Origin of the sequence: Klebsiella sp. KP20-425-1 (genome assembly GCF_025813515.1) — a bacterium.
Lineage (GTDB): Bacteria > Pseudomonadota > Gammaproteobacteria > Enterobacterales > Enterobacteriaceae > Klebsiella > Klebsiella pneumoniae.
In genome coordinates, this window is sequence record NZ_CP109614.1 from 3662136 (window position 1) to 3718668 (window position 56533).

Below are 56533 nucleotides of genomic sequence, written 5' to 3' on the forward strand. Positions count from 1 at the left end.
TCGCCCTATCCGGGCTGTTTGTGCTGTTCCTCTCCGGCCTCAGCTGGCGCCTGATTGGTATCGCCGTGGTGCTGGTCGCCGCCTTTATTCCGATCCTGTGGTTCTTCCTGATGCACGACTATCAGCGTCAGCGCGTGATGATGCTCCTCGATCCGGAAACCGACCCGCTGGGCGCCGGCTATCACATTATTCAGTCTAAAATTGCCATTGGCTCCGGCGGTCTGCGCGGCAAAGGCTGGCTGCACGGCACCCAGTCGCAGCTGGAGTTTCTGCCGGAACGCCACACCGACTTTATCTTCGCCGTCCTCGCCGAAGAGCTGGGCCTGATTGGCGTACTGATCCTGCTAGCGCTTTATATTCTGCTGATTATGCGCGGACTGTGGATCGCCGCCCAGGCGCAAACCACCTTTGGCCGGGTCATGGCCGGTGGTTTAATGTTGATTTTATTCGTTTATGTCTTCGTAAATATTGGTATGGTGAGTGGTATTTTACCGGTGGTGGGCGTACCGTTGCCGCTGGTGAGCTACGGGGGCTCCGCCCTGATCGTACTGATGGCCGGGTTTGGTATCGTAATGTCGATCCATACCCACAGAAAAATGTTGTCGAAAAGCGTTTAAAGGGGTTAGCAATGCGTAAGCAATGGCTGGGGATCTGCATAGCAGCGGGGCTGCTGGCGGCATGTTCGAGTGATGACGTGCAACAAAAAACGGTCAGTACTCCACAGCCGGCCGTCTGTAATGGCCCGACGGTTGAGATCAGCGGCGCCGATCCGCAATATGAAACGCCAAACGCCACGGCGAATCAGGATTATGAGCGCGACGGTAAAAGCTACAAAATCGTTCAGGATCCGGCCAACTTTACTCAGGCCGGTTTCGCGGCGATCTATGACGCAGAACCCAACAGCAACCTGACCGCCAGCGGCGAAGCCTTCGATCCGACTCAGTTGACCGCAGCGCACCCGACGCTGCCGATCCCGAGCTACGCGCGGATCACTAACCTTGCCAACGGACGGATGATCGTCGTGCGGATTAACGATCGCGGTCCCTATGGCAACGATCGGGTCATCTCGCTTTCCCGCGCATCCGCTGACCGCCTGAACACCTCCAACAACACCAAAGTGCGCATCGACCCCATCATCGTCGCGCCTGACGGTTCGCTTTCCGGCCCGGGGATGGCCTGTACCACCGTCGCCAAACAGACTTACGCCCTGCCCGCCCGTCCGAATCTGGACGGTGGGGACGCCGCTGGCATGAGCCAGCCCGCACCCACTGACGTTCGCCCGATCAGCAACAGCACGCTGACGCCGGCAGACAGCGTGGGCGCGCCGGTGAACAGCGGCGGTTTCCTCGGCGCGCCGACGCCCCTGAACAACGGCGTGCTGGAGAGTAGCGAACCAGCGGCAGCCGCCGCGACGGCTCCTGCCGCCGGCGCCACGCCAACAGCGCCAGTGACCGCGCCTGGCTCCATTCAGGGTAATGTGGCGCCCGCTGCGGCCACCGCCGCAGCCGCTGGCGCCGTGGCGGCCTCGTCCTCCGCGACCTCCAGCGCCAGCGGTAATTTTGTTGTCCAGGTGGGCGCAGTAAGCGACCAGACGCGGGCGCAGCAGTATCAGCAGCGCCTGAGCCAGCAGTTTTCTGTGCCAGGCCGGGTCATGCAAAACGGCGCGGTCTGGCGTATTCAGCTGGGTCCCTTTGCTGATAAAGCACAGGCCAGCGCCGTGCAGCAGCGCCTGCAAAGCGAAGCGCAGCTGCAGTCCTTTATTACTCGCGCCAACTAAACGCCGCGGGCCGCCCGTTCACCTCGCGCATGTAAAAGTCATTAACAAACTCATGCGCAATGTCGGATGCTGGCCCGCAGAGCATTTGCTATAGTAAGGCACTTTTTTAACTCCATCACGGATGCCGTTGTTCTGACCATGAAGACCTCTTTCACCGCTCGTTTACTCATTACGGCGCTCTCCGTTGCAGCGCTCTCCTCCGCTGCCCGCGCCGATGACCTGAATATCAAAACGATGATCCCAGGCGCCCCGCAGATTGACGCCGAATCCTGGATCCTTATCGATTACAACTCTGGCAAGGTACTGGCTGAAAACAATGCCGACTCCCGCCGCGACCCGGCCAGTCTGACCAAAATGATGACCAGCTATGTTATCGGTCAGGCGATGAAAGCGGGCAAATTCAAAGAGTCCGATCTGGTCACCGTCGGCAACGATGCCTGGGCCACCGGCAACCCGGTTTTCAAAGGCTCTTCTCTGATGTTCCTCAAGCCGGGCATGCAGGTGCCGGTTTCTCAGCTGATCCGTGGTATTAACCTGCAGTCCGGTAACGATGCCTGCGTGGCGATGGCCGACTACGTCGCCGGCAGCCAGGACGCCTTCGTCAGCCTGATGAACAACTACGTCAACGCTCTGGGCCTGAAAAACACCCATTTCCAGACCGTTCACGGTCTTGATGCTGACGGACAGTACAGCTCCGCGCGCGACATGGCGCTGATTGGCCAGGCGCTGATCCGCGACGTACCGAACGAGTACTCCATCTATCGTGAGAAAGAGTTCACCTTCAACGGCATCCGCCAGCTGAACCGTAACGGCCTGCTGTGGGATAACAGCCTGAACGTCGACGGCATCAAAACCGGCCATACCGACAAAGCGGGTTACAACCTCGTCGCTTCCGCCACCGAAGGCCAGATGCGCCTGATCTCCGCGGTAATGGGCGGCCGGACGTTCAAAGGCCGTGAGTCGGAAAGCAAAAAGCTGCTTACCTGGGGCTTCCGCTTCTTCGAAACCGTCAACCCGATTAAAGCTGGCAAAGAGTTTGCCTCCGAACCGGCCTGGTTCGGCGACAGCGATCGCGCTTCGCTGGGGGTGGATAAAGACGTCTACCTGACCATTCCGCGCGGCCGAATGAAAGATCTGAAAGCCAGCTACGTGCTGAATAACACTGAGCTGCACGCCCCGCTGCAGAAAAACCAGGTTGTCGGCACCATTAACTTCCAGTTGGATGGTAAAACCATCGACCAGCGTCCGCTGGTGGTCCTGCAGGAAATTCCGGAAGGTAATTTCTTCGGCAAAATTATTGATTACATTAAATTAATGTTCCACCACTGGTTTGGTTAAAAATCGAACACTTGAAAGTGTGATTTCCATCCCCATATACTATTCATCCAAGTAACCTGATAACTCCCGCCCTTGGTGGGAGTTATTATTTTGTCGTAACACCGGAGCTGACATGAAAACCAAACTTAACGAACTGCTTGAATTCCCTACGCCATTTACTTACAAAGTAATGGGGCAGGCGTTGCCGGAGCTGGTTGATCAGGTGGTGGAAGTGGTACAGCGCCATGCGCCTGGTGATTACTCGCCGTCAGTAAAACCGAGCAGCAAAGGTAACTACCACTCGGTCTCCATCACCATCAACGCCACCCACATTGAACAAGTGGAAACGCTGTACGAAGAGTTAGGCAATATCGATATCGTTCGGATGGTGCTGTAACCTTTTCCCTGACCCGGCCGCCGTGCCGGGTCTTCTCATTCCCTTCTGCACGGCTGTGATATACTCCCCAACCTGAATTCTCTCTTCCCGGCGGAGATGTTGTTTTGCAGCACAATAAAATTCTTATCCGGCAGCTTGGCCTGCAACCTTACGAACCCGTCTCGCAGGCGATGCATGAATTTACCGACGCCCGTGATGAAGATACCCTCGACGAGATCTGGCTGGTGGAACATCACCCCGTATTCACCCAGGGTCAGGCCGGCAAAGCGGAACACGTGCTGGTGCCCGGCGATATTCCGGTGATCCAGAGCGATCGCGGCGGCCAGGTCACCTATCACGGTCCGGGACAGCAGGTGATGTACGTCCTGTTGGACCTCAAGCGCCGTAAGCTGGGCGTGCGGGAGCTGGTGACGCTGCTGGAGCAAACGGTCGTCAATACCCTGGCTGAATATAGTATCGAGTCGCACCCCCGCGCCGATGCCCCTGGCGTCTATGTCGGCGAACGCAAAATCTGCTCCCTGGGATTGCGGATCCGTAAAGGTTGTTCTTTCCACGGTCTGGCGCTTAATATCGCCATGGATCTCACACCGTTTCTGCGTATCAACCCCTGCGGCTATGCCGGTATGGAGATGACGCAAATGCGCCAGTGGCAGCCGGCAGCCTCCCCGGAGACGGTCGCTCCGCGACTGGTCGCCAATCTGCTGGCGCTGCTAAATCATCCACCACACGAATATCTTCCCCGGGATTAAGCGGCAGGCCAACGTCCCGCTGTCAGCGGGGCGCTAAACGAGTAACACGTTATTTTTGCAATCAATTGTCACGCACGGCAACGCGGTGGGCCGCTATACTTGGCCTATCATTCCCAACCGGACTCATCGCGTGCCAGAGAATACGCCTCCGTCAGAATCTCCTGACAGACAGGATGAACGTTACGATCGTCAAATGTTTCGCATCCTGCGTAATATTGACCTCAATCTGTTGACGATCTTTGAAGCGGTATACGTACATAAAGGTATCGTCAACGCCGCGAAGATACTCAATATCACACCGTCGGCGATTAGCCAGTCAATTAACAAACTGCGGGCGTTGTTCCCCGATCCGCTATTTATCCGCAAAGGACAGGGCGTCACCCCCACCGCCTATGCCACCCATCTTCATCAATACATCAGCCGCGGCATGGAAGCTTTCCTCAGCGCGCTGGATATCACCGGTAGCCCGCACCAGCAGCGGGTGATCACTATCGCCACTACGCCAGCGATGGGAGCGCTGCTGATGCCTGGCCTGGCCAGCGCGCTGAAGCCGACCTTTCCGCAGATCCTGTTGCACAATATCGCCATCGTCGACGCCGCGCGGCAGCTTGACCAGCGCCAGGTGGATCTGCTCATTGATACCCACCTGCACAGCGGCCAGGCGATAAGCCATCATGTGCTGTATCAGGATCGGGTACAGATGTACTGCCGCGCAGGGCATCCCGCGCTGGACGGTCCGCAGGATGAAACGACCCTCGCGGAGTACGAATTTGCGCTGCTGCTGCCGGAAGGCCAGCGCTACCCCACCCTCCATCGCCGACTACAGGAAGAGATGGGCGAGCGCCGCTGCGGCTTTAGCACCTTTAACCTGATGACCCAGGCGGCGATGATCGCCGGGAGCGATATGCTGGGTCTGACCACCGAACGCCTGTTCGCCATGGTGTCCCGTCTCTGGCCGCTGCAGACCCTGGATTTCCCTTCCCTGGGTGGAGAGCAGATTGACGTTGCGCTGCACTTTAATAAGCTGAGCGGGAAAGAGCCATTGCTGAAAGAGATCATCGAGACGGTGATCCGCTCGTTTAAGGCGTAGCGCACGGAAGGGAAAAGGATAAAACAACAACTATTTTACAATTTGCCGGGCAGGCAGGCTGCTTTCTGCCCCTTTTCAATGGTATACTGCCTGCTCTTGATTCAAAAATAGTTGATAATTGCAACATTTCATTGAATTAATTCGCTTTCCTTCGTGACTCGCAACTGGAACACGCACGCTATGAGTAAACCCATTGTGATGGAACGCGGTGTTAAGTACCGCGACGCCGATAAAATGGCCCTTATCCCGGTGAAAAACGTGGCAACTGAGCGTGAAGCTCTGCTCAGAAAACCGGAATGGATGAAAATCAAACTTCCGGCAGACTCGTCCCGTATCCAGGGAATCAAAGCAGCGATGCGTAAGAACGGCCTGCACTCTGTGTGCGAAGAGGCCTCCTGCCCGAACCTTGCAGAATGCTTCAACCACGGTACCGCGACCTTTATGATCCTCGGCGCGATCTGTACCCGCCGTTGCCCGTTCTGCGACGTCGCGCATGGACGCCCGGTCGCGCCAGATGCAAACGAGCCACAAAAGCTGGCGCAAACTATCGCCGATATGGGTCTGCGCTATGTCGTAGTCACCTCGGTAGACCGTGACGACCTGCGTGATGGCGGCGCACAGCATTTTGCCGACTGCATCAGCGCCATTCGCGAGAAAAACCCGTCGATTAAGATCGAAACGCTGGTTCCGGATTTCCGCGGCCGCATGGATCGCGCACTTGATATTCTGACGGTGACCCCGCCGGATGTCTTCAACCATAACCTCGAAAACGTGCCCCGTCTTTATCGTCAGGTACGTCCGGGCGCGGATTACAACTGGTCGCTGAAGCTGCTGGAGCGTTTTAAAGAAGCGCACCCGGAGATCCCGACGAAATCCGGCCTGATGGTAGGTCTGGGCGAAACCAACGACGAGATCATCGAAGTGATGCGCGACCTGCGTCGCCATGGCGTCACCATGCTGACGTTAGGCCAGTATCTGCAGCCGAGCCGTCACCACCTGCCGGTGCAGCGCTACGTCAGCCCGGAAGAGTTTGAAGAGATGAAAGCGGAAGCGATGGCGATGGGCTTCACCCACGCCGCCTGCGGTCCCTTCGTCCGCTCTTCCTATCATGCCGACCTGCAGGCTAAAGGGATGGAAGTTAAATAACCCACCGCTTCCGCCGCTGCGCGCCTGTTCGGCGCAGCGGCTCTCTCCGCTTCATCCGTTTCGCCTGTCCGTAACAGTTAGTTGCATCTTTTCTCCGCGGCGTCGACAAAAACGACAAAGGCCGCAACGATAAACGTCGCGGCCTCTTCGCCGTACCGCCAGCATCCCGTCAGGAGACGCAGCCGGAGAATTACTCTTTATGAGAGAGCTTCTGCGCCGGCGCTTCTTCTTCTGCGGTGGTTTTCTTCGCGCTATCGTCATCTTCGTTCATGGCTTTTTTAAAGCCCTTGATAGCCGACCCCAGGTCGCCGCCCAGCGTACGTAATTTCTTGGTACCAAACACTAAGATAATCAGTGCTGCGACTACCAGCAGTTTGGTAATACTAATCTCACCCATAGCTAACCTTCTTCTCTATACAAGCTGCGAATACGCCATCATACACGCATTTATCCGTCCTATTGTAATCCACCTGTGCGTGGGCTGCGTGTTTCGGCCCATAGCCTCCCCTCCGGGAGTGAGCGCTGAGATGTCCATCCTGACGTGCACAGCGAATTATTGGGATAAACAATACGGGTATTTGACGCGCGGACACAATAGCAATCTGTAACAAGGTGAATCAAGCCTTGTTTAAAAAAACGTCATAATAATTGCGGTGGCGCAAATCGTCGGTTCCGCAGCACTGGCAAACGCTCGCGAACGCGCGCAAGGTCATCCGCTGAGAGATCGGCAAAGATCAGCTGCGGCTCGCTCCCGGCCCCCGCCAGAGTGGTCCCCAGCGGATCGACGATGCGGCTCAGCCCGATATTGCGCGTTCCGCATTCGCCTGCCGCCACGATATAGCAGGTAGTATCGAGAGCGCGTGCCGCCAGCAGCGTCGCCCAGTGATACTCTTTCTGCGGCCCTTTCACCCATGCAGCGGGCAGCACCAGCAGCTGTGCCCCATTCAGGGCCAACGAAAGCGCCAGTTCCGGAAAGCGAAGATCGTAGCAGGTCATCAGGCCAACGCGTAATCCCGCCACCTCAATCACCGGCGGGATCTGCTGACCGGGATCCACCCGCCGGGACTCCTGCATCGCGAAGGCGTCATATAGATGAAGTTTGTGATAATGGGCGATCACTGCGCCTTCCCGTAACACCACCAACGTGTTGGTCGCTCTCCCCTCCCCTGACGGCACATGGAGCGTCAGGACCGTGGTCAGGCTGTTACGCCTGCTCTCGGCTGCAAAAATGCGCCATCCAGCGGCTGGGCCGATTTAACTGACAGATCCGGGTCGTTGTCATCCCGCGCCAGCAACGCCTCCGGCAGCACCAGCAGTGCCGCCCCTTCTCGCTCCGCCTGCTGCATCATCGCCACACAGGTTTGCGCATTCGTCCGCCATACTGGCGTGACGGCAAATTGTCCTGCCGCTACCCGCATGTTCTTCTCCCGTCAGGTTATGGATAGCCAATCGCGCCCGATGCGCGCTACACTTGACACTCTCTTACATCAAATAGCAGGAAACGACCGTGTTTCAACTTCTTTGCGCCGTTTTTATTGGCGGCGGCACCGGCAGCGTATTGCGCTGGTGGCTCGGCATGAAGCTCAATCCTGTGCACCATGCTATCCCGATTGGGACTCTAACGGCCAACCTGTTAGGCGCCTTTGTGATTGGCGCCGGGCTGGCGTGGTTTAATCGTCTGACCGGTATTGACCCGATGTGGAAACTGCTGATTACCACCGGTTTCTGCGGCGGCCTGACCACGTTCTCCACCTTTTCTGCGGAGGTGGTGTTTCTCCTGCAGCAGGGCCGGGTAAGCTGGGCGCTGCTCAACGTCGCGGTGAATTTGCTGGGTTCGTTTGCGATGACGGCGGTCGCCTTCTGGCTTTTCTCGCAGGCGGCCAGCCGCTAAAAGCGAAGGAGACAGGCAAAAAAAAACCCGCTTATTAGCGGGTTTTTATATTCTACTGACGCGTTGCTTACAGAGCGATGACGTTTGCAGCAGAAGGGCCTTTGGCACCGTTAGTGATTTCGAACTCTACGCGCTGACCTTCAGCCAGAGTTTTGAAACCGTTGGACTGGATTGCAGAGAAGTGTACGAATACATCTTTGCTGCCATCTTCCGGAGTAATGAAACCGAATCCTTTGGACTCATTAAACCACTTAACGTTACCTTTAATCTTAGACATCAAAATTACCTTTATATGAAAAATCGACACTAATGCTGTGTCGGGTATCAGTACACCAATTGTGGTACCTTTTGTCCAGTGCAACTTTGCTAAAAAGTGATAAAAGTCGCTATCTTTTTTAGTGGGTAACGCTTTAGTCCTTGTTTTTGCACAAGACCTTCCGCTTATCTCATTTATTGCTAAGACTTAGCGAATTAAAACTGGAAGCGCGCCCAGGCGAAGTAAACGTTACCGTTATTGTAGGTGCCGGGAATATAGGTCATCTGGAAAGTTGCCGGACCGTAACCTATTGACGCCAATGGCAAGATCACCGGGATCGGGATGTAGTTCCAGTTATCGCGCGCCGTGACGCCGAGGGTATAGCCAAGGCCGAGGTGGAAATTCTGGTCCGTCAGCGGGCGCCAGGTTTTCTCCCACCCGTAGCCGCCGATGGGCTCCCACTTATTAAAAGAGTCTTTAAACGCCATCAGGTACAGGCCATGCCAGTTCCCTTTCTCATCCCAGCGCGAGACGCCGAAACCTGCCCCCCACGGACGTTCGTTATACTTATCGGTTTTTTCCTTGTCATAGGCAAAGCGCGCATGCCAGGTGATGGCTGGAACGTACAAATCATAGTGCTCCGGCTCATTCCAGGTCTGCGCTACGTTATTACTTAAGGTATGGTAACCTTCGCTAAGGGTCGATGAAAACGACGCGCTGGCGTTTCCGGACACCAATAACCATCCTAAAAAACCAAGAGAAAACAATGAAAAACGACGTAACATCAACACTTTTCTATTACCACTTTGATTTAAAAACCACCTAAAATAGCAAAGATAATCTCAATGCAGGTTGAACGAAATAAGGCAAACTCCTGATTTTCGCCCGCTGTCCATCAGAACGGCTTAACTATCCATCTGGTGATTATATCCAGGCGTGACGGGGGACGTGTAGTTCTTATCGCTTTATTGATTTGCATCAGCGAGTTTTGTCCGTTTTTTCGGCACATTCGCACATTAAAATTTGGTGTGGTGCTTTTTAGCTACATATTCTTTGGGTTTAGGGGTAATAAATGCTGACGTTTATTGAGATCCTGATAGGGATCGTGGTCATTGTGGGCGTAGCCCGCTATATCATTAAAGGCTACTCGGCCACCGGGGTGCTGTTCGTCGGAGGCTTAATCTTACTGATCGTCAGCGCCCTGCTGGGACATAAAGTGTTACCGGGTAATACCGCGAGCACCGGCTATTCCGCTACCGATATTATTGAATACATTAAGATTCTACTCATGAGCCGCGGCGGCGATTTGGGTATGATGATCATGATGCTGTGCGGCTTCGCCACCTATATGACCCATATTGGCGCCAATGATATGGTGGTCAAATTAGCGTCGAAGCCGTTGCGCTATATTAATTCGCCCTATCTGCTGATGATTGCCGCCTATTTTGTCGCCTGCCTGATGTCGCTGGCCGTCTCCTCCGCGACCGGCCTTGGCGTACTGCTGATGGCGACGCTGTTCCCGGTAATGGTGAATGTCGGTATCAGCCGCGGGGCCGCCGCCGCCATCTGCGCCTCACCGGCGGCGATTATCCTCTCGCCAACCTCGGGTGACGTCGTCCTGGCGGCCAAAGCCGCTGAAATGCCGCTGATCGACTTTGCTTTTAAAACCACGCTGCCGATCTCCATCGCGGCCATTATCTGCATGGCGATCGCCCACTTTTTCTGGCAGCGCTATCTGGATAAAAAAGAGCACATTTCTCACGAGATGCTCGATGTCAACGACATCACCACCACCGCCCCGGCGCTGTATGCCATTCTGCCGTTTACCCCGATCATCGGCGTGCTGATCTTTGACGGTAAATGGGGGCCGGAGCTGCACATTATCACCATCCTCGTTGGCTGCATACTGCTGGCGGCGATCCTCGAGTTCCTGCGCGGTTTCAACACCAAAAACGTCTTTAGCGGGCTGGAAGTCGCCTACCGTGGAATGGCCGACGCCTTCGCCGGCGTAGTGATGCTGTTGGTTGCCGCCGGCGTCTTTGCCCAGGGGTTAAGCACTATCGGCTTTATCAACGGTCTGATCTCAATCGCCACCTCCTTCGGCTCGGCCAGCATTATTCTGATGCTGGTGCTGGTGATCCTGACCATGCTGGCGGCGATGACCACCGGTTCCGGTAATGCCCCGTTCTACGCCTTTGTTGAGATGATCCCCAAGCTGGCGCACTCCTCCGGCATCAATCCGGCCTACCTGTCGATTCCGATGCTGCAGGCTTCTAACCTCGGCCGCACGATATCGCCCGTCTCCGGGGTGGTGGTCGCCGTTGCCGGGATGGCGAAGATTTCCCCATTCGAAGTGGTCAAGCGCACCTCAGTGCCGGTGCTCGTTGGCCTGCTGGTGGTGATCGTTGCTACTGAAATCCTGGTGCCCGGCAGCGCGCTCCACTAATGGTCTAACCACGCGAAAAGGCGCCAGCGGGCGCCTTTTTTATGCTTTAATAACTCCCCGTTATCTTTTGCCATCCATAATCAGGAATAAAAATGTTCAGGAAGGATTTCGCCGCGATTGCCCTTGTGCTTACCGCCACTCAGGCCGGTGCTGAACCGCTCACCGCGACGCGATACGCTGATTTTGACCGCTACGTCCTTGCCCTCTCCTGGCAAACCGGATTCTGTCAGAGCATGTATGACCGCAATCGCAACGAACCGGAAGAGTGTCGCCTGCAGCAGGACACCGCGAATAAAGCCGACTTTCTGACCGTGCATGGCCTGTGGCCCGGGCTGCCAAAGTCCATTGCCGCGCGCGGAGTGGATGAACGTCGCTGGATGCGCTACGGCTGCGCCACGCGTCCGGTGCCCAACATGCCGGAGGTAAAAGCGAACCGCAAATGCCAGGCGGCGGAGACCGGACTGTCGCTGGAGATGGCCAATAAACTTAATAATGTGATGCCGGGATCGGGCGGCACCTCCTGCCTGGAACGCTACGAATATGCCAAACATGGCGTCTGCTTCGGCTTCGATCCCGACAGCTACTTTGGCGCCATGGTGCGACTAAACGGTGAAATTAAGCGCAGCCCGGTGGGGGATTTTCTCGCGAAGCACTATGGCCAAACGGTCAGCCGCGCCGACTTCGACGCCGCCGTGGCCCGCGCCTGGGGTCCGCAGAGCGTGAAGGCGTTTAAGCTAACCTGCAACGGTAATCCGGCCTATCTGACGGAGATGCAAATCTCGCTCAACGCCGCGACCATCAACGCCCCGCTGGCCACTTCCGCTTTTCTGCCCCAGCCTCACCCGGGTAACTGCGGCGCACAGTTTATCCTCGATAAGGTTGGCCACTAGCGTAAAGCGGGATGCTGATTGGAAAACACCGTCCGCCGGATGGTGTTGCACGCTGAATGTGCGTTTCATCACTTCAAACTGCCGGCAACTCTCAGTATGATGGTAGGACCTTAACCCTTGCCCCTTTCGGCGAGGGTTTTCTTTTACGGACAGGTTCCTGGATAACATGGAGTATGCAATGACCAGACCCGCAATCATCATTAATGAACTGGATGCCGAACGTATCGACAGGCTGCTGGAGCAGCCGGCTTTCGCCAACTCACCGGTTGCCGATGCCCTGAATGAGGAACTCGACCGCGCGCAAATGCTGGCCCCGGAAGCGATGCCGCATGATGTCGTCACCATGAATAGCAGGGTAAAATTCCGCGATTTAACCAGCGGCGAAGAGCGCGTGCGGACGCTGGTGTTTCCGTCACAGGTGACCGACAGCGCCAGCCAGCTCTCCGTCCTCGCGCCGGTGGGCGCCGCGCTGCTGGGCCTGAAAGTCGGCAGCACCATTCACTGGGAGCTGCCGGGCGGCGCATCGACGCACCTGGAAGTGCTGGAGCTATTGTACCAGCCGGAAGCCGCTGGCGAATTCCACCGCTAATCCCTGCTGCCTGAGGCGTTTCGCGCTTTATTCAGAGGATGTCCATACATCCTCTTTCTGCTGTTCCTTCCTCGCTAACCTTTTTTTACGCTTTGCACCTGCCTGACTGACAGTTTTGCGACCTGAATGACACTATATCCGCATATAATATGTTGATATAGACGCAAATGAACAAGGAGGATTGCATATGTATAAGACTATCATTATGCCGGTTGATGTCTTTGAGATGGCGCTGAGCGATAAAGCCGTCCGGCACGCGGAGTTTCTGGCCCAGCAGGACGGGGTGATCCATCTGCTCCACGTCTTACCGGGTTCCGCGAGCTTTACCATGAGCCGTTTTACCGCCGACCTGCGGCGGTTTGAGGAACATCTGCAGCATGAGGCGGAGACTCGCCTGCAGACGATGGTCAGCCACTTCAGCATTGACCCGTCTCGTATCAAGCTACATGTCCGTTTTGGCAGCGTGCGCGATATGGTCAACGAGCTGGCCAGCGAAATTAACGCCGACGTGGTAGTTATTGGCTCACGCAATCCCTCCATCAGTACCCACCTGCTCGGCTCCAATGCCTCGAGCGTGATCCGCCATGCCCATATCCCGGTAATGGTCGTCAGGTAAGAATGACGAAAAGAGCATAAAAAAAGAGGCTACCCCTGGGTAGCCTCTTTGTTATGCAGGTCTATTGTCTGACTTGTTATGCGGTTTTCGTGCGGATCAGGTAGTCGAAAGCGCTCAGCGACGCTTTTGCCCCTTCCCCTGCCGCGATAATAATCTGTTTGTACGGCACGGTGGTGCAATCGCCCGCGGCGAACACGCCTTTGACGTTGGTTTCGCACTTCGCATCGATGATGATCTCGCCCATGCGGTTGCGCTCAACGGCGCCTTCCAGCCAGGTGGTGTTAGGCAGCAGGCCAATCTGGACGAAGATCCCCGCCAGCGCGACATGATGCTCATCGCCGCTCACCCGGTCACGATACTGCAGACCGGTGACTTTGCTGCCATCGCCTTTCACTTCCGTGGTCTGCGCATTAAGAATGATGTCGACATTCTTCAGGCTGCGGACTTTATCCTGCAACACCTGGTCGGCTTTCATCTCTGGGGCAAACTCCAGCAGGGTTACGTGCTCCACTACGCCCGCCAGGTCAATGGCGGCTTCCACGCCGGAGTTGCCGCCGCCGATTACCGCTACGCGTTTGCCCTTAAACAGCGGACCATCGCAGTGAGGGCAGTAGGTCACGCCCTTGGTGCGATACTGTTCTTCGCCCGGCACGTTCATATTGCGCCATTTCGCCCCGGTGGCGATGATGACGCTACGCGCCTTGAGCACCGCGCCGGAGGCGGTTTCGATCTGATGCAGGCCGCCCTCTGTCGCCGCCGGCGTCAGTTTGGTCGCACTCTGGGAGTCGATCACGTCTACGTTATAGTCATTGACGTGCGCTTTCAGCGCGCCTGCCAGCTTCTGGCCTTCAGTTTTCGGCACCGAAATATAGTTTTCGATATCCACGGTATCCAGCACCTGACCGCCGAAGCGTTCGCCCATCAGGCCGGTACGAATCCCTTTACGTGCAGAGTAGACCGCCGCCGCCGCGCCGGACGGGCCGGAGCCAACGATCAGTACATCGTAAGCGTCACGCTGATTCAGCTCTTCCGCTGCGCGTTTTTCCGCACCGGTATCCACTTTGGCGACGATTTCAGTCAGCGTCATCCGTCCCTGACCAAACTCCTGACCGTTCATGAACACCGCTGGCACGCCCATGACGTTACGCTCGGTGATCTCATTCTGGAAGGTCCCGCCGTCAATCGCCGTGTGTTTGATGCGCGGGTTGAGCACCGCCATCAGGTTCAGGGCCTGGACCACGTCCGGGCAGTTATGACAGGAGAGCGAATAGTAGGTTTCGAATTCGAAATCGCCATCAATATCGCGGATCTGCTCCAGCAGCGACTGGGCCTCTTTCGACGGATGACCGCCGGTCCACAGCAGCGCCAGCACCAGCGAGGTAAACTCGTGGCCCAGCGGGGAGCCTGCAAAACGCGGGCCCTGGTCGGAACCTGGGTTAGTAATCAGGAACGAGGGCTTACGTACCGCGAGCGTGTTGTCTTCTTTAAAGGTGACTTTGTCTGACAGTTCAGCGATTTCAGCCAACAGTTCCTTGATTTCTGCCGATTTAGCGCTGTCATCCAGCGTGGCAATCAGCTCAACAGGCTTGGTCAGCTTCTCAAGGTAGGCCTTGAGCTGGGTTTTCATGTTGGTGTCGAGCATTGTTATCTCCTGGGCTTAAAACATCATCATGCAAGCGGCCTCGTCAGGCTGCCTGAATGCGCTTGCATCATGGTGTTGGAATAAAATGGGCGCGAAAGCGCCCATTGATTGCCGGGTGGCACGCCGTTTACCCGGCCTACGATGTTGTAGGCCCGTGCAAGCGTAGCGCCGCCGGGCACAAACAGACTTAAATCTTACCGACCAGGTCCAGAGACGGAGCCAGTGTCGCTTCGCCTTCTTTCCATTTAGCCGGGCAGACTTCGCCTGGGTGAGAAGCAACGTACTGCGCCGCTTTGATTTTACGCAGCAGGTCAGACGCATCACGGCCGATACCTTCAGCGGTAACTTCGATCGCCTGGATGATACCCTGCGGGTCAACCACGAAGGTGGCACGGTCAGCCAAACCTTCATCTTCACGCATATTGTCGAAGTTACGGGTCAGGGCGCCAGTCGGGTCGCCGATCATCGCGTATTTGATTTTCGCGATGGTTTCAGAGCTGCTGTGCCACGCTTTGTGGGTGAAGTGGGTATCGGTAGACACAGAGTAAACGTCTACGCCCAGCTTCTGCAGTTCTTCGTAATGGTCAGCCACGTCGCCCAGTTCGGTCGGGCAGACGAAAGTGAAGTCAGCCGGATAGAAGAAGAAGACGCTCCAGCGGCCTTCGGTGTCTTTCTCGGTGACTTCGATGAATTCACCATTTTTGAATGCCTGGTTTTTGAACGGTTTGATTTTGGTGTTAATTAAGGACATCTATACTTCCTCCGTGTTTTCGTTGAGGTCTAAGTTAACGAATTTTTCCTGACCCGACCAATGCGTTTACATTATCGAATCAATAAGCGTTATCTAACAACCGGAACAAGACAACTCTGTGAACCTGTCGACGCGTTCAGCGCTGATCGCTTTTTTTCGCATCATTTGCCGCGACAAAAGTAAAAAGGCCACCCTTTCAGGCGGCCCCGTTACCTGAAATACCCGAAGGTAGGTTCAGCGCCAGTCAAACTGGCTATGTGTTGCGCTCTACATTACCTTAATGTAACAGCATTCAGGATTACATCACCCACGCCAGCAAAGGGCAATCCGTCATTCTGCTGATCTTGCCTATGACTGTGATAGGTTCGACAATCGTTTTGCCCTTTCCTGCTGATTTTACAAGGAATATTCATGTTAAAGCGTCTTCTCTTGCTCAGCCTTTTTCCGTTATGCAGCCAGGCGGAGGAGCTCCCCGCTCCGGTAAAAGCGATTGAAAAACAGGGCATTACTATTATAAAACCCTTTGAGGCGCCGGGGGGAATGAAAGGCTGGCTGGGCAAATACCAGGACATGGGGGTCACCATCTACCTCACGCCGGACGGCAAACATGCCATTTCCGGCTATATGTATGACGAGAACGGCAACAACCTCAGCGAGCAGTTGTTTCAAAAAGAGCTCTACACGCCGGCAGGACAGGAGATGTGGAAGAAGATGGCCAGCGCCCACTGGCTGCAGGATGGCAATAAGGACGCCCCCATCGTGTTGTATGTCTTTGCCGATCCCTTCTGCCCCTACTGTAAACAGTTCTGGCAGCAGTCCCGCCCCTGGGTGGAAGCCGGTAAAGTGCAGATCCGCACCCTGCTGGTGGGGGTGATCAAGCCCGAAAGCCCGGCCACCGCCGCCGCGATTCTGGCCACCAAGGATCCGGCGAAGACCTGGCATGATTATGAGCAATCGAATGGAAAAATGGCCCTGACGATCCCGAAAGCTATTCCGCCGGAGAAAATGAAAATGCTCAACGTCAACCAGCAGCTGATGGACGATCTGGGAGCCAACGTGACGCCGGCGATTTATTATATGAATAAAGATAATATGCTGCAGCAGGTGGTCGGCCTACCGGATAAAGAGAAACTGCATATTATGATGGGTGAAAAAGAGTAATTCCATCCCGCAGTGGCGCCTGGCGGAAGCGACCGCTGGCGCCACCGTCGACGATAAGATATATTAAGCAGAACTTAACTGTATTTGCCAATAATTAAATTCACACCGCAAATATTAAGCTACAAAACATTATCATTAAGAATATCATAATCCGCACCGGTAATAAACAGGACTGCATTAATGGCAAATCTTTACGATCTGAAAAAGTTCGATTTGAATTTATTGGTTATTTTCGAATGTATCTATCAACATTTGAGCATCAGCAAAGCGGCGGCGATGTTATTTATCACCCCCTCAGCGGTGAGTCAGTCGTTGCAGCGTCTGCGCCAGCAGTTAAACGATCCGCTATTTGTTCGTGTTGGCAAAGGAATGACGCCCACCACCGCCTGCGTCAATCTTCATTATCATCTACAGCAAAATCTGGAGCAGCTGGAAAAAACCATCAATCTAAATAATCGCTCAGAACTGCGTAAACGTATTGTGATATATGGCCCCCCGCTGTTCTGTTCAGTCAATAGCCACGTTATGATTAACCAGCTCTGTCATCAGGCGAACTTGCAAATTGAGCACCATAACCTGACCACCACCGAATCGGCTGAGGAGCTGCTGGCGTATCGCCAGGCGGACCTGGTGTTCACCCGCATGCCCATTACCAACCGCGCCACGATCTGTCAGCCCTATCAGACGGTGCAGACGCTGGCGGTTTGCCGGGCGGGCCATCCGCGACGCGAAACGCTTACCTCGGTAGAGTCACTGGCGCAGGAGTTTTTCACTCACTATATTACCAACGATCCCGTTATTCAGCGCGTGCAGCAAAGCAGCATCGCCTGGCTGAATCCGCGCAATATTGCCTTTCGCAGCGACTCTTTTATGACCATTCTTAACATGATTAATAAAACCGACTTAATTGGCTTTTTGCCTTCCTATTTATATGACTTTATCTCACCCACTATGCAGCTTCACGCCATCAACATAGATAATCTTTTTCCGGATATCACGATCTACATTAATTACCACCATGCATCTTCGCAAAATCATTTTTTAACTGAATTAATCACCATATTAATGAATGATCGAGAGGCATCACGGCCCAAATTTAATCACAGCGAATAACGCCCTTCTGTTCCCCCGCTGCCAGAAACAATAATCGACCATTAATTTCCTACCCCTCATCGTTTATACTGAGCTAACGGGAATTTTCTACTATTAAAGGATTAATGGTCATGTCGTTTATTAAATATCCCTTACCGGAATCGGTGCTGCAGGCAACTGAGCAGCGGATCCAGTGGGTCATGGATAATTTTTCGCGCATCTGTGTCTCTTTTTCCGGGGGAAAAGACTCCACCGTTATGCTGCATTTAACCGCCCAGGCGGCGCGGTTACAGGGGAAAAAAATCTGCGTGTTGTTTATTGACTGGGAAGCGCAGTTCTCCTGCACCATCGCCCACTGTGAAAAACTGCGTGCGCTGTATGCGGATGTCATCGAAACCTTTTACTGGGTCGCCCTGCCGCTCACCACCCAAAATGCCCTGACGCAGTATAAGCCGCAATGGCAATGCTGGGAGCCCGGAACCGAGTGGGTACGCCAGCCGCCGCCCTGGGCCATTACCCACCCGGGCTATTTTTCATTTTATCAACCCGGAATGAGCTTTGAAGCCTTCGTCAGCCACTTCGCCGAGTGGTTTTCGCAGCGTCGTCCCGCCGCCGTGCTGGTGGGCATTCGCGCCGACGAATCGCTAAATCGCTTTATGACGATTTCTTCACAGCGTAAACAGCGCTTCGCCGACGATAAACCATGGACCACTTCAGCGCCGGGCGGCCATGCCTGGTACATCTACCCGCTCTATGACTGGAAAACCGCCGATATCTGGACCTGGTTTGCCAAAAGCGGCGAGCCCTATAACCCGTTGTACGATCTGATGTATCAGGCCGGGGTGCCGCTGCGCTATATGCGCATTTGCGAACCGTTTGGTCCCGAGCAGCGCCAGGGGCTGTGGCTGTATCACGTGCTGGAACCTGAGCGCTGGGCCGCGATGTGCCAGCGAGTGAGCGGCGCGCACAGCGGCGGGGTCTATGCCGGGCATGATAATCAGTTCTACGGTCATCGGAAAATCGACAAGCCCGACCACCTGACGTGGAAAAGCTACGCCCTGTTCCTGCTCGACAGCATGCCGGAAACCACCGCCGAGCACTACCGCAATAAAATCGCCGTCTACCTGCGCTGGTACCAGAAAAAAGGTATGGAGGATATTCCGGATACCCAACCTGCGGACATTGGCACCAAAGATATCCCATCCTGGCGGCGAGTCTGCAAAGTACTGCTCAATAACGATTACTGGTGCCGTCAGCTTTCGTTTAGCCCAACCAAAAGCAGCCACTATCAGCGCTACCGTAAACGCATGGAAAAACATCGCCAACAATGGGGGATATTATGCAACAACAACTGACGCAGGCGCTGGAAGCTTACCTGCAAAAGCTGGATGACGAGGCGCGCATTGAGGCTATCAACGCGTTTCGCCAGGTGCTCCACCACTACAGCCCCTTCCGCTCGCAGCCCGTCGACTGCGTGCTGTGGGTCAAACAGGAGCTGGTCGCCCCCAACGACTACAACCCGAATAACGTGGCGCCGCCGGAGAAGCGTCTGCTGCAAACGTCGCTGGAGGCCGACGGCTTTACCCAGCCGGTCGTCGTCATCCAGCAAGGCCCACAGGCGTATACGATTGTCGATGGTTTTCACCGCCATGAGCTGGCCTGCAGCAAAGCCGCGCTGAAAAAAACGCTGAAAGGCTATTTGCCGGTGACCTGCCTGACGAGTGAAGCTGCCTCGCGTGACGGGCTGATGGCAGCGACCATACGCCATAACCGGGCGCGCGGTCGCCACCAAATCCACGCCATGTCAGAGATCGTCCGCGAGCTGACCCAGCTCGGCTGGACGCCGCAGAAAATCGGCAAAGAGCTGGGGATGGATGCCGATGAAGTGCTGCGTCTGAAGCAAATTAGCGGCCTGACAGAAATGTTCGCCGGCCGCCAGTTCTCCCAGGCGTGGACGATTAAGTAACTACAGCTGGCACAAACGCGCCGCCGCAGCCAGCAGAGTCGCCGGCTGTTTGGCGAAGCACAAGCGGATCAGCTTGTGCGGGAACGGATCGGCGCAGAAGACGGAGAGCGGGATCGCCGCCACGCCGATCTCAGTGGTCAACCAGCGGCAGAAGCTGACATCGTCAAGATCGGAGATGGCGCTGTAGTCCGCCAGCAGGAAATAGGTCCCTTCACAGGGCAGGATTTCCAGCCGGCTTGGGCGCAGCGCTTCAATAAACAGATCGCGACGTTCCCGATAAAACGCCGGCAGCTCACGATAATGCTCCGGCGCTTCGCGCAGCATGTCGGCGATCGCCAGCTGCGCCGGGGTATTCACCGAGAAGGTCAGATACTGGTGCACCTTGCGCAGTTCGGCGCTGATGGCCGCCGGGGCCACGCAGTAGCCGACCTTCCAGCCGGTCATATGAAAGGTTTTGCCAAACGAAGAGACCGCCACCGCCCGCTCGCGCAGCTGCGGATGCGCCAGTACGCTGGCGTGGCCGCCCTCAGCAAAGCAGATATGCTCATAGACTTCATCGCTCAGGACATAGATCTCGCGTTCGGCGATCGCCTGCCACAGGGCGGCAAAATCCTCGCGCTGCCAGACGGTGGCCGAAGGGTTGTGCGGGGTGTTGAGGATCACCAGCCGGGTTTTCTCGCTCAGGGCGGCGGCAAATTGCCACCAGTCGACGCGAAAATGCGGCGGCTGCAGCGCAATACGACGTAACTCGCCGCCGGCCAGCGCCACCGCAGGGGCGTAGCTGTCATAGCTGGGATCGAAACAGATCACCTCGTCGCCGCGGCGCACCAGGGCGGTGATCGCCGCATACAGGGCCTCCGTCGCGCCGGCGGTGACCGTGATCTCGCTGTTAACGTCGGGCTGGTAACCATACAGCTCCGCCGTCTTCCCGGCGATCGCCTCGCGCAGCGCCGGCACGCCGGTCATCGGGGCGTACTGATTCGCCCCCTGCGCCACGTGGTACGCCAGACGCTCCTGAAGATAGCGCGGGCCGTCAAAATCGGGAAAGCCCTGGGACAGGTTTATGGCCTGATGCTGCTGGGCCAGGGCGCTCATCTGGGTAAAAATCGTGGTGCCGAGCGCAGGAAGTTTACTCTCTGGAATCAAGGGGTTATTGTTCATTCTTTTTATACCGATTGTAATGCTGTTGTTGAAGCCACTATAACACGATGTTAATATTTGGCAATCAAGACGCTTAGACGTCTAAATGCTAATGTTATTCCACGCTACGCCCACTCTGGAGAAACCATGATCCGCGCCATCGTGACCGACATAGAAGGCACCACCAGCGATATCCGCTTTGTGCATAACGTGCTGTTCCCCTACGCCCGCGAACGACTGGCCGGCTTTGTGACCGCTCAGCAGCACGCTGAACCGGTCAAAACCATTCTCGACAACCTGCGCCGCGAAACAGACGCCCCCGCCGCCAGCACCGCCGACCTTATCACTACCCTCTTCGCCTTTATGGATGAAGACCGTAAATCCACGGCGCTGAAGGCGCTGCAGGGGATCATCTGGCGTGACGGCTATCTCAACGGCGACTTTACCGGCCATCTCTACCCGGACGTACTGCCGGCGCTGGAGCAATGGAAAGCGCAGGGTATTGATCTGTATGTATATTCCTCAGGCTCGGTGGCTGCGCAGAAATTGTTATTTGGCTACAGCGATGAAGGTGATATTACTCATCTGTTCACGGGCTATTTCGATACCCTGGTAGGCGCCAAACGCGAGGTGCAGTCCTACCGTAACATTGCTGAACACCTGGGCCATGCCCCTGGCACCATCCTGTTCCTGTCGGATATCCATCAGGAACTTGATGCCGCCGAGGCCGCGGGTTTGCGCACTGTGCAGCTGGTTCGCGGCGACCGCGACCCGGCGAGCCACCATCCTCAGGTTCAGCGTTTTGACGACATTCATCCGGAGCAGATCCCAGCATGAGCGCATTAACTCTTTTTTCCGTGACCGATCCGCAAACGCCGGTCTGGCACAGCACCGACGCCAAAGCGATTCAGGATCAACTTAACGCCAAAGGCGTCCGCTTCGAGCGCTGGCAGGCCGACCGCGACCTCGGCGCAAATCCCAGCCCAGAAACGGTGATTGCCGCCTATCAGCATGCGATTGATAAACTGGTCGCCGAAAAGGGCTACCAGAGCTGGGACGTCATCAGCCTGCGCGCCGATAACCCGCAAAAAGAGGCGCTGCGGGAAAAGTTCCTGAACGAGCACACCCATGGCGAAGACGAGGTGCGGTTTTTTGTCGAGGGCGCTGGCCTGTTTTGCCTGCACATTGGCGACGAGGTGTTCCAGGTGCTGTGCGAAAAGAACGATCTGATTTCGGTTCCCGCCCACACTCCGCACTGGTTTGATATGGGTTCAGAACCGAACTTCACCGCCATTCGCATTTTTGATAACCCGGAAGGCTGGATCGCCCAGTTTACCGGCGACGATATCGCCAGCGCCTACCCGCGGCTGGCGTAACGTCAAACTGTCGTCAGTCTTAAACCGCCAGGGGCGGGCTTTGCCGGAGGCGGCGCATACCGCGCCTTCTCCGGGCTACCCGCCCCGCCGCCGGCGAGCGCCAACGCCTAAACTTCAATAAACTTCGGCGGATCAAAGGCGGTGATCGGTGGCAGCTCCTCTCGCCACGGGGCGATCTCCACCCAGCAGCTCTGGGCGCTACAGCCCTGTCCCAGGCGCGAACTGCCGCGATCCTCGGTTAATACGTTGGGATTACCGTGCTTATCGAGCGACCGTTCTTCCTTCGGATCCAGCGGGTCATACCAGGCGCCGGTGGACATCTGTACCACGCCGGGCAAAATCTGCTCGCTCAGGTGCACGCCCGCCAGAATCGCCCCGCGGTCGTTATAGACTTTCACCACGCTGCCTTCGCGGATATCCCTTGCCTGCGCATCGCTCGGATGCATCCACAGCGGCTCGCGTCCCTGAATTTTCGTCGCCAGGCTGACGCTGCCGTGGTCGTACTGACTGTGCAGGCGGGCGCGCGGCTGGCTGGAGAGCAGATGAAGCGGCCAGCGCGCCGCCTCCTGCCGCTGGCGGGCGGCCTCCTGTTCATCCCACCACGGATGGCCAGGGCATTCGCGATAGCCAAACCCGGCGACGGTGGCGGAAAAGAGTTCAATTTTGCCGGAGGGGGTGGAGAGCGGATAGCGCTGCGGATCGGCGCGAAAATCGGCGAGAAAAATTTGCGGCCGCTTCGGCGCGCTGTACTCCAGCACCCCTTGCTGCCAGAAGTCATCGAACGAGGGCAGCGCAATACCCTCCTCCTGCGCCCGCGGTCTTGACTCCTCATAGAGATGACGCAGCCACTGCCCGGCGTCCCGCCCTTCGCTGAACGCTTCCCCGAAGCCCAGCCGCCCGGCCAGATCGCAGAAAATGGCGTAATCGTCACGCGCTTCGCCCACCGGCGGGATCTGCGCGCTCATGGCGATCATATACCCGTCGTGACCGCCGCTGCCGATATCCTCTCGCTCCAGCGAGGTGGTGGCCGGCAGAACGATATCGGAGAATTTGGCCTGCGCGGTCCAGTATTGCTCATGCACCACCACCGTCTCCGGGCGGCGCCAGGCCTCGCACAGTCGGTTGATGTCCTGATGATGATGAAACGCATTGCCTCCCGCCCAGTAGACTAAACGGATATCGGGATAGCGCCGCTGCTGACCGTCGAACTCATAGGTTTCTCCCGGGTGCAGCAGCATATCGGACAGCCGCGCCACCGGGATAACGCTGTCCACCGCATTCTCTCCGGCGGGTAAGCGTGGGCCGGAAAACGCTTTTCGCACCGCGCCCGCCAGGTTGGTGCAGGCGTAGCCAAACCCGAGGCCGCCGCCCGGGGTGCCGAGCTGTCCCAGCAGCGCAGTCAGGGCCACCGTCGCCCAGTAGGCCTGCTCCCCTTGACGGGCGCGCTGGATAGACCAGGAGATATTCACCATCGTCCGGTGGCGGGCCATCTCCCGCGCCAGATCGGCGATGCGCTGGGCGTCCAGGCCGGTAATCGCCGCCGCCCACGCTGGGGTTTTCGCCACGCCATCGTGCTCGCCCAACAGATAAGCGCGATAGGGGGCAAACCCGACGGTATGGCTGGCAACAAACGCCTGGTCGTAGAGAGACTCAGCGATCAGCACATAGCTCAGGGCCAGCAGCAGTGCGGTATCGGTGCCCGGCCGAATGGCCAGCCACTCGGCGTCGGGCACCGCGCTGAGGTCATTGCGCACCGGACTGATATTGATAAACCGCGTGCCGTTGGCCTGCATCTTATCCAGCCAGTACTGGAGCATATGGTCATTGGCGCCGCCGCCGTTGACCTGGGCATTGCGCAGCGGCAGACCACCAATGGCGACAAACAGCTGACACTCCCGGGCCAGCTCGGAAAAATGGGTATGCTGCCGGTGCAGCGGGCTCAGCGGCCCGAGAATATGCGGCAGAATACGCTCGCCCGCGGCGCTGCTATAGGTATTGGTGCTGGCGGTGTACCCGCCAAAGCCCTTGAGAAACCGGTGCAGCTGGCTCTGCGCATGGTGAAAGCGTCCAGCGCTGGCCCAGCCGTAGGAGCCGCCGTAGATCGCCTCATTGCCGCAGCGCGCCTTGACCGAGCGCAGCTCGCGCGCCAGCAGGTCCAGGGCCACCTCCCAGCTGACTTCGACAAAGGGCTCTTTACCTCGCCCTTCTCGTGACGCCGGCCCGTGCTGGAGATAGCCGGCGCGCACCGCCGGACGGCGAATGCGCGTTTGGCTGGTCACCGCGTCGGGAAGCGACTGGCCGATGCGTGAGGGATTTTTATCCCAGGGCACCGGCTTAACCGCCACGATCTCGCCCTCACTGCTCTCCACCTGCCAGGTTCCCCAGTGCATCACCGTATAATTATGCTGTTTCTTCATAGCGCCCGCGTTCTTCTCAGCTTAAGGTTCATTACAATAAAGCGGGGAAATAGGGTAATAATCCTTACCCGGCCAGACATTGCTCTGCTAAAAAAAGCTTTAGCCCGCGCAATCTTCTTTTTTTCTCTGTAGACGCCGTATTTCCCATGCACTCACAATATTAAGAAAATTGTCTTTATCCGCTAAATAAACACGGAATAAGTCAAAAATAAAACCACAAAATAAAAAGGTCTATCCGCCATCATGAAATATTTTCAGGTTCCTCATGACAAAATAAACTTTTTCTCTGACGTTTCTGCGATATAACATTCCTGGCATAACTTAGACTTATTTTGTATTTGAGGTGGCGAGGTGCTTCTTGTCATGCTACCGGTCCGCAACCACCTTCATCACAGGATCATAATAACAATGTCGCAGAAAAGAAAATTATTGCCTGCCGCGCTGGGACTGCTTTCCCTTGCCTCGCTGAGCGTCGCTGCCGCAGACGCCCTCTCCTTACAGGGAAAAACCATTGGCGTTGCCGTGGTCGGCACTCAGCATTTCTGGGATCGCGAGGCCTTTAAAGGCGCGACAGAGGAGGTGGAGAAGCTGGGGGGCAAAGTCATTGGCGTCGATGGCGGCCGCGATAATCAGGTGCATGCCAATAACCACGATATTTTACTGTCACGCAAGGTGGACGCGGTAATTAGTATTCTCGGCGATAGCGCCGTCGAACCAAAATTTAAAGCATTGCGTGATGCCGGTATCCCGGTATTTACCGTAGATCATGTTTCTCAATATTCGGTCAACAATACTACTTCCGATAACTACACCTTAGGCTCAACCATCGGCCGCTACATGGCGGATGAATTAGGCGGCAAAGGCAACGTCGCCGTATTTAACGCCTTCTCCAGCGCGCTGCGTATTTGCGGAATTCGCTACGATCAGTGGAAATATGTCCTTAAGGATTATCCGGATATTCATATTATCCAGCCCGAGCTCGCGGAACAGTTCGCCAACTCGCCGGAAGACGCGCGCAAGAAAACCCTCGAATTACTCAGCCAGTATCCGAAAGGTAAACTGGACGCCATCCATGTCGCCTGCTGGGATCAACCGGCCATCGGCATCGTCCAGGCGCTGGAAGAGACCGGTCGCGATAAAGACGTGAAAGTGACGGCCATCGACGCCGGTCCGGAGACCCTGGAGATCATGGCGGAGCCCGGCAGCCCGTTCGTGGCTAACGTCGCGCAGCAGCCGCATCTGATCGGCCAGACCTCGGCTGACAACGTGGCCCGCTACTTTGCCGGCCAGAAACTACCGGTGCAAACCTTTATTCCGGTGGTTCCGGTGAAAGGTCCGCAGGAAGCGAAAGCGGTGTATAAACAGTTGGGATACGGCGAGCTGCAGTGATTAATCAACATCCTGGCGGGGAACGCCCCGCCGCTGGTCTGGTCATGGAGCAGATCGGTAAACGTTTTGCCAGCGTCACCGCGCTTAATGCGGTTACCCTGCGCCTCAATCCGGGGGAGATTCATGGCCTGATTGGCGAGAACGGCGCCGGTAAATCGACGCTGATCAAGATCCTCGCCGGTGTCTATCAGGCCGACAGCGGCAGCGCCACCCTCGACGGTCACCCGCTGCCCCTCGGCAATCCGGCAGCCATCGAAGCCGCCGGCATCCGCGTTATCCACCAGGAGTTGAACCTGATCCCGCACTTTACCGTCGCGGAATCGGTGTTTCTGGGCCAGGAGTATCGCACCCGCTGGGGGGCGCTGGATCGCCGACGGATGAAGGCCGCCACGGGGCAATTTTTCCAGCAAAACTGGCAGCTGGCGATCGACCCCGAACGGTTGGTGCGCGACCTGAGCCTGGCCGAGCGCAAGCTGGTGCAGATTGCCCGCGCGCTGATCGACGGCGCAGCGCGGCTGGTGGTGTTCGACGAACCCACCGCCCCCCTGGAGGCGCAGGAGGCCAGTCTGGTCTCCTCCGCTATCCTGCGCCTGCGCGACCAGGGCATTGCCATTCTGTATATTTCCCACTACCTCAATGAGATAGCCACCCTCTGCGACCGCGGCACCGTGCTGCGCAACGGGGAAGTGGTCGGCTACCCGGACCGCGACCTGCTGCAGAATACCGAAGCGCTGATCGCCATGATGGTCGGCCGGGAAATCGACCAGCTGTATACTCCGCGCCAGCGCCCGGCGGCAGACAATGGGGCGACCCCGCTGCTCTCGGTGCGCCAGCTGAGCGACGGGCGGCAGTTGCAGGATCTCTCTTTTGATATTCAGCCGGGCGAAATCGTCGGCGTCGCCGGCCTGCTGGGCGCCGGACGCGATGTGCTGGTCGACCTACTCTACGGCTTACGCCCGGCGGAACGCGGCACCATCCACCTCGAGGGCCGGCCGCGGCGCATTCGTACGCCAAAGCAGGCGATCCGCGCCGGCATGGCGCTGGTGCCACGCGACCGCCGCCATCAGGGGCTGATCCTGCCCTTCACCACCGCCGACAATATTAATCTCGCCTCACTGCCGGAGACCGCCACCTTTGGCTGGGAGCGGCGGGGTATCGCCGAGCAGAAAGCGCGCGACTGGATAGAACAGCTGGCAATCCGCCCGGGACGCCCGGGGCTGCCGGTACGCTACATGAGCGGCGGCAACCAGCAAAAAGCGATCCTCGCCCGCTGGCTGGGGACCGATGCCCGGCTGTTTATTCTCGATGAACCCACCCTGGGGGTCGATATCGGCGCCCGCCGGGATATTTATCAACGGACGCGCCAGCTGGCCGATAAAGGACGGGCGGTGCTGGTCTCCTCCAGCGACGCCCCCGAACTGCTCGGACTATGCGACCGGATCCTGGTCCTCTGGCGCGGCGCTCTGGCGGCCAATCTGCCCACCCGCGGGCTAACGCTGGACGCCCTGCTGGTGGCTATCAACGGCGGACAGGAGCCTTCACCATGAGTACTGCTATCCAGCGTCGCGGCCGTCCGGGCCTGGCGACGCTGATTGAAAAATTTCCCCTGATCCTGTTTCTGGCGCTGCTGGTATGGCTGAGCGTACAGTCGCCCTACTTTCTCAGCTGGCAAAATATCAGCCTGATGCTGGTCCAGAGCGTTCCGCTGGCAATCCTTTGTTTCGGCCTGGTCTGCGTTATCGCCGTGGGCGGAGATGACGTGGTCTCCGGCGGCATCGACCTCTCCCTGCCGGCGACGGCGGTGCTCGGCGTCGCGCTGCTCAGCCTCGGGCTGGCCGAATGGCACACGCCGTATCTCCTGCTGCTGGCGCTGCTGGCGGCGGTTTGCCTGCTGTGCGGGGCGATCAACGGCTTGCTGGTGCTGGCGGCCGGCCTGCCGCCGCTGCTGGCCACCCTCTCGACCTCGGTGGCGTTTACCGGCCTGACAGATCTGTTGACCGGCCAGCGACGCATTGCGGTCAGCGATCCGCTGATGGTCGCCTTTCGCGACAACAGCGTGCTGGGCCTGCCCTGGCCGCTGGTCTACCTGCTGGGGGTGTTTATCCTGTTCCAGTTCCTGCTCCACCACTCCCGCTTCGGCCAGCATGTGCAGGCGGTGGGCGGCAATCGCGATATGGCGCAGATGAGCGGCCTGAACGTGCGCCGCTTGACCCTGCTGGTCTGGCTGTTAGCGGGCATTGCCGCCGGGCTGGCTATTCTGCCGCTGCTCAGCCAGGGCTCCGGCAGCTCCAGCGGGACGGCCACGCCGCTGCTGCTGGAGACCGTGCTGGCGACCTTTATCGGCGCCGCCTTCTCGCGCCGTCGGGTGGTCACCATCTGGGGCGCGCTGCTGGGGGCAATCCTGGTCAACGCCCTCTCTAACGGGCTCGGCCTGCTGGGGGTCAATATCTTCTGGATGGGCGCCATTAAAGGCGGCCTGATCCTGGTGGTGCTGGCGGCCTCGGCGGTCAGACACAAAGGAGGCGAGGCATGAGTCAAATCACCCTGAAAACCTCTGCGTCGGCGGAACAGACGGCCAGCAGCCCGCTGGCCTGGCTGTCGCGGGCCGGATTTGGCGTCATCATCCTGCTGGCCATCGCCCTGTTTGGCTGGGCGAATCCGGTATTTTTAACCGTGGATAACTGGGCCAACCTGCTGCAGGGCAGCGCGATCCTGCTGATTGTGGCGATGGCGATGACCCTGATCGTCAGCGCCGGGGCGATTGATCTGTCGGTGGGCGTCGCGCTCGATTTCGGCGCCGCCTTCGCCCTCGTCGCCCTGAAAACCTGGCATCTGCCGTGGCAGGCCGCGGTGGGCTGCGCCCTGCTCGGCGGCGTGCTGATTGGCCTGCTCAATGCCTTTCTGATCCTCATCTGCCGGATCCGCCCCTTCCTCGCCACGCTCGGCACCTGGTTTATCGCCAGCAGCGCCGAGCGCATCTATACCGACGGCGGCGGCGCGATAGCCTATCGGCGGATGGCTCCGGAGTATCACGACCTGGCGGTGGGCAACCTTGGCGGGATCCCCACGCCGGTAGCGATCGTGCTGGCGCTGTGGCTGGCGGCCTGGCTGGTTACCGAGCGCACCCTGTGGGGCAAATATGTCCGCGCCATCGGCCAGAACAGCGAAGCGGCGCGTATCGCCGGGATCCGCGATCGCCTGACCATGCTCGGCGTGCTGGTGACCGCCTCGGCGCTCTGCGCCGTCGGCGGGGTGATCCTCTCCTCCAACCTGCGGCAGTTTACCCCGCTGGCCGGGCAGTCTTACCTGATGGACGCCATTGCGGCAGTATTTATCGGCACTGCCTTTAACCGTCTGGGCCGGGTCAGCATCCTCGGCACCCTCGGCGGCGTGCTGTTCCTTGCCATTATTGATAACGGCCTGAACCTGATGGGGCTCAATTATCTGGTGAAGGACGCGCTGGTCGGCGTGATTCTGGTGGTGGCCCTCGCCCTATCCTTCTGGCAGGCGCGCCTGCGCCAAACGCATCGCTAAACGGGAGAACGATGGCAACCTTTGACGCCGTATTTGTCGGCCTGACTATTCTGGATATCGCCGGGCGCCCGGTGGTGGCGATCCCGCCGCGCGGCGGCGTCGCCTTTATCGAGCAAATTCGTCTCAACCCCGCCGGCACCGCCGCCGGGGCTAATATCAACGCCGCGAAGCTCGGGATCCGCACCGCAGCGGTGGCCTGCCTGGGCGAAGATGAAAAGGCCGACTTTATCCTCGCCAGCTATGCCCGGCTGGGCATCGACTGCTCGCTTATCCAGCGCACCGCGCTGAAGGAGACCTCGGCGACGATCCTGCCGATTCGCCCCAACGGCGAACGTCCGGCCCTGCACTGCCGGGGCGCGTCTGACGCCCTGTTTGTCAGTGAAGCGGAATTTGACGCCGTCCTTGACTGTCGTTTCCTACATCACGGCGGGACCGGGCTGCTGGCGGCAATGGACCAGGGACAGAGCACGCGGCTGTTGCAGGCGGCCAAAGCGCGCGGAGTCACCACCAGCTTTGACCTTATCGCCCCGAATGAAGAGACCCTCGAACTACTGCGGCCCCTGTTGCCGTCGGTGGATTATTTCATGCCTTCGCTGGAGGAAGCCGCCTTTCTCTCCGGAGAGACGCAGCCGGAGGCCATCGGCCACTTCTTCCTGGCGCTCGGCGTGGGCACCTGCATTCTGAAAGACGGCGAGAACGGCTCCTGGCTTATCGGCCGCGATGGCGGGCCGCAGCATATTGCGCCGTGGCCGGTCGAGGCGGTGGATACCACCGGCTGCGGCGACAGCTACTGCGGCGGGTTTATTGCCGCACTGGCGCGCGGACTCAGCGTGAAAGCAGCGTGTGACGTCGCCTCGGCGGTGGCCGCGCTGGTGGCGACCGGGATGGGATCGGATGCCGGGGTAGTGGACTGGGAACAGACCCAGGCTTTTATGGCGGCCCATCGCCCCTGACGATGGACCCGCGCCGCTGCAGAACGCGGCGGCGCAAGCGGCTTAACGCCACTGATACAGCAGCGGCTCCCCGGCGACATAGCGCTGAAGATCGGCGGCAATCATCGCCGTGTGTTTGGCGATACTCTCCCGGGTGGCTCCGGCGATATGCGGCGTGATAATCACGTTATCGAACTCGATGACAAAAGGATGATCGCGCCACAGCGGTTCGCGGTGATAGACATCCAGCGCCGCGCCGCCCAGCGGGCCGTGGCGCAGGGCATCAATCAGCGCTGCCTCGTCGACCACCGCCGCGCGAGAGGTATTGATCAGCAGCGCGCCGGGCTTCATGCTGTTTAACAGCGCGGCATTCACCAGCCCGTCGCTGTGCGGCCCGCTGCTCAGGTGCAGGCTGACGATATCCGCCTCGCGGAACAGCGCCTCCAGGGTCGTTTTCTGTAACCCTGGCTCATTGATATCCTCTGCGGCGACGAACGGATCCACCACCAACACCGCCATGCCGAACGCCCGGGCGATACGCGCCACCCGGCGGCCAATGTTGCCATACCCCACCAGCCCCAGCGTTTTATTGCGCAGTTCAGTGCCTTTAAACACTTCATAGGGGCTTTCCGGGCTCACGTCCCAGACCACATCCCGCCGCAGACCCTGCTGGGTGGCGGCGGCGGCATTGTCAGCCTGCGTGAATTCCCCCCGCTTCAGCGCCGCATGAGATTGCGGAATATGGCGCGCCAGGCTGAGCATCAGGCCAAGCGTCAGCTCCGCGGCGGCATCGGCATTGCGCCCCGGGGTGTAGAGCACCCGGATGCCGCGCGCCTGGGCGGCCTGGGTATCAATATTCACCGGATTCGCGCGGGTGCAGGCGATCACCTGCAGGCGCGGACAGGCGGCCATTACCGCGTCCGTCACCTCATCATAGCTGGTCACCAGCACCTCGGCGTCGTGGGCCAGCTCAATCAGCTGACCGGCGCTGAGTTTCGGTTTGCCCAGCGCCCACCCCTCCACCAGCAGCTCGCCCAGCTGGTGGAAGGCGCTAAGGTCGCCAGCATGCTCGGCGGTAAAAACGATTTTCATGGTTGTAGGTCCTGAGAAAGAGGTTGAAGGGCGGCCTTTCTGGCCTGCCATACCGGCAGCATCTGCTCGCGCAGCAGGCGGTAAACGGGATACAGCGCCGCGTAGCGGGCATGCGCCTGAGGGCGCGGCTGATAGCGGGTCTGCGCCAGCGGAGGCGTCTCGGCCAGCGCCGCGACGCTACGGGCCGCCAGGATCGCCGCGCCGCGCGCGCTCAGTTCGTTAAAGGCGCTGGAGACCACCGTGCGTCCGGTACAGTCGGCGATAATCTGCAGCCAGGTCGCCGAGGCTGCGCCGCCGCCGGTCAGATACAGCTCGCCGCCCTGCGGATAACCCTGCAGCGCATCGACAATGGCGAAGGCCAGTCCTTCAAACACCGCGCGCTGCAGTTCGGCGCGGGTGGTGTGCGGGCTAATGCCGAAAAAGCCGGCCCGCGCGTCCGGGCTGTAAAACGGCGCACGTTCGCCATTGAGGTACGGCTGCCAGAAGACGCCGCCGCTGCCTGGCTCCACCGCCGCGATCGCCTGCTCCAGGCGCCCCAGATCGGCGTCCAGCGAAATATGCTGCTGCAGCCAGTCAATGTTTGGCGTACCGGCCTGCATCGGAAACAGGGAGATCACCTGTCCGGCTTCGGTATGGGTGACAAAGCGCGTCGCCTCGTTCACCGTCTGCGGGCCGCGGCAGACGATCCCGGTGCAGCAGGTGGTGCCGAGGATCGTGTAGATATCCCCTTCGTTGACCGCGCCGCAGCCCAGCGCGGCGCTACAGACATCCAGCGCCCCGGCGGCCACCGGCGTCGCGGCGGGCAGCCCGGTCAGCGCCGCCACCGCGTCGCTCAGCGTGCCGGCCGGGGCATCCGGGGCCAGCAGCGGGGGAAACAGCGGCAGCAGTTCGTTCAGCCCCATCTCGTTCATCACCACCGAGGACCAGCTGCCGGTCTGCTGATTGAGTAACGAGCTGCTGGCGTCCGTCAGCTCCAGCGCCGCCACGCCGGTCAGGCGAAAGCGGATCCAGTCCTTGGCGAAAAAAAGATAGCGCGCGGCCGCCAGCCGCGCCGGCTGATACTGTTTCAGCCAGTACAGCTGCAGGCTGGTATTGCAGGGCTGCAGGTGGGTGCCGGTATCGGCGAAATAGCGGCGGTCGAAGCCGGGTCGGCGCAGCAGGTCGCTCATCAGCTCGTGGCTGCGGGTATCGCTCCACAGGATCCCCGGGCCCACCGGTTCGCCCTGATCATCGCTGAGCCAGACCCCCTCCCCTTGCCCGGCGAGGCCGATAGCCCGCAGCCGCCCCGCCTGTAGCGCCGGATGGCGGGCAATCTGGCGCAGAATAGCCAGCACCGAATGCCACAGCTGGGTCATATCCTGTTCCGCGTAGCCATTGGCCGACAGGCGGGGTGAGGTATTTTCCGCGGCGCTGGCGCAGGCGGTGAAATGCTGATCAAACAGCACCGCTTTCACCCGCGAGGTGCCAATATCGATACCAAGATAAAAATCCATACCTGCTCCGGCTCAGGGCTCGTAGCGGCGGCGCATCAGCTCGCACTCGAACAGGAACTCCAGCCCCTCCAGTTGACGGCGGGCCTCCTGAATATCTTTCCCCCAGCAGGTCAGGCCGTGGCCGCGCAGCAGAAAGCCGTAGCGCAGCGGGCGGGTTTGCGCATAATCGGCAATCCGCGCCGCCAGGGCGTCAATATCCTGGTCATTATCGAAGATGGCGATCGGAACAGTATCGAGATGGCTATGCTGCCCGCTAAGGGTTTTCTGCATTTCATACCCTTGCAGCGCCAGCGTGTCGCTTTTTTCGATGCGCGACAGCACGGTGGCGTTGACGGTATGCACATGCAGCACCACGTTGGCTTCCGGGAACAGGCGATACACCAGGGTGTGCAGACCGGTCTCGGCCGACGGCTTCCGTCCGGAAGGCGCCTGGTTGGTGGCGATCTCAACCTGCAGAAAATCCTCGGTTGTCAGGCTGCCTTTGTCGCGGCCCGACTCGCTTAGCCAGCACCAGGTATCATCCTGACGCACCGACATATTGCCGCCGGTCGCCGGCGCCCAGCCTTTCGCGCCGATCCAATGACAGGTGGTGACCAGTTGCGCGAGTCTTTCTTGCCACATAGCAGTTCCTTAGGTTAGCGATGATTTATTTAGCCGTCTAAATGGCTATTTATCCGATACTAACACCGCTAACCGGAGGGGACAATATTTCAGGAAACACACACAAGACAAATGGTTATATCATAAAAGCATATTAAATAACCTTTATTCACAGTGATTTAACCAACCGTTTTCAGTACACCACTATTCTCCACTACTCTCTGGCCAAAAACAGGCGGATCGTCCTGGCTAAAATTCTCCTCCGGCGCCAGGGATGCGCTCACCGCCCTCCTCTGCCCTGGACTGGTGCAAAACCTGGCAGGATGCACAGTAGAATGGCATTACCCCTCCGGGATCCTTCAATAACTGTGCATGTTGCACACCGCGCGCTATTCCCCGTGCCCGGTTTTTCCTGGCACATCTCTTGCTACTTCCGGCTATCACCGCCCATCTACCAGCCAGAGGTTCCAGGATGTCAAACAGCAATGATTTTCCCCTCGTCGAAGCGCCCGCCGCCGGACGCAAAGGCGTATTTTCCATCGCCATGGTGTTGTTCAGCTTTACCTTTTTCACCGGCACGATGTTCGCCGGCGGTAAACTCGGCGTCTCCTTTTCCATCGTCAATCTGCTGTGGATAGCCGTCATCGGCAACGCCTTGCTGGCCCTCTATGCCGCGTCGCTGGGCTGGATCGCCGCGCGCAGCGGCCTGAATACGGTGCTGATGGGCCGGTTCTGCTTCGGGGAGATTGGCAGCAAGCTGGCCGATTTTATTCTTGGCTTTGCCGAGCTGGGCTGGTACGCCTGGGGCACCGCCACGGTCGCTATCTCGTTGGTGAAGATCCTCGCTCTGCCCGAGGCGCTGACCCAGCCGTTGATGGTGCTGTTTGGTATTCTGTTCTGCGTCACCGCGCTGGTGGGCTACAAGGGGCTGGACGCGCTGTCGCGCCTGTCGGTGCCATTGATGTTTGTGCTGCTGATGGTCTCCATGTATCTGGCGCTGCACCACGCCGGCGGCTGGCAGGCGATGACCCGTATTGCGCCGAGCGACACCATGACCTGGTCGGCGGCCATCACCATGGTCTTCGGCACTTTCGCCAGCGGCGCCACCCAGGCGACAAACTGGACCCGGCTGGCTAACTCCAGCCGGACCGCCATTCTCGCCAGCATGGGCAGCTTCCTCATCGGCAACGGGCTGATGATCGTCGCCGGCGCCTGGTGCGCTATCGTCTATCAACAGGCCGATATCGTTGAAGTGCTGATCCTGCAGGGGCTGTCGGTGGCCGCGGTGATCATGCTCTGTCTCAACCTGCTGACCATCCAGGGCCCCACCATCTATAACGTCTCCGCCGCCGCCTGCCATCTGCTGCGCAGCGAACGTCGCCGGACGCTGACCCTCGCCGCCGCCGGGGTGGGCATTGTGCTGGCCATTGGCGGGATGTACGAAATGCTGATCCCCTTCCTCGTGCTGCTGGGCAGTATTATTCCGCCCATCGGCGGGGTGATCCTCGCCGACTACTGGTTCGCCCGCAGCGGGCGCTATCCCCTGCTGCAGAACGCCCGCCTGCCGCGTTTTAACTGGCTGGGACTCGGCGCCTACGCCGCCGGCGCGGTGGTGGCCTATCTTTCGCCGTGGATCGCGCCGCTGGTGGGGATCACCGTCTCCGCGCTGGTCTATATCGTCCTGACCCTGCTAAGCAAACGCCAGCCTGCCGCCGTCGCGGAGCAGGAGCCATGAGCCTGACGGTCAGCGAACTGCTGGCCCTTGAGGGACTCTCCGCCCTGCGTCTGCGGGCGGGAAAGCAAGGGCTGCAGCGGGCCGTACGCTGGTACTATGTGGCGGAAAATGAACATATCGCCGAGTGGATCATGGGCGGCGAGCTGGTGTTTATCACCGGCATCAACCATCCCCGGGATGAAGCCAACCTGATCCAGTTGCTGATGGAGGGCAAACAGCGCGGCATCGCCGGGATGGTGATCCTCACCGGCGAGGCCTATATCCACGCCATTCCCGCCACGCTGATCGCCCTTGCCGACGAGCTGGGCATGCCGCTGATCGAGCAGCCCTACCTGCTGAAGATGGTGATTGTCACCGAGCGCATCGGCACCGCGCTGGTCCGCAGCGAAAACGTCCTGCAGTCGCAGCGCGACATTCTGATGCAGCTGGTCACCGGCGACTATCCGGACCTGCAGATGCTCCACCAGCGCGCCCTCCATCAGCAGCTCGATTTTACCCGTCCGCTGCGGCTGGCGGCGCTGCGTCTGGAGGGGCTGTCCCGCCTGTTTCGCCAGTTCCCGCCCGAGCAGGCCGAAGCCTGGCTACTGCAGGCCCACCGCAGCGTACGTCAGCAGCTGCAGCAGCAGCTCAACCAGCAGGGCAATCCCTTCCCGCTGCTGGAGCGCAGCAATATGTTTCTTTTCCTGCTGCCGGATGAGGAGGGGGAAGGCTTTCAGCAGAAAAAATGGCTGCAGCAGTGGCTGCAAACCCTGGCGGACGGAGAGGAGAGTTTATCGCTGCTCTGCGGCCTCTCCGCGCCGGTCAGGCAGCTGCAGGGTTACCCGCGGGCGCTGTCGCAGGCGCGCCAGGCGCTGGATCTGTGCGATACCCTGCGGCCAACCCAGCGCATCAGCGACTATCAGCAGCTGGGGTTTATCAAACTGCTGTCCGCGGTCAGCGACCCGGCGCTGCTCAACGATTTTATGCACGACACCCTCGGCTGCCTGATCGAGCCGGGCCGTAAAGCGCCGTGGCTGCTGCTGGAGACCCTCGAGACGCTGCTGCAGGAGAACGGCAACGTGGTGCGGGCCGCCGACCGGCTGGGTCTCCATCGCAACACGTTGCATCAGCGCATACAGCGCATTGAAAAACTGACCGGCTACCCGGTCAGCCACCCTCAGTTTCATCTCAACGCCTCGGTCGCGCTGGTGATCTGGCGTTTATCGCAAAACCATTTACAGGACCCACCATGAAAATTATTAACGCTCGCCTGCGCCGCCAGGAGGCGCTGTTTACCCTTGACCTGCAGGACGGGATGATTCACCGCATCACCGCCCAGGCCGCGATGCAGACTGCCGACGCAGGGGATATCGACGCCCAGGGCCGGCTGGCGATCCCGCCCTTCGTCGAGCCGCATATCCATCTTGATGCCACCCTCACCGCGGGCGAGCCGGAGTGGAACCGCAGCGGCACCCTGTTTGAAGGCATCACCCGCTGGAGCCAGCGCAAAGCGAGTATTACCCCGGAGGACACCCGTCAGCGAGCGCTGAAAACCATCGGCATGCTGCGCGATTTCGGGGTCCAGCACGTCCGCACCCATGTGGATGTCACCGATCCGTCGCTGTCGGCCCTGAAGGCGCTGCTGGCGGTGAAACAAGAGGCCGCCGATCTCATCGATCTGCAGATTGTCGCCTTTCCGCAGGAGGGAATCGAATCGTATCCCAACGGCCGGGAGCTGATGACGCGCGCCATCGAGATGGGCGCCGACGTGGTGGGCGGCATTCCGCACTATGAGAACACCCGCGACAAAGGGGTCAGCTCGGTGATGTTTTTGATGGACCTCGCCCAGCGTTACGGCCGCCTGGTGGATGTCCACTGCGATGAAATCGACGATCCGCAGTCGCGTTTCCTCGAAGTACTGGCGGAAGAGGCGCGGGTGCGCGGCATGGGGGCCCAGGTCACCGCCAGCCACACCTGCGCGATGGGCTCTTATGATAACGCCTACTGCTCAAAGCTGTTTCGCCTGCTGAAAGCCTCGGGCATCAACTTCATCTCCTGCCCGACCGAAAGCATTCATCTGCAGGGCCGGTTTGACAGCTGGCCGAAACGGCGCGGCGTCACCCGGGTGGCGGAGCTGGATCGCGCCGGCATCAACGTCTGCTTTGCCCAGGACTCGATTCAGGATCCGTGGTACCCGCTGGGGAACGGCAATATCCTGCGCATTCTGGATGCCGGACTGCACATCTGCCATATGCTCGGCTATGACGATCTGCAGCGCTGCCTCGACTTCGTCACCGACAACAGCGCCCGGGCGCTGTGTCTGGGCGATAACTACGGCCTCGCCGAAGGCCGCCCGGCGAACCTGCTGATCCTCGATGCGGAAAACGACTACGAGGCCGTCCGCCGTCAGGCACGGGTGCTGACCTCCATTCGCCACGGCAAGGTGATTTTGCAGCGTGAGGTGGAGCACATCCGCTACCCGGCATAGGGCGCAAGGCGCTGCGCGACGACGCCTTTCTGTGATACCTTTTCAGGCAGTGTGCGTGACCGACGCCCGCCCGGGCGTCGGCATCCTGGAAAACAGACGGCGCGAAACGACGATGAGCGATAAAAAATGGATTAAGGCCGAGGACGTGGCCAGACTGGCCGGCGTCTCGCGCTCGGCGGTCTCCCGCACCTTCACCCCCGGCGCCTCGGTGTCGGAGAAGACCCGGCAGAAGGTGCTGAGCGCCGCGGAAGCCCTGGGCTATCAGGTGAATATCATCGCCCGGACGATGATCACCGGCAGCAGTAATTTTATCGGCATCGTTACCGCCGGTTTCGACAACCCGTTTCGCAGCAAACTGCTGGCGCCGCTGGTCCATCAGCTGGCGCTCAACGGCTTTATGCCGCTGCTGATGAACGCTGACGATCCGCAGCAGCTCGCCCCCTCGCTTAAACAACTGCTGAGCTATCACGTCGCCGGGGTGATCATCACCTCCGGCGCGCCGCCGCTGTCGCTGGCGGAGGAGTATCTGGCGCGCAAGATCCCCGTCACCCTGATCAACCGCCATGCGGACCTCGCCGGCTGCGACCGGGTGTGCAGCGATAACGCCCAGGGAGCGAAGCTGGTGGCGGATCTGTTCAGTCGCCGAGGCTGGCGGCAGGTTGGCTTTATTGGCGAAAATCGCGAGAACTTCAGCACCCGCCAGCGCTATGAGGCTTTTATCGCCCGGACGTCGGATATGGCGGTGAGCAGCCGCTTCTGCGACGGCGGCGGCTATCAGGCTGGCTACCAGGCTGCCAGAGAATTGGTTGCTGAAAACCCCGGGATGCAGGCGCTGTTTTGCGCCACCGATATGCTGGCGCTGGGCGCCCAGGACGGCCTGCGGGACGCCGCCGCCCCGCTGCCGGCCATCGTCGGCTTTGACGATATCCCGCAGGCGGACTGGCAGCCCTATCAGCTCACCACCGTTCAGCAGAATACCGCCCTGCTGGCCCACCACGCGGTGGATTTGTTAATGACGCGGATCGCCCGCTTCAGCCTGCCCTCGCGCCATCGCGAAGTGCCGGTGAAACTAATTATTCGTCATAGTGCGAAATGAAAAAATCATTTTATGCTGGAGCGATCACAGAATCTTCTGCGAAACCCGGCCACACTCATTCGGCCCTTCGGGGCTGTTTTTTTCACGCAAAATGCACACGTGTGCAAAATAGGGAGTCACTATGCAATCTCAGGAATCAGAAGCGCTACAGGCCCGCTACCGTCTGGCCTGCGAGCTGGCGAAAGCGGGGGCTGAGCTGGCGTTTGAATACTATCAACAGCGCGAGGCGCTGACCGTCGACCATAAGGGCGACGACCTGCAGGATGTGGTCAGCGTGGCCGATAAGCGGGTGGAGACCTTTGTCAAACAGCGCATTCAGAGCGCGTTTCCGGAGGATGGTTTTCTCGGCGAAGAGAGCGGCGCCCGCCTGCCCGACGCGCGAGTGCTGTGGGTGGTCGACCCCATCGATGGCACCAGCTGTTTCCTCAACGGCCTGCACACCTGGTGTCTGTCGCTGGCGATCGTCGCCGACGGCGAACCGGTCATCGGCGTGGTCTACGACCCCAACCATCGCGAGCTGTTTCACGCCCTGCGGGGCCATGGCGCCTGGCTCAACGACGCTCCGATCCGTCCGCACCCCGCGACGATGGTCAAAGAGGGCGTGATGGGCGTCGGCACCTCGCATCGCGTCACCCCGGCGGACTTTCTGCCGTTTCTGCAGGCGCTGCTCAGCGACGGCGGCATGTTTATCCGCAACGGCTCCGGGGCGTTGATGAGCGCCTGGGCGGCGGCGGGCCGGTTGATTGGCTACTACGAGCCGCACATGAACCCGTGGGACGCCCTGCCGGGGCTGGTGCTGATGCGCGAAGCGGGCGGCGCCAGCAACGATTTTCTGGCGCAGGAGGGGATCCAGCGCGGCAATCCGCTGCTGCTGGCCAGCCAGACGCTCTACCCGCAGCTGAAAAAGATGATCCCACAACCATTACATTAACCCTTACGGGTCAGGCTATTTCTGATTATGTACTCTACACAGTAACGATAACTTCATTCACGGACGAACCACATCAATCAGTCAGGCCTCCGACCTGCGGAGAACCACCTATGTCTGGAATTATCGCTTTTTTCCGGGCGTCGCCGCCGAAAGCGGGCGCCGCGTTTGATGAACACCGTTTTCGCCGGGTGCGCTGGCAAACCTTTATCGCCATGACCCTGGCCTACGTCACCTTTTACGTCTGCCGGTTATCCTTCACCGTCGCCAAAAGCGCGCTGGTGGAGCTGGGGATCACCCCGACGGAGCTCGGCATGATCGGCTCTACCCTGTTCTTCAGCTACGCCATCGGCAAACTGGTCAATGGTTTTATCGCCGATCACGCCAACGTGGTGCGCTATATGAGCCTCGGTTTATTGCTCAGCGCCGGGATGAACCTGATGATGGGGATGACCACCAACGCCCTGCTGCTGGCCATCTTCTGGGGGATCAACGGCTGGGCGCAGTCGATGGGCGTCGGCCCCTGTGCGGTCTCGCTGGCGCGCTGGTACGGCGTTAAGGAGCGCGGCACCTTCTATGGCATCTGGTCGACGGCGCATAATATCGGCGAGGCGGTGACCTATATGGTGATCGCCGCGGTGATCGCCGGGTTTGGCTTGCAGATGGGCTACCTGTCCACCGCCGCGCTCGGCGCCGCCGGCGTGGTGCTGCTGGTGCTGTTCATGCACGATTCGCCGCAGAGCAGCGGCTTCCCGTCCATCAACGTCATCCGCGATGAACCGCAGGAGGAGGTCGAAGCCCGCGGCTCGGTGTTTAAAAACCAGCTGCTGGCGCTGCGCAACCCGGCGCTGTGGACCCTCGCCCTCGCCTCCGCCTTTATGTACATCGACCGCTACGCCGTCAACTCATGGGGGATCTTCTTTCTCGAGCAGGATAAAGCTTATTCCACGCTGGAGGCGTCCGGGATTATCGGCGTCAACGCTATCGCCGGCATCGCCGGGACCATCATCGCCGGCATGCTCTCCGACCGCTTTTTCCCGCGCAACCGCAGCGTGATGGCCGGATTCATCAGCCTGCTGAACACCGCCGGCTTCGCCCTGATGCTCTGGTCGCCGCACAATTACTACACTGATATTCTGGCGATGATTATCTTCGGGGCCACCATTGGCGCTCTGACCTGCTTCCTTGGCGGGCTGATCGCCGTCGATATCTCTTCGCGCAAGGCCGCCGGGGCCGCGCTCGGCACCATCGGCATCGCCAGCTACGCCGGCGCCGGCCTGGGCGAGTTTCTCACCGGGATCATTATTGATAAAACGGCTATCCTTGAAAACGGCAAAACGCTGTATGATTTCAGCACGTTGGCGCTGTTCTGGGTGGGTACCGGTCTGGGTTCCGCGCTACTCTGTTTTACCACTGCCGCCATCGTCGCCCGGCGCCATGCCGTCGAACGGCAGACCTCGTTCTCCTCATAACCGATTAACGAATAAGGAAGAAGATATGATGCCTGCAAGACATCAGGGACTGTTACGCCTGTTTATCGCCTGCGCGCTGCCGCTGCTGGCGCTGCAATCTGCCGCCGCCGCGGACTGGCAGCTGGAGAAAGTGGTCGAGCTCAGCCGCCACGGTATTCGTCCGCCGACGGCCGGCAACCGGGAAGCCATCGAGGCCGCCACCGGCCGACCGTGGACCGAGTGGACCACCCATGACGGGGAGCTCACCGGCCATGGCTATGCCGCCGTGGTCAACAAAGGGCGTGCGGAAGGCCAGCATTACCGCCAGCTCGGCCTGCTGCAGGCCGGATGCCCGACGGCGGAGTCGATATACGTGCGCGCCAGCCCGCTGCAGCGGACGCGAGCGACCGCCCAGGCGCTGGTGGATGGCGCCTTCCCCGGCTGCGGCGTCGCTATCCATTATGTCAGCGGGGATGCCGATCCCCTGTTTCAGACCGACAAGTTCGCCGCCACGCAAACCGACCCCGCCCGCCAGCTGGCGGCGGTGAAAGAGAAGGCCGGGGATCTGGCGCAGCGTCGGCAGGCGCTGGCGCCGACCATCCAGCTATTGAAACAGGCGGTTTGTCAGGCCGATAAGCCCTGCCCGATCTTCGATACCCCGTGGCAGGTCGAGCAGAGCAAAAGTGGGAAGACCACCATTAGCGGACTGAGCGTGATGGCCAATATGGTGGAGACGCTGCGTCTCGGCTGGAGTGAAAACCTGCCTCTCAGCCAGCTGGCGTGGGGCAAGATCACCCAGGCCAGGCAGATCACCGCCCTGCTGCCGCTGTTAACGGAAAACTACGATCTGAGTAACGATGTGTTGTATACCGCGCAAAAACGCGGGTCGGTGCTGCTCAACGCTATGCTCGATGGCGTCAAACCGGAGGCGAATCCGAACGTACGCTGGCTGCTGCTGGTGGCCCATGACACCAACATCGCCATGGTACGCACGCTGATGAACTTTAGCTGGCAGCTGCCGGGCTACAGCCGGGGAAATATCCCGCCGGGCAGCAGCCTGGTGCTGGAGCGCTGGCGCAACGCGAAGAGCGGAGAACGCTATCTGCGGGTCTATTTCCAGGCGCAAGGCCTCGACGACCTGCGTCGTCTGCAGACGCCGGACGCGCAGCACCCGATGCTGCGTCAGGAGTGGCATCAGCCGGGCTGCCGTCAGACCGACGTCGGTACGCTGTGTCCCTTCCAGGCGGCTATTACCGCCCTCGGTCAGCGTATCGACCGATCATCCGCCCCGGCGGTAGCCATGGTCCTGCCGTAGCGGCGCGGTGTTTGTCCGGGCCCGGGAAAACCTTTTTTTCCAGGCCCGGCACGACGTCCGTTATCCGTTGTCCGGCGCAAACGCCCCGGCGGCGACCTGCGCCGGGGTGACCACCCCGCTGTCCAGCGCCCAGCCGCTTATCAGCCCAGCAGGCGTGACGTCGAACGCCGGATTGTAAACGGCGGCCCCCGTCGGCGCCCACTGTACCGCGCCGAAGCTGCCCGCCACTCCGGTCACTTCCGCCGCCGCGCGCTGCTCAATGGGGATCGCCGCCCCGTTCGGGCAATGGCGGTCGAGGGTGGTCTGCGGGGCAGCGACGTAAAACGGGATCTGGTGATAATGGGCCAAAACCGCCAGAGAATAGGTGCCGATTTTATTCGCCACATCGCCGTTGGCGGCGATACGGTCGGCGCCGACCCACACCGCATCCACCTGCCCCTGCGCCATCAGGCTGGCGGCCATTGAATCGGCGATCAGCTGATAGGGCACGCCCAGCTCGCCCAGCTCCCAGGCGGTTAAACGACCGCCCTGCAGCAGCGGCCGGGTTTCATCAACCCATACGTTGGTCACTTTTCCCTGCCGGTGCGCCAGCGCGATAACGCCCAGGGCGGTCCCTACCCCGGCGGTCGCCAGGCCACCGGTGTTGCAGTGGGTCAGCAGTCGACTGCCGGGCTTCACCAGCGCACTGCCCGCCTCAGCGATGCGGTCGCACAGCTGTTTATCTTCTTCGACCAGACGCAAGGCTTCCGCTTCCAGCGCCTGCGGGTAATCCTCCCGGGCCAGCGCCTGCTTCATGCGATCCAGATTATTCATCAGGTTGACCGCCGTCGGCCGCGCCGCGCGCAGCGTCTCCAGCGCCTGCTGGAGTGCATCCCGGTTCAGGCCGCGCTGGGCCAGCAGAGCCAGCAGCAGGCTGGCGGACAGGCCAATCAGCGGCGCGCCGCGCACCCGCAGGGTATGAATATGGTCCACCAGCAGCGCAACGTTATCCGCCGCCAGCCAGCGTTTTTCCTGCGGCAAGGCCTGCTGGTCGAGAATAAAAAGCTGATTTTCACTCACCCGCAGGCTGGTGGTCTGTAATGTCTGCATGTCGTTAAATCCCTGTTGCGTTGTTGTATCACATTGTGTCAGGATGGAATCCAGAAGTATAGACGTCTGAACGGCTTAATCAGAATTCGAGGATCGAGGCAATGTCGCAATACCATACCTTCACCGCCCACGATGCCGTGGCTTACGCGCAACAGTTCGCCGGCATCGACAACCCATCTGAGCTGGTCAGCGCGCAGGAAGTGGGCGATGGCAACCTCAATCTGGTGTTTAAAGTGTTCGATCGTCAGGGCGTCAGCCGGGCGATCGTCAAACAGGCCCTGCCCTACGTGCGCTGCGTCGGCGAATCCTGGCCGCTGACCCTCGACCGCGCCCGTCTCGAAGCGCAGACCCTGGTCGCCCACTATCAGCACAGCCCGCAGCACACGGTAAAAATCCATCACTTTGATCCCGAGCTGGCGGTGATGGTGATGGAAGATCTTTCCGACCACCGCATCTGGCGCGGAGAGCTTATCGCTAACGTCTACTATCCCCAGGCGGCCCGCCAGCTTGGCGACTATCTGGCGCAGGTGCTGTTTCACACCAGCGATTTCTACCTCCATCCCCACGAGAAAAAGGCGCAGGTGGCGCAGTTTATTAACCCGGCGATGTGCGAGATCACCGAGGATCTGTTCTTTAACGACCCGTATCAGATCCACGAGCGCAATAACTACCCGGCGGAGCTGGAGGCCGATGTCGCCGCCCTGCGTGACGACGCCCAGCTTAAGCTGGCGGTGGCGGCGCTGAAGCACCGTTTCTTTGCCCATGCGGAAGCGCTGCTGCACGGCGATATCCACAGCGGGTCGATCTTCGTTGCCGAAGGTAGCCTGAAGGCCATCGACGCCGAGTTCGGCTACTTCGGCCCCATCGGCTTCGATATCGGCACCGCCATCGGCAACCTGCTGCTTAACTACTGCGGCCTGCCGGGCCAGCTCGGCATTCGCGATGCCGCCGCCGCGCGCGAGCAGAGGCTGAACGACATCCACCAGCTGTGGACCACCTTTGCCGAGCGCTTCCAGGCGCTGGCGGCGGAGAAAACCCGCGACGCGGCGCTGGCTTACCCCGGCTACGCCTCCGCCTTTCTGAAAAAGGTGTGGGCGGACGCGGTCGGCTTCTGCGGCAGCGAACTGATCCGCCGCAGCGTCGGACTGTCGCACGTCGCGGATATCGACACTATCCAGGACGACGCCATGCGTCATGAGTGCCTGCGCCACGCCATTACCCTGGGCAGAGCGCTGATCGTGCTGGCCGAGCGTATCGACAGCGTCGACGAGCTGCTGGCGCGGGTACGCCAGTACAGCTGAGTGCGCCTGTTTCCCTCACCCCAACCCTCTCCCACAGGGAGAGGGAGCACCCCCTAAAAAAGTGCTATTTTCGGGGATTGCCCGGCGGCGCTGCGCTTGCCGGGCCTACAAATAGCCGCATAACGGTTTGATCTTGCAGTCTTTCGTAGGCCGGGTAAGGCGAAAGCCGCCACCCGGCAGACATGCGAGTACAATTTTGCGTTTACCTTACCCTCACCCCAGATACTCAATCACCGATAGCCCGCCGTTGTAATCGGTGCTGTAGATAATGCCTTGCGCATCGACAAACACGTCACAGGACTGGATCACCCGCGGGCGGCCGGGACGGGTATCCATCATTCTCTCAGGCGCAGCCGGCACCAGCGCCCCGGTCTCCAGCGGGCGATACGGGTTGGAAATATCGTAAGCCCGCACGCCGGCATTCTGATACGTGGCAAAAATCAGCGTTGAGCTGACAAAGCTCCCCGGCCGGTTCTCATGCAGGTTGTGCGGACCGAAATGCGCCCCTTTCGCCACGTAATCCGCTTCATCCGGCGGCGGGAAGGTGGCGATGCTCACCGGGTTGGTTGGCTCGCGGATATCAAACAGCCAGATCAGCTTCTCGCCGTCCTCCTGGTTGTCGAGCACCGCTTCATCCAGCACCACCAGCAGGTCACGATCCGGCAGCGGCAGCGCGGTATGCGTTCCGCCGCCGAACGGCGGGCTCCAGTTGCGATGACTAATCAGCCTCGGCTGGGTACGGTCTTTGACATCCAGCAGCGTCAGGCCGCCGTCGCGCCAGCTGCCGTAGGCGGTATCCCCGGCAATAATGGCGTGATGCAGCGCATAGCGTTTGCCCTGCGGCCAGTCCGGTGTTTCACCGCCCGCCTGGTGCATCCCCGGCAGCCACCAGCGCCCGGCCACTTTGGGCTTACGCGGATCGGCCAGATCGATGGTCAGGAAGATGTAGTCGGTAAAACCGTCGATCAGCGCAGACACATACGCCCAGCGCCCGCCGACGTACCAGATGCGGTGAATACCGATGCCGTTAAGCGACAGGAAACTGATTTCCCGCGGCTGCGCGGGAGTGGAAATATCAAAGATGCGCAGCCCGGCGCTCCATCCCTTGTCCTGAACATCGCTGACCGTGTCACCCACCGAGCGGGTGTAGTACACCTTCTCATCAGCAAAACGGGCGTCAGCAAACAGATCCCGGGCGTTGATCACCAGCAGCAGATCGTCATGCGCCTGGAGATGCACGTTCCAGGTGCCCGGCGGCGCGGCAATATAGTTGACGGTGGTGGGCCGGGTCGGATCGCGAACATCGACCACGGAAAAACCCTGCGACACCATATGGCCGATATAGGCGAATCCGCGGTGCACCATCAGCTGCACGCCGTCCGGACGACCGCCCTGATCGCTATGGCCAATCAGCCGCATATTGCGGCTGTATTCGGGGGAAGGTAATGCTGACATAGGGGATCCCTCTCGCCAGGTGGCATGGTTTTCCCCCTCTCCCTGCGGAGAGGGCCGGGGTGAGGGCACCAGGCCGCCACCCACCGCCACCCGGCTTGATTTTATTTGTTCTTCGCTTCCAGCGTCGCGAACCACGGCGCGATAAAGTCTTCGGTCTGGCCCCAGCCAGGGATAATTTTCCCCAGCGACGCCACGTTTACCGCTCCCGGCTGGGCCGCCAGCAGCGCCTGGGGAATCGCTGCCGCCTTGAAGTCGTAGGTGGCTGGCGTCGGCTCGCCGGCGATCTTGTTGGCGATCAGCCGCACGTTGGTCGCGCCGATAAGCTTCGGATCCACCGCCACGCTCACCTTCCACGGGCTGCCGGCTTCGCGCATCAGCTGCAAATCCTGGTTGGAAATATCAATGCTGTAGAGTTTGATCTCGGTGCGGCCGTTCTCTTTCAGCGCTTTATAGGCTCCCTGGCTAAAGGCATCCCAGGTGCCCCAGATCGCGTCAATTTTCCCTTTCGGATACTTGGCGAGGATCGCCCCCACCTTGTTGGCAGTGTCGCCCTGCACATCGGATGACACGGCGCCGATCGACTCCAGCTCTTTAATCCCCGGATTTTGCTTCAGCAGCGTCTGGTAAGCCGCCTGACGGCGCTCCATCGGCGGGAAGCCCGCCACCCACAGCTTGACGATGTTGGCCTTGCCGTTGAAATCTTTCACCAGCTGGCCAAAAGAGAGCTCGGTCAGTGAGGCATCATCCTGCTGGCTGACCGTCACCCCGGGGATCTCACCGCTTACCGCGGTATCGAACACCGCCACTTTGATCCCGGCGTCCACCGCCTTCTTCACCAGGGCGGTGGAATACGGGTCACGCCCCTGAGAGAGAATAATGCCATCGTATTTCTGGCTGATGGCCTGGTTGACGAAGTCCTGGAATTTGGCGTCATCGCCGTTGCTCAGGAAGGTGCTGATTTTGAAACCGAGCTTTTTGCCTTCCTGCAGCGCCCCGGCGACAAACTGGGTGGTGTTATCGTCAGACCCGAGGTTGCGGATCACGGCAATGCGGATCGGGCCGTTGTGTTCGGCAATCGCCGCCGGCACCGGCGTCGGGGCGGTGGCCAGCGCCGCCGTCGACTGCAGCAGACCCAGCGTCATCAGAGAGAGTGCGATCTTTTTCATGCGGTTTACCCTGTAAAATGTTAAGTACGGCGCTGAAAATAGGTCAGTGCCAGCGCGCCAGCCAGCACCAACCCTTTAATAATGTCCATCGCGTAATACGGCACCGAGAGCATCACCAGCCCGTTGGAGAGCACGCCGAGGATCACCGCCCCCACCAGCGTTCCCAGGGCGTTTGGTTTGCCGGAGCCCGCCAGCGAAAAGCCGATCCAGGCCGCGGCCACCGCGTCCATCAGATAGCCGCCGCCGGCGTTGACCTGCGAAGAGCCGATGCGCGAGGCCAGCAGAATGCCGCCGAGCCCGGCCAGCAGCGAGGCAATCACGTATGCTGCGACTTTGTAACGCGTGATCCGCAGGCCGGAGAGCCGCGCCGCCTCCGGGTTGCCGCCGATGGCGTACATCCGCCGTCCGTGGGTGGTGAACGACAGCGCCAGCTGGGCGACCAGCGTCACCACCAGCATGATAATGACGATGGTCGGCACCTGCCCCAGCGCGCCAAAGGCCGCCGGGATAGTACCCTCCGCCATCTCGCCGCTCGGCAGCACCATGTTTTCGGTAATCGACCCACCGTAGCTGTATGTCATTGCCACGCCCTGAATCACAAACAGGCTGGCCAGGGTGGCGAGCATGTCAGGAATGCGCAGCACCACGATCAGAAAGGCGTTAAACAGCCCCACCAGGGTGCAGAGCGCGAGGGTTATCAGAATCGCTTCGGTGGTCCCCAGGCCATGCCAGACAAACAGGGAAATCACCAGCGCGTTAGCCAGCGATGCCGTCGATCCGACGGACAGATCGAAGCCGCCGATGGTGAGAGAAATCGACACCCCGATGGCAATCACCGTCACGATGGCGATCGAGCGCAGAATGTTGATGATGTTGAACGGGTCAAGGAAGTTGTCCGAGGCGAGGCCAAAGACCGCCACCAGCAGCACCACGGTCAGCAACATGCCCCACTTATAGAGAAAATCAAAAAATCGCTGACGGCCCGATACCGTCGCGTTCACTGCCAGGGCCTTGCTCACGCTGCCGCTCCTCCGGTTGAATAATAAAGCAGTGTCTCTTCCCGGGCTTCCGCGCCGGGGATCTCCGCTACGATCCGTCCGTCCCACAGTACGCAGATGCGGTCGCATAAACCGACCAGCTCGGCGAATTCACCCGAGGCATAAATCACCCCTTTGCCTTCCCGCGCCAGACCATCGATCAGCATGAACAGATCGGTTTTCGCTTTCACATCGACCCCTTTGGTCGGTTCGTCAAAAATCAAAACGTTGGCATCACCGCGCAGCCATTTGCCAATGGCCACCTTCTGCTGGTTGCCGCCAGAAAGACGGCGCAGCGTCTGACCGGGACCGGTAGCGCGCACGCCGAGGCGGGCAATCACCTCCTCCGCCCAGCGCCAGGCCTGCCGATGGCCAAACAGGCTCCAGCGCGAAAAGCTGTTATCGGCGCTGACCGCCAGGTTCATCGCGATCGGCTCTTCAATGAAAATGCCCTCTTTGCGTCGCTCCTCCGGGACCAGCGCCAGGCCGCGCCCCACCGAGTCGGCCGGATCGCGCGGCCGCCACGGCTGGCCGTTCAGCTCGCCCCGCTGCACCCGGCTTTTGCTGGCGCCGAACAGCGCTTTGCACAGCTCGGTTTTGCCCGCGCCGGCCAGCCCGGCGATACCAAGAATTTCCCCCTTCCGCAGGCGCAGCGAAATATCCTGCAGCAACGCCTCATCATGCAGACCGTCAACCTGCAACAGCACCTCTTCGCCGTGCGGCGGGCGCGGCGGCGGGAAGATATCGCTCAGCTCGTGGCCCAGCATCTTTTCGACGATCTGTTCGCCGCTCAGCGGCGCCATCGGGCCGCTCTCAATCAGCCGCCCGTCGCGCAGCACCGTCAGGGTGTCGCAGATCGCCTTCAGCTCATGGATACGATGCGAAATAAACACCATCCCGATCCCCTGATGCTGCAGACGGCGTACTACCGCAAACAGACGCTCACTTTCATGCTGATCCAACGGCGCGGTGGGTTCATCGAGGATCAAAAAGCGGCAATGGTGCGACAGGGCGCGGGCCAACAGGATTTGCTGTTTTTCGGCGAGCGTGCAGCTGTCAATGGAGCGCCGGACGTCCAGCGCCACATCCAGCTGCGCCAGCGCCTCGCGCGCCAGCTGCCGAACCCGCGACCAGCGGAAGGTCATGCCCGGCTCCGCCAGCCTGTCCAGCATAATGTTTTCGGCAATGCTCAGGCCCGGCACCAGCGCCACGTCCACCTCCTGCTGCACCAGGTGGATCCCCAGCTGTTTAGCATCCCGCGGCGAACGAATGGTGACCGGCAGGTTGTTGATCGTCACTTCGCCCTCATAGTGGGCGTGGGTGCCGCACAGCACGGCCATCAGCGTCGACTTACCCGCGCCGTTGGCCCCGGTCAGGGCATGCACCGACCCGCCATGGAGGGTAAAGTCCACCTTGTTCAGCGCCTGAAAGCCGGAGAAGGCCAGGCTAATGTTATGCATCTCAAGGCGATTCGCGCTCATCACTGCTCCCGTGCGGCAATTAATCTTCTGATTTAACGAATTTTTCATAGCCGCCGCTGGCTGACAACTGCGTAAAAAGCATAAGATACAACGAAATAATATTAGCCATCTGGATGTCCAGACATAACATCAGGTTAGCCCAACACCCATAAGGACAGCTTCCATGAGCAACAGCGATATCCGCGTCGTGCCCGGCCCGGCCAACTATTTCTCCCATCCTGGCAGCCTTGAGCGGCTGAGCGATTTTTTTAACGCCGACCAGCTCTCGCGAGCGGTGTGGGTCTATGGCGAGCGCGCTCTGGCCGGCGCCGAACCTTTTCTGCCGGCGGCCTTCCACCTGCCGGAGGCGAAAAAGATCCGCTTTACCGGCCACTGCAGCGAACGCGACGTGGCGGGGCTGGTGCAGGCCTCCGGTGACGATCGGGCGGTAGTGATTGGCGTCGGCGGCGGCACGCTGCTCGACAGCGCGAAAGTGCTGGCCCGCCGCCTGGGGGTACCGCTGGTGGCCATCCCGACTATCGCCGCCACCTGCGCGGCGTGGACGCCGCTGTCGGTGTGGTATAGCGACGCCGGACAGGCCCTGAATTTTGAGATCTTCGATGACGCCAACTTCCTGGTGCTGGTCGAACCGCGCATCATTCTCAACGCCCCGGCGGAGTACCTGCTGGCGGGCATTGGCGACACCTTAGCCAAATGGTATGAGGCCGTGGTGCTGGCGCCGCAGCCGGAGGCGCTGCCGCTCACCGTGCGGCTGGGGATTAACGGCGCGCAGGCGATCCGCGATGTGCTGCTGGCCAGCAGCGAAACGGCGCTGGCGGACCAGCGCCGCGGCGATCTGACCCAGGCGTTTCGCGATGTGGTGGAGGCGATTATCGCCGGCGGCGGGATGGTTGGCGGGCTGGGGGAACGTTACACCCGGGTCGCCGCCGCCCATGCGGTGCACAACGGACTGACGGTGCTGCCGCAGACGGATAAATTCCTCCACGGTACCAAAGTGGCCTACGGCATTCTGGTACAGAGCGCCCTGCTTGGTCAGGACGATGTGCTGGCGCAGTTAGTGCAGGCGTATCAGCACTTTAACCTGCCGACCACCCTGGCGGCGCTGGAAGTCGATATCAATAACCGCGCAGAGCTGGACCGGGTCATTGCCCATACCCTGCGCCCGGGCGAGTCGATTCACTATTTACCGGTGACGTTAACCCCTGAGGTTCTGCGCGCGGCGTTTGAGAAGGTGGAATACTTCAGCCGTTAATCACCCCGACCGTCTATACCTAATGATGATGCTCACCACTCTCGCAACGAGGTCATCATGCAGATCGATTTAACAGGTAAGAAGGCGCTGGTTACCGGCGCCAGCCGTGGGTTGGGTCGCGCCATCGCGCTGTCGCTGGCGCGCGCCGGCGCCGATGTGGTTATTACGTATGAAAAATCGGCCGATAAAGCCCAGGCGGTCGCCGATGAAATAAAGGCGCTGGGTCGGTACGGCGAAGCGGTACAGGCCGACAGCGCCAGCGCGCAGGCGATTCAGGAGGCGGTAACCCATGCGGCCCGGTCCCTCGGCGGGCTGGACATTCTGGTCAACAACGCCGGAATAGCCCGCGGCGGTCCACTGGAATCCATGACGCTGGCGGACATTGACGCGCTTATCAACGTCAATATCCGTGGAGTGGTCATCGCCACCCAGGAAGCGCTGGTGCATATGGCCGATGGCGGACGGATCATCAATATCGGCAGCTGTCTGGCTAACCGCGTGGCCATGCCGGGCATCTCGGTTTACGCCATGACCAAGTCCGCCCTCAACGCCCTGACCCGTGGCCTGGCGCGTGATTTAGGCCCTCGCGGGATCACCGTTAACCTTGTCCATCCAGGGCCGACCAACAGCGATATGAACCCGGAAGACGGAGAACAGGCGGAAGCCCAGCGCCAGATGATTGCGGTCGGCCACTACGGCCAGCCGGAAGACATCGCCGCGGCGGTCACCTTCCTCGCCAGCCCGGCCGCCGGGCAGATCTCCGGTACGGGGCTGGACGTGGATGGCGGATTGAACGCCTGATCGCACATTTTCTGCAAGCCTCTGTCGCCCGGCAGAGGCCTTTCCGCGCCGCCTCGACGGGTTGCGTTTTGCCTCTTACCTGCGTTTTTTCTCCGCTCTACAGTACCCCATAAGAAATTCGGAATTTATCTAATAGTCTTATTATTTCCTTATATTTTGTGTGGGCGTACAGTGGAGGTACGGATGAAAATTGTCTGGTCAAAAACGGCAGATAAGCAATTTTCTAAAATCGATACTCGGTATAAGAGCCGCATTAAATCCAGGCTGGAGAAGATGGATGATAAAGCTTCACCTATCTCGGATATCAAAAAATTGTCCTCTCCCGAAAACCACTACCGGCTGCGATTAGGTGATTACAGAGTCATCTACACCTTTGGGGATCCGCCGGGCGATACCTGCTACGTCGTGGCGGTTAAACGCCGAACCACCACCACCTACCTTCATGAGGAACATACCGAATATGACTATTCAGTACATCAAGGATGAAGAAGGAAAAGACCAGTATGTCGTCATTCCTTACAGCGATTACTTTCGTATGCGCCTGGCTCTGCTGGAGTACGACGACGAGGATGAAAGCGACTGGGAAGATATTCCTTATGAATCAGATATCTATGATGACGTCATGCTGCCGGGCGAAGTATGCGACGTGATGCATAAAGAAAACGTCAGCCTGCAGGCCGCGTGGCGCATCCTGCGCGGGATGTCCCAGCAGGAGGTAGCCGAAAAGCTTGGCATCAGCCAGTCCGCGGTGTCACAGCTGGAAGCGCTGGACTCCCGTCCGCAAAAGCGCACCCGCGAGAAGCTGGCGGCGATTTACGGCTGTACTCAGGAGCAGATCAGCCTCTATCTGCCGAAAGAGGGTTAACAGCACTTCGCCCCGCCCTTGCCGCCGTAGCGCGCGTCCTGGCGTTCGCGAAAGAACTCTTCATAAGTCATCGGCGTCTGATCCGGGTGGGTTATTCGCATGTGCTCGACGTAGTTATCGTAATCCGGCACGCCGATCATCATCTTCGCCGCCTGGCCCAGGTACTTACCTGCTTTGGAAAGGGTGTCAAACATAAGTCATTTCTCTTTTGTATCCCTCACCCCGAGCCTCTCCCAAAGGGAGAGGGAGGATCGGAAATGTAGGCCGGGTAAGGCGAAGCCGCCACCCGGCACACCGGTTAATGCGCCCCTTTCGCCTGGGTCTCAATCGCGTCCAGGTTTTCAGGCATTGGCTCATACGGCGTCTCTTTCGCCGTCGGTTTATCCTCTTTCAGCGCCGCCAGCGCGGTTTTAATCGAGAACAGCGCCAGCACCACCACCACAATCATAAAGAAGATGGTCAGCCCGGCATCGAGACGGTTGTTAAACACCAGCTGCGCCAGCTGTGATTCGGTATATTGCGGCGGAATGTTGCCGCTGTCGATCATCGCCTGGAATTTATTGGCGATGGCCAGGAAACCGACTTTGGTGTCCGGGCTAAACGACTTCTGCCAGCCGGCGGTCAACGTACAGATCAGCAGCCAGCTGGTCGGCAGCAGCGCCACCCACGCATAGCGCTGGCGTTTCATCTTGAACAGGACCACCGCGCAGAGCATCAGCGCCATCCCCGCCAGCATCTGGTTGGCAATACCGAACAGCGGCCATAGGGTGTTAATCCCGCCCAGCGGATCGACCACCCCCTGATGCAGGAAGTAGCCCCAAGCCAGCACGCACAGCGCTGTCGCCAGCAGGTTGGCCGGTAGCGAGCTGGTTTTTTTCAGCCCCGGGCTAATCACGCCCAGCAGATCCTGCAGCATAAAGCGCGCCGCGCGGGTGCCGGCGTCAACCGCCGTCAGGATAAACAGCGCCTCAAACAGAATGGCGAAGTGGTACCAGAACGAGACATCCATCAGTCCGCCCAGCGAGCCGTGCAGGATGTAGGCCATCCCCACCGCCAGCGTTGGCGCGCCGCCGGCGCGGGAGATAATCGACTGTTCGCCGACCTCGCTGGCGATTTGATGCAGCGTATCAGGCGTAATGCTAAAGCCCCAGCCGCTCACCACCTGCGCTGCCGAGGCGACCACATCGGTGGTACCCGCCGGCGCCAGCACCGCCATCGGGCTGTTCATCGCGAAGTAGACGCCCGGATCGATAATACAGGCCGCCACCAGCGCCATAATAGCGACGAAGGATTCCATCAACATGCCGCCGTAGCCGATAAAGCAGGCCTGGCTTTCGTTGGCCAACATTTTCGGCGTGGTGCCGGAGGAGATCAGCGCATGGAAGCCGGAGACCGCGCCGCAGGCGATGGTGATAAACAGGAACGGGAACAGGTTGCCGGTCCATACCGGGCCGGTACCATCGACGAACTTGGTCAGCGCCGGCATCGTCAGGGTCGGGCGCATAATCAGGATGCCAATCGCCAGCCCCACGATGGTGCCGATTTTCAGGAAGGTGGAGAGATAATCGCGCGGAGCCAGCAGCAGCCAGACCGGCAGTACCGCAGCCACAAATCCGTAGCCCACCAGGATCCAGGTCAGCTGTACGCCGGTGTAATCAAACCACGGCGCCCAGGTCGGGCTTTCCGCCACCCAGCCGCCGGAGATGATGGCGAACACCAGCATCACCAGGCCTATCACCGACACCTCGCCGATGCGTCCCGGACGCAGATAGCGGATGTAGATGCCCATAAAGATCGCCAGCGGAATGGTAAAGGCGACGGTGTATGTCCCCCACGGACTGTGGGTCAGCGCTTTCACCACAATCATCGCCAGGACCGCGAGGATGATCACCATGATCATAAAGCAGGCCACCAGCGCCAGGACGCCAGCGGTCGGTCCCATCTCCTCTTTAACCAGTTCGCCAAGCGAACGGCCATCGCGGCGGGTCGAAACAAACAGCACCATAAAGTCCTGTACCGCCCCAGCCAGCACCACGCCGGCGAGGATCCAGATCATCCCCGGCAGGTAGCCCATCTGCGCGGCGAGCACCGGGCCCACCAGCGGCCCCGCGCCGGCAATGGCGGCAAAATGGTGACCGAACAGCACTTTTTTGTCGGTTGGAACGTAGTCGAGGCCATCGTTATGCCGCACCGCGGGCGTCATCCGCGTCGGGTCAACGCCAAGCACGGTTTTAGCGATATACAGGCCGTAGAAACGATACGCGATCAAATAAACGCAGACCGCGGCGACGACAATCCACAGCGCGTTTATCTGCTCACCCCGGTTTAAAGCGATATAGCCGAGGGCGAAGGCTCCGATGACGGAGAGCAGCGCCCAGATAAGGTATTTCCCTGAATTATTCATTGTTGTGGTCCACCGGTAGGGTAATCAGGATGTTACATTTTGTTTCTAGATCACAACGCAGAATTTAACAACACCGAAACATCGCAGATGCCGTACACCCACAGAGATTTGTCTCACATTGCTAGCGAGATCACTTAAGGCAGGAAAATGAATGAAAGGGTTACCGTGAACGGTGCCGTTTTTTTTGTCGGGTGGCGGCTAACGCCTTACCCGACCTACAGATCCGTAGTCCTGCTAAGCGCAATGCGAGCAGGGAAACTCCCGGATGGCGGCGCGCTGCGCCTTATCCGGGCTACCCCATTGCGCCGATACGTAGCCCGGCTAAGCGTAGCGCAAGCCGGGGAAACAGCGGCTTCTTAGCCCAGCACCGCGGTGCCCAGACGACAGGTGCAACAGCGCCGCCCCTTCTCGTCATACACCACAATCTCCCAGCTCTGGCTCTGGCGGCCAAGATGCAGCGGACGGCACTCGCCGCGCACTTTCCCGCTGGAGACGGCCCGGTGATGGCTGGCGTTAAGCTCAGTCCCGACGACGCACTGCCCTTCTTCGGTCATCAGCCAACCGGCCATCGAGCCCAGCGTCTCCGCCAGCGCCGCGGAAGCGCCGCCGTGCAGCAGGCCAAACGGCTGATGCGTGCGCGCATCCACCGGCATCTCCGCCTCCAGCAGCCCCTCTTCCAGTCGGGTGTAGATGATGCCAAGATGCGCCACCATGGTATTTTCGCTGCTGGCGTTCAGCGCCGCCAGCGTAAGCTCTCGCTTCCAGGCCATTTACGCCCCCAGCGTCGAGCCGCCATCAACCACGATATCCTGCAGGGTGATATGGCTGGCGTGAGAAGAGGCGAGGAACAGAATGGTATTGGCGATCTCCTGCGGGCGGGCGATTTTACCCAGCGGGATGCCGAGCTTAAACTGCTCGCCGAAGCCGCGGATCCGCTGCTG

Annotated in this window: 54 protein-coding genes and 1 pseudogene (2 of these 55 only partly in view); 35 read left to right on the forward strand and 20 right to left on the reverse strand. The window is 59.7% G+C overall.

From position 1 onward, the window contains the following. The 7 genes from mrdB to lipA form a co-directional block, all read left to right on the forward strand. Window positions 1-617: the 3' portion of a peptidoglycan glycosyltransferase MrdB gene (mrdB, locus tag OHJ17_RS18080; RefSeq protein ID WP_002894613.1), read on the forward strand. The gene continues 496 nt to the left of window position 1, outside the view; 617 of the gene's 1113 nt are visible here — the last part of the coding sequence; its start codon lies off the left edge, out of view; the stop codon is at window positions 615-617. A gap of 11 nt (window positions 618-628) precedes the next feature. Further along, complete coding sequence (rlpA, locus tag OHJ17_RS18085; RefSeq protein ID WP_004147579.1) at window positions 629-1777, forward strand: endolytic peptidoglycan transglycosylase RlpA; 1149 nt, start codon at window positions 629-631, stop codon at window positions 1775-1777. A gap of 138 nt (window positions 1778-1915) precedes the next feature. Continuing rightward, on the forward strand, window positions 1916-3115 hold the full coding sequence (gene dacA, locus OHJ17_RS18090; RefSeq protein ID WP_002894539.1) for a D-alanyl-D-alanine carboxypeptidase DacA: 1200 nt from the start codon (window positions 1916-1918) through the stop codon (window positions 3113-3115). Between the two features lie 112 nt (window positions 3116-3227). Next, the gene (gene ybeD / locus OHJ17_RS18095; protein ID WP_002894474.1) at window positions 3228-3491 is read left to right on the forward strand and encodes a DUF493 family protein YbeD; all 264 of its coding nucleotides are present in this window, start codon (window positions 3228-3230) and stop codon (window positions 3489-3491) included. A 104-nt stretch (window positions 3492-3595) separates the two neighbouring features. Then, on the forward strand, window positions 3596-4240 hold the full coding sequence (gene lipB, locus OHJ17_RS18100) for a lipoyl(octanoyl) transferase LipB (protein ID WP_002894472.1): 645 nt from the start codon (window positions 3596-3598) through the stop codon (window positions 4238-4240). A 193-nt stretch (window positions 4241-4433) separates the two neighbouring features. Continuing rightward, a complete protein-coding gene (locus OHJ17_RS18105; RefSeq protein ID WP_009308180.1) occupies window positions 4434-5330 on the forward strand; it encodes a YbeF family transcriptional regulator in 897 nt (298 codons plus the stop codon). 180 nt (window positions 5331-5510) lie between these two features. Then, window positions 5511-6476 carry a lipoyl synthase gene (gene lipA / locus OHJ17_RS18110; protein ID WP_002894467.1) on the forward strand — a complete coding sequence of 322 codons (966 nt, stop codon included), beginning with the start codon at window positions 5511-5513 and terminating at the stop codon, window positions 6474-6476. A 190-nt stretch (window positions 6477-6666) separates the two neighbouring features. Here the strand turns inward: lipA and tatE are convergent, their stop codons facing one another. Next, on the reverse strand, window positions 6667-6873 hold the full coding sequence (gene tatE, locus OHJ17_RS18115) for a twin-arginine translocase subunit TatE (RefSeq protein ID WP_002894464.1): 207 nt from the start codon (window positions 6871-6873) through the stop codon (window positions 6667-6669). A gap of 242 nt (window positions 6874-7115) precedes the next feature. After that, window positions 7116-7894: pseudogene (locus tag OHJ17_RS18120) on the reverse strand (deaminated glutathione amidase). An 89-nt stretch (window positions 7895-7983) separates the two neighbouring features. Here OHJ17_RS18120 and crcB point away from each other — a divergent pair. After that, the gene (gene crcB / locus OHJ17_RS18125; RefSeq protein ID WP_002894459.1) at window positions 7984-8367 is read left to right on the forward strand and encodes a fluoride efflux transporter CrcB; all 384 of its coding nucleotides are present in this window, start codon (window positions 7984-7986) and stop codon (window positions 8365-8367) included. 67 nt (window positions 8368-8434) lie between these two features. On the opposite strand, the gene cspE is transcribed toward crcB, so the two are convergent. Then, the gene (cspE, locus tag OHJ17_RS18130; protein ID WP_002439184.1) at window positions 8435-8644 is read right to left on the reverse strand and encodes a transcription antiterminator/RNA stability regulator CspE; all 210 of its coding nucleotides are present in this window, start codon (window positions 8642-8644) and stop codon (window positions 8435-8437) included. A 194-nt stretch (window positions 8645-8838) separates the two neighbouring features. Continuing rightward, on the reverse strand, window positions 8839-9357 hold the full coding sequence (gene pagP / locus OHJ17_RS18135) for a lipid IV(A) palmitoyltransferase PagP (RefSeq protein ID WP_004183399.1): 519 nt from the start codon (window positions 9355-9357) through the stop codon (window positions 8839-8841). Between the two features lie 338 nt (window positions 9358-9695). Between pagP and dcuC the strand changes: the two genes are divergently transcribed. The 4 genes from dcuC to uspG all read left to right on the forward strand — a co-directional run bounded on the left by dcuC (window position 9696) and on the right by uspG (window position 13164). Beyond that, window positions 9696-11069, forward strand: coding sequence for an anaerobic C4-dicarboxylate transporter DcuC (dcuC, locus tag OHJ17_RS18140; RefSeq protein ID WP_012068448.1), 1374 nt, complete (start codon window positions 9696-9698; stop codon window positions 11067-11069). A gap of 92 nt (window positions 11070-11161) precedes the next feature. Continuing rightward, window positions 11162-11959, forward strand: coding sequence for a ribonuclease I (rna, locus tag OHJ17_RS18145; RefSeq protein WP_004176884.1), 798 nt, complete (start codon window positions 11162-11164; stop codon window positions 11957-11959). Between the two features lie 178 nt (window positions 11960-12137). Further along, the gene (gene rnk / locus OHJ17_RS18150; RefSeq protein WP_002894404.1) at window positions 12138-12548 is read left to right on the forward strand and encodes a nucleoside diphosphate kinase regulator; all 411 of its coding nucleotides are present in this window, start codon (window positions 12138-12140) and stop codon (window positions 12546-12548) included. 187 nt (window positions 12549-12735) lie between these two features. Continuing rightward, window positions 12736-13164 (forward strand): universal stress protein UspG, encoded by a 429-nt coding sequence (uspG, locus tag OHJ17_RS18155; protein WP_002894401.1) that lies wholly within the window; start codon window positions 12736-12738, stop codon window positions 13162-13164. Window positions 13165-13240: 76 nt separating this feature from the next. On the opposite strand, the gene ahpF is transcribed toward uspG, so the two are convergent. Both ahpF and ahpC read right to left on the reverse strand, forming a co-directional pair. Continuing rightward, window positions 13241-14806: an alkyl hydroperoxide reductase subunit F gene (ahpF, locus tag OHJ17_RS18160; protein WP_004142378.1), complete on the reverse strand. Its 1566-nt coding sequence runs from the start codon at window positions 14804-14806 to the stop codon at window positions 13241-13243. A 187-nt stretch (window positions 14807-14993) separates the two neighbouring features. Beyond that, a complete protein-coding gene (gene ahpC, locus OHJ17_RS18165) occupies window positions 14994-15557 on the reverse strand; it encodes an alkyl hydroperoxide reductase subunit C (RefSeq protein ID WP_002894394.1) in 564 nt (187 codons plus the stop codon). Between the two features lie 411 nt (window positions 15558-15968). On the opposite strand from ahpC, the gene dsbG reads away from it, so the two are divergent. The 4 genes from dsbG to OHJ17_RS18185 all read left to right on the forward strand — a co-directional run bounded on the left by dsbG (window position 15969) and on the right by OHJ17_RS18185 (window position 19776). Continuing rightward, on the forward strand, window positions 15969-16718 hold the full coding sequence (dsbG, locus tag OHJ17_RS18170; protein ID WP_032432799.1) for a thiol:disulfide interchange protein DsbG: 750 nt from the start codon (window positions 15969-15971) through the stop codon (window positions 16716-16718). A gap of 180 nt (window positions 16719-16898) precedes the next feature. After that, window positions 16899-17831, forward strand: a complete 933-nt coding sequence (citR, locus tag OHJ17_RS18175) for a DNA-binding transcriptional repressor CitR (protein ID WP_002894372.1) — start codon at window positions 16899-16901, stop codon at window positions 17829-17831. Window positions 17832-17941: 110 nt separating this feature from the next. Further along, window positions 17942-19165 (forward strand): phosphoadenosine phosphosulfate reductase, encoded by a 1224-nt coding sequence (locus OHJ17_RS18180; RefSeq protein WP_002894369.1) that lies wholly within the window; start codon window positions 17942-17944, stop codon window positions 19163-19165. Beyond that, window positions 19150-19776: an IbrB-like domain-containing protein gene (locus OHJ17_RS18185; protein ID WP_032432796.1), complete on the forward strand. Its 627-nt coding sequence runs from the start codon at window positions 19150-19152 to the stop codon at window positions 19774-19776. The genes OHJ17_RS18180 and OHJ17_RS18185 overlap by 16 nt, the downstream gene beginning before the upstream one ends. Here OHJ17_RS18185 and OHJ17_RS18190 read toward each other — a convergent pair whose 3' ends face one another. Then, window positions 19777-20922, reverse strand: a complete 1146-nt coding sequence (locus OHJ17_RS18190; protein WP_072198077.1) for a pyridoxal phosphate-dependent aminotransferase — start codon at window positions 20920-20922, stop codon at window positions 19777-19779. It lies immediately after the preceding gene. A 141-nt stretch (window positions 20923-21063) separates the two neighbouring features. Here OHJ17_RS18190 and mtnC point away from each other — a divergent pair, with 141 nt between their 5' ends. Both mtnC and OHJ17_RS18200 read left to right on the forward strand, forming a co-directional pair. Next, on the forward strand, window positions 21064-21753 hold the full coding sequence (mtnC, locus tag OHJ17_RS18195; protein WP_004179015.1) for an acireductone synthase: 690 nt from the start codon (window positions 21064-21066) through the stop codon (window positions 21751-21753). Beyond that, window positions 21750-22292 carry a 1,2-dihydroxy-3-keto-5-methylthiopentene dioxygenase gene (locus tag OHJ17_RS18200; RefSeq protein ID WP_002894357.1) on the forward strand — a complete coding sequence of 181 codons (543 nt, stop codon included), beginning with the start codon at window positions 21750-21752 and terminating at the stop codon, window positions 22290-22292. Before mtnC ends, OHJ17_RS18200 begins: the two co-directional genes overlap by 4 nt. 107 nt (window positions 22293-22399) lie before the next feature. Here OHJ17_RS18200 and OHJ17_RS18205 read toward each other — a convergent pair whose 3' ends face one another. Further along, on the reverse strand, window positions 22400-24709 hold the full coding sequence (locus OHJ17_RS18205; protein ID WP_032432793.1) for a molybdopterin-dependent oxidoreductase: 2310 nt from the start codon (window positions 24707-24709) through the stop codon (window positions 22400-22402). 408 nt (window positions 24710-25117) lie between these two features. On the opposite strand from OHJ17_RS18205, the gene OHJ17_RS18210 reads away from it, so the two are divergent. From OHJ17_RS18210 to OHJ17_RS18230, 5 genes are read left to right on the forward strand one after another with little or no spacing between them, the layout of a single operon-like run. After that, on the forward strand, window positions 25118-26098 hold the full coding sequence (locus OHJ17_RS18210) for a sugar ABC transporter substrate-binding protein (protein WP_002894353.1): 981 nt from the start codon (window positions 25118-25120) through the stop codon (window positions 26096-26098). Window positions 26099-26142: 44 nt separating this feature from the next. After that, window positions 26143-27645 (forward strand): sugar ABC transporter ATP-binding protein, encoded by a 1503-nt coding sequence (locus OHJ17_RS18215; RefSeq protein WP_072196909.1) that lies wholly within the window; start codon window positions 26143-26145, stop codon window positions 27643-27645. Continuing rightward, window positions 27642-28631, forward strand: coding sequence for an ABC transporter permease (locus tag OHJ17_RS18220; protein ID WP_004147555.1), 990 nt, complete (start codon window positions 27642-27644; stop codon window positions 28629-28631). Before OHJ17_RS18215 ends, OHJ17_RS18220 begins: the two co-directional genes overlap by 4 nt. Beyond that, complete coding sequence (locus OHJ17_RS18225; protein WP_032432787.1) at window positions 28628-29632, forward strand: ABC transporter permease; 1005 nt, start codon at window positions 28628-28630, stop codon at window positions 29630-29632. Before OHJ17_RS18220 ends, OHJ17_RS18225 begins: the two co-directional genes overlap by 4 nt. A gap of 11 nt (window positions 29633-29643) precedes the next feature. Further along, the gene (locus OHJ17_RS18230; RefSeq protein WP_032432786.1) at window positions 29644-30585 is read left to right on the forward strand and encodes a carbohydrate kinase family protein; all 942 of its coding nucleotides are present in this window, start codon (window positions 29644-29646) and stop codon (window positions 30583-30585) included. Between the two features lie 42 nt (window positions 30586-30627). Here the strand turns inward: OHJ17_RS18230 and OHJ17_RS18235 are convergent, their stop codons facing one another. The 3 genes from OHJ17_RS18235 to OHJ17_RS18245 are packed head-to-tail and all read right to left on the reverse strand — an operon-like array spanning window position 30628 to window position 33770. Beyond that, window positions 30628-31656, reverse strand: a complete 1029-nt coding sequence (locus OHJ17_RS18235) for a 2-hydroxyacid dehydrogenase (protein ID WP_004191366.1) — start codon at window positions 31654-31656, stop codon at window positions 30628-30630. Further along, window positions 31653-33149 carry an FGGY-family carbohydrate kinase gene (locus OHJ17_RS18240; protein ID WP_032432784.1) on the reverse strand — a complete coding sequence of 499 codons (1497 nt, stop codon included), beginning with the start codon at window positions 33147-33149 and terminating at the stop codon, window positions 31653-31655. The genes OHJ17_RS18235 and OHJ17_RS18240 overlap by 4 nt, the downstream gene beginning before the upstream one ends. A gap of 12 nt (window positions 33150-33161) precedes the next feature. After that, entirely contained in the window at window positions 33162-33770 is a 609-nt protein-coding gene (locus tag OHJ17_RS18245; protein ID WP_002894164.1) for a methylthioribulose 1-phosphate dehydratase, read from the reverse strand. 451 nt (window positions 33771-34221) lie between these two features. Here OHJ17_RS18245 and codB point away from each other — a divergent pair, with 451 nt between their 5' ends. The 7 genes from codB (at window position 34222) to OHJ17_RS18280 (ending at window position 42741) form a co-directional block, all read left to right on the forward strand. Further along, the gene (codB, locus tag OHJ17_RS18250; protein ID WP_023283417.1) at window positions 34222-35484 is read left to right on the forward strand and encodes a cytosine permease; all 1263 of its coding nucleotides are present in this window, start codon (window positions 34222-34224) and stop codon (window positions 35482-35484) included. Continuing rightward, the gene (locus tag OHJ17_RS18255; protein WP_009485211.1) at window positions 35481-36716 is read left to right on the forward strand and encodes a PucR family transcriptional regulator; all 1236 of its coding nucleotides are present in this window, start codon (window positions 35481-35483) and stop codon (window positions 36714-36716) included. The genes codB and OHJ17_RS18255 overlap by 4 nt, the downstream gene beginning before the upstream one ends. Further along, the gene (gene codA / locus OHJ17_RS18260; RefSeq protein WP_020803768.1) at window positions 36713-37951 is read left to right on the forward strand and encodes a cytosine deaminase; all 1239 of its coding nucleotides are present in this window, start codon (window positions 36713-36715) and stop codon (window positions 37949-37951) included. Before OHJ17_RS18255 ends, codA begins: the two co-directional genes overlap by 4 nt. Window positions 37952-38096: 145 nt before the next feature. Then, window positions 38097-39047 carry a LacI family DNA-binding transcriptional regulator gene (locus OHJ17_RS18265; protein WP_072157843.1) on the forward strand — a complete coding sequence of 317 codons (951 nt, stop codon included), beginning with the start codon at window positions 38097-38099 and terminating at the stop codon, window positions 39045-39047. Window positions 39048-39168: 121 nt separating this feature from the next. Continuing rightward, window positions 39169-39978, forward strand: coding sequence for an inositol monophosphatase family protein (locus OHJ17_RS18270; protein WP_021464366.1), 810 nt, complete (start codon window positions 39169-39171; stop codon window positions 39976-39978). 110 nt (window positions 39979-40088) lie between these two features. Beyond that, window positions 40089-41447: an MFS transporter gene (locus tag OHJ17_RS18275; RefSeq protein ID WP_267302492.1), complete on the forward strand. Its 1359-nt coding sequence runs from the start codon at window positions 40089-40091 to the stop codon at window positions 41445-41447. A gap of 25 nt (window positions 41448-41472) precedes the next feature. Continuing rightward, window positions 41473-42741, forward strand: coding sequence for a histidine phosphatase family protein (locus OHJ17_RS18280; RefSeq protein WP_004178993.1), 1269 nt, complete (start codon window positions 41473-41475; stop codon window positions 42739-42741). Window positions 42742-42801: 60 nt separating this feature from the next. On the opposite strand, the gene mtnA is transcribed toward OHJ17_RS18280, so the two are convergent. Next, the gene (gene mtnA, locus OHJ17_RS18285; protein WP_032432779.1) at window positions 42802-43830 is read right to left on the reverse strand and encodes an S-methyl-5-thioribose-1-phosphate isomerase; all 1029 of its coding nucleotides are present in this window, start codon (window positions 43828-43830) and stop codon (window positions 42802-42804) included. Window positions 43831-43931: 101 nt separating this feature from the next. Between mtnA and mtnK the strand changes: the two genes are divergently transcribed. Beyond that, entirely contained in the window at window positions 43932-45131 is a 1200-nt protein-coding gene (gene mtnK / locus OHJ17_RS18290; RefSeq protein ID WP_004151657.1) for an S-methyl-5-thioribose kinase, read from the forward strand. A 213-nt stretch (window positions 45132-45344) separates the two neighbouring features. Here the strand turns inward: mtnK and OHJ17_RS18295 are convergent, their stop codons facing one another. The 4 genes from OHJ17_RS18295 to OHJ17_RS18310 all read right to left on the reverse strand — a co-directional run bounded on the left by OHJ17_RS18295 (window position 45345) and on the right by OHJ17_RS18310 (window position 50270). Next, window positions 45345-46586, reverse strand: coding sequence for an LVIVD repeat-containing protein (locus tag OHJ17_RS18295; RefSeq protein ID WP_020801569.1), 1242 nt, complete (start codon window positions 46584-46586; stop codon window positions 45345-45347). Window positions 46587-46687: 101 nt separating this feature from the next. Beyond that, window positions 46688-47752 carry a sugar ABC transporter substrate-binding protein gene (locus OHJ17_RS18300; protein ID WP_002894036.1) on the reverse strand — a complete coding sequence of 355 codons (1065 nt, stop codon included), beginning with the start codon at window positions 47750-47752 and terminating at the stop codon, window positions 46688-46690. A gap of 20 nt (window positions 47753-47772) precedes the next feature. Further along, a complete protein-coding gene (locus OHJ17_RS18305) occupies window positions 47773-48771 on the reverse strand; it encodes an ABC transporter permease (protein ID WP_002894035.1) in 999 nt (332 codons plus the stop codon). Beyond that, window positions 48768-50270, reverse strand: coding sequence for a sugar ABC transporter ATP-binding protein (locus OHJ17_RS18310; protein ID WP_004176907.1), 1503 nt, complete (start codon window positions 50268-50270; stop codon window positions 48768-48770). Before OHJ17_RS18310 ends, OHJ17_RS18305 begins: the two co-directional genes overlap by 4 nt. Window positions 50271-50433: 163 nt before the next feature. Here OHJ17_RS18310 and OHJ17_RS18315 point away from each other — a divergent pair, with 163 nt between their 5' ends. The 4 genes from OHJ17_RS18315 (at window position 50434) to OHJ17_RS18330 (ending at window position 53188) form a co-directional block, all read left to right on the forward strand. After that, window positions 50434-51522, forward strand: coding sequence for an oxidoreductase (locus OHJ17_RS18315; RefSeq protein WP_004176908.1), 1089 nt, complete (start codon window positions 50434-50436; stop codon window positions 51520-51522). Window positions 51523-51579: 57 nt separating this feature from the next. Then, window positions 51580-52323 (forward strand): SDR family NAD(P)-dependent oxidoreductase, encoded by a 744-nt coding sequence (locus tag OHJ17_RS18320; protein ID WP_004183359.1) that lies wholly within the window; start codon window positions 51580-51582, stop codon window positions 52321-52323. Window positions 52324-52506: 183 nt separating this feature from the next. Then, on the forward strand, window positions 52507-52809 hold the full coding sequence (locus tag OHJ17_RS18325; RefSeq protein ID WP_004147534.1) for a type II toxin-antitoxin system RelE family toxin: 303 nt from the start codon (window positions 52507-52509) through the stop codon (window positions 52807-52809). Beyond that, window positions 52784-53188, forward strand: coding sequence for a helix-turn-helix domain-containing protein (locus OHJ17_RS18330; protein WP_004176911.1), 405 nt, complete (start codon window positions 52784-52786; stop codon window positions 53186-53188). Before OHJ17_RS18325 ends, OHJ17_RS18330 begins: the two co-directional genes overlap by 26 nt. On the opposite strand, the gene OHJ17_RS18335 is transcribed toward OHJ17_RS18330, so the two are convergent. The 4 genes from OHJ17_RS18335 to entA all read right to left on the reverse strand — a co-directional run. After that, window positions 53185-53382, reverse strand: coding sequence for a YbdD/YjiX family protein (locus OHJ17_RS18335; protein ID WP_002893903.1), 198 nt, complete (start codon window positions 53380-53382; stop codon window positions 53185-53187). The genes OHJ17_RS18330 and OHJ17_RS18335 overlap by 4 nt on opposite strands. A gap of 104 nt (window positions 53383-53486) precedes the next feature. After that, window positions 53487-55592 carry a pyruvate/proton symporter CstA gene (gene cstA, locus OHJ17_RS18340; protein ID WP_002893896.1) on the reverse strand — a complete coding sequence of 702 codons (2106 nt, stop codon included), beginning with the start codon at window positions 55590-55592 and terminating at the stop codon, window positions 53487-53489. A gap of 356 nt (window positions 55593-55948) precedes the next feature. Next, complete coding sequence (gene entH, locus OHJ17_RS18345) at window positions 55949-56362, reverse strand: proofreading thioesterase EntH (protein ID WP_002893892.1); 414 nt, start codon at window positions 56360-56362, stop codon at window positions 55949-55951. Beyond that, window positions 56363-56533 carry the 3' portion of a 2,3-dihydro-2,3-dihydroxybenzoate dehydrogenase EntA gene (gene entA, locus OHJ17_RS18350; RefSeq protein ID WP_032432770.1) on the reverse strand. It continues 585 nt past the right edge of the window, so 171 of the gene's 756 nt are visible here — the last part of the coding sequence; the start codon falls outside the window, past its right edge; the stop codon is at window positions 56363-56365.

Coding starts and splice junctions, on each gene's coding strand:
- rlpA (WP_004147579.1), top strand. CDS start 629: ATGCGTAAGCAATGGCTGGGGATCTGCATAGCAGCGGGGCTGCTGGCG.
- dacA (WP_002894539.1), top strand. CDS start 1,916: ATGAAGACCTCTTTCACCGCTCGTTTACTCATTACGGCGCTCTCCGTT.
- ybeD (WP_002894474.1), top strand. CDS start 3,228: ATGAAAACCAAACTTAACGAACTGCTTGAATTCCCTACGCCATTTACT.
- OHJ17_RS18105 (WP_009308180.1), top strand. CDS start 4,434: ATGTTTCGCATCCTGCGTAATATTGACCTCAATCTGTTGACGATCTTT.
- lipA (WP_002894467.1), top strand. CDS start 5,511: ATGAGTAAACCCATTGTGATGGAACGCGGTGTTAAGTACCGCGACGCC.
- tatE (WP_002894464.1), bottom strand. CDS start 6,873: ATGGGTGAGATTAGTATTACCAAACTGCTGGTAGTCGCAGCACTGATT.
- cspE (WP_002439184.1), bottom strand. CDS start 8,644: ATGTCTAAGATTAAAGGTAACGTTAAGTGGTTTAATGAGTCCAAAGGA.
- dcuC (WP_012068448.1), top strand. CDS start 9,696: ATGCTGACGTTTATTGAGATCCTGATAGGGATCGTGGTCATTGTGGGC.
- rna (WP_004176884.1), top strand. CDS start 11,162: ATGTTCAGGAAGGATTTCGCCGCGATTGCCCTTGTGCTTACCGCCACT.
- rnk (WP_002894404.1), top strand. CDS start 12,138: ATGACCAGACCCGCAATCATCATTAATGAACTGGATGCCGAACGTATC.
- uspG (WP_002894401.1), top strand. CDS start 12,736: ATGTATAAGACTATCATTATGCCGGTTGATGTCTTTGAGATGGCGCTG.
- ahpF (WP_004142378.1), bottom strand. CDS start 14,806: ATGCTCGACACCAACATGAAAACCCAGCTCAAGGCCTACCTTGAGAAG.
- ahpC (WP_002894394.1), bottom strand. CDS start 15,557: ATGTCCTTAATTAACACCAAAATCAAACCGTTCAAAAACCAGGCATTC.
- dsbG (WP_032432799.1), top strand. CDS start 15,969: ATGTTAAAGCGTCTTCTCTTGCTCAGCCTTTTTCCGTTATGCAGCCAG.
- citR (WP_002894372.1), top strand. CDS start 16,899: ATGGCAAATCTTTACGATCTGAAAAAGTTCGATTTGAATTTATTGGTT.
- OHJ17_RS18180 (WP_002894369.1), top strand. CDS start 17,942: ATGTCGTTTATTAAATATCCCTTACCGGAATCGGTGCTGCAGGCAACT.
- OHJ17_RS18185 (WP_032432796.1), top strand. CDS start 19,150: ATGCAACAACAACTGACGCAGGCGCTGGAAGCTTACCTGCAAAAGCTG.
- mtnC (WP_004179015.1), top strand. CDS start 21,064: ATGATCCGCGCCATCGTGACCGACATAGAAGGCACCACCAGCGATATC.
- OHJ17_RS18200 (WP_002894357.1), top strand. CDS start 21,750: ATGAGCGCATTAACTCTTTTTTCCGTGACCGATCCGCAAACGCCGGTC.
- OHJ17_RS18205 (WP_032432793.1), bottom strand. CDS start 24,709: ATGAAGAAACAGCATAATTATACGGTGATGCACTGGGGAACCTGGCAG.
- OHJ17_RS18210 (WP_002894353.1), top strand. CDS start 25,118: ATGTCGCAGAAAAGAAAATTATTGCCTGCCGCGCTGGGACTGCTTTCC.
- OHJ17_RS18215 (WP_072196909.1), top strand. CDS start 26,143: ATGGAGCAGATCGGTAAACGTTTTGCCAGCGTCACCGCGCTTAATGCG.
- OHJ17_RS18220 (WP_004147555.1), top strand. CDS start 27,642: ATGAGTACTGCTATCCAGCGTCGCGGCCGTCCGGGCCTGGCGACGCTG.
- OHJ17_RS18225 (WP_032432787.1), top strand. CDS start 28,628: ATGAGTCAAATCACCCTGAAAACCTCTGCGTCGGCGGAACAGACGGCC.
- OHJ17_RS18230 (WP_032432786.1), top strand. CDS start 29,644: ATGGCAACCTTTGACGCCGTATTTGTCGGCCTGACTATTCTGGATATC.
- OHJ17_RS18235 (WP_004191366.1), bottom strand. CDS start 31,656: ATGAAAATCGTTTTTACCGCCGAGCATGCTGGCGACCTTAGCGCCTTC.
- OHJ17_RS18240 (WP_032432784.1), bottom strand. CDS start 33,149: ATGGATTTTTATCTTGGTATCGATATTGGCACCTCGCGGGTGAAAGCG.
- OHJ17_RS18245 (WP_002894164.1), bottom strand. CDS start 33,770: ATGTGGCAAGAAAGACTCGCGCAACTGGTCACCACCTGTCATTGGATC.
- codB (WP_023283417.1), top strand. CDS start 34,222: ATGTCAAACAGCAATGATTTTCCCCTCGTCGAAGCGCCCGCCGCCGGA.
- OHJ17_RS18255 (WP_009485211.1), top strand. CDS start 35,481: ATGAGCCTGACGGTCAGCGAACTGCTGGCCCTTGAGGGACTCTCCGCC.
- codA (WP_020803768.1), top strand. CDS start 36,713: ATGAAAATTATTAACGCTCGCCTGCGCCGCCAGGAGGCGCTGTTTACC.
- OHJ17_RS18270 (WP_021464366.1), top strand. CDS start 39,169: ATGCAATCTCAGGAATCAGAAGCGCTACAGGCCCGCTACCGTCTGGCC.
- OHJ17_RS18275 (WP_267302492.1), top strand. CDS start 40,089: ATGTCTGGAATTATCGCTTTTTTCCGGGCGTCGCCGCCGAAAGCGGGC.
- OHJ17_RS18280 (WP_004178993.1), top strand. CDS start 41,473: ATGATGCCTGCAAGACATCAGGGACTGTTACGCCTGTTTATCGCCTGC.
- mtnA (WP_032432779.1), bottom strand. CDS start 43,830: ATGCAGACATTACAGACCACCAGCCTGCGGGTGAGTGAAAATCAGCTT.
- mtnK (WP_004151657.1), top strand. CDS start 43,932: ATGTCGCAATACCATACCTTCACCGCCCACGATGCCGTGGCTTACGCG.
- OHJ17_RS18295 (WP_020801569.1), bottom strand. CDS start 46,586: ATGTCAGCATTACCTTCCCCCGAATACAGCCGCAATATGCGGCTGATT.
- OHJ17_RS18300 (WP_002894036.1), bottom strand. CDS start 47,752: ATGAAAAAGATCGCACTCTCTCTGATGACGCTGGGTCTGCTGCAGTCG.
- OHJ17_RS18310 (WP_004176907.1), bottom strand. CDS start 50,270: ATGAGCGCGAATCGCCTTGAGATGCATAACATTAGCCTGGCCTTCTCC.
- OHJ17_RS18315 (WP_004176908.1), top strand. CDS start 50,434: ATGAGCAACAGCGATATCCGCGTCGTGCCCGGCCCGGCCAACTATTTC.
- OHJ17_RS18320 (WP_004183359.1), top strand. CDS start 51,580: ATGCAGATCGATTTAACAGGTAAGAAGGCGCTGGTTACCGGCGCCAGC.
- OHJ17_RS18325 (WP_004147534.1), top strand. CDS start 52,507: ATGAAAATTGTCTGGTCAAAAACGGCAGATAAGCAATTTTCTAAAATC.
- OHJ17_RS18330 (WP_004176911.1), top strand. CDS start 52,784: ATGACTATTCAGTACATCAAGGATGAAGAAGGAAAAGACCAGTATGTC.
- OHJ17_RS18335 (WP_002893903.1), bottom strand. CDS start 53,382: ATGTTTGACACCCTTTCCAAAGCAGGTAAGTACCTGGGCCAGGCGGCG.
- cstA (WP_002893896.1), bottom strand. CDS start 55,592: ATGAATAATTCAGGGAAATACCTTATCTGGGCGCTGCTCTCCGTCATC.
- entH (WP_002893892.1), bottom strand. CDS start 56,362: ATGGCCTGGAAGCGAGAGCTTACGCTGGCGGCGCTGAACGCCAGCAGC.